Origin of the sequence: Frateuria hangzhouensis, assembly GCF_026410505.1 — a bacterium.
In the GTDB taxonomy this organism is placed as follows: domain Bacteria; phylum Pseudomonadota; class Gammaproteobacteria; order Xanthomonadales; family Rhodanobacteraceae; genus Frateuria_A; species Frateuria_A hangzhouensis.
In genome coordinates, this window is the sequence record NZ_JAPMIU010000001.1 from 114,575 (window position 1) to 171,814 (window position 57,240).

Annotated in this window: 49 protein-coding genes and 2 tRNA genes (2 of these 51 only partly in view); 33 read left to right on the forward strand and 18 right to left on the reverse strand. The window is 67.6% G+C overall.

The window, feature by feature from the left end:
* The 11 genes from ccmB to OSC30_RS00520 form a co-directional block, all read left to right on the forward strand.
* A protein-coding gene (ccmB, locus tag OSC30_RS00470; RefSeq protein WP_267169870.1) for a heme exporter protein CcmB crosses the window boundary here: on the forward strand, positions 1–10 show its 3' portion. 677 nt of this gene lie to the left of the window's left edge; the window shows 10 of its 687 coding nt (coding positions 678–687); its start codon lies beyond the left edge, outside the window; it ends in the stop codon at positions 8–10.
* Between the two features lie 7 nt (positions 11–17).
* A complete protein-coding gene (locus tag OSC30_RS00475) occupies positions 18–773 on the forward strand; it encodes a heme ABC transporter permease (protein WP_267169871.1) in 756 nt (251 codons plus the stop codon).
* Positions 770–964 (forward strand): heme exporter protein CcmD, encoded by a 195-nt coding sequence (ccmD, locus tag OSC30_RS00480; protein ID WP_267169872.1) that lies wholly within the window; start codon positions 770–772, stop codon positions 962–964. The genes OSC30_RS00475 and ccmD overlap by 4 nt, the downstream gene beginning before the upstream one ends.
* A complete protein-coding gene (ccmE, locus tag OSC30_RS00485; RefSeq protein ID WP_267169873.1) occupies positions 961–1,422 on the forward strand; it encodes a cytochrome c maturation protein CcmE in 462 nt (153 codons plus the stop codon). Before ccmD ends, ccmE begins: the two co-directional genes overlap by 4 nt.
* Complete coding sequence (locus OSC30_RS00490) at positions 1,419–3,398, forward strand: heme lyase CcmF/NrfE family subunit (RefSeq protein ID WP_267169874.1); 1,980 nt, start codon at positions 1,419–1,421, stop codon at positions 3,396–3,398. The genes ccmE and OSC30_RS00490 overlap by 4 nt, the downstream gene beginning before the upstream one ends.
* Positions 3,395–3,937 carry a DsbE family thiol:disulfide interchange protein gene (locus OSC30_RS00495; RefSeq protein WP_267169875.1) on the forward strand — a complete coding sequence of 181 codons (543 nt, stop codon included), beginning with the start codon at positions 3,395–3,397 and terminating at the stop codon, positions 3,935–3,937. Before OSC30_RS00490 ends, OSC30_RS00495 begins: the two co-directional genes overlap by 4 nt.
* Positions 3,938–4,014: 77 nt before the next feature.
* The gene (locus OSC30_RS00500) at positions 4,015–4,455 is read left to right on the forward strand and encodes a cytochrome c-type biogenesis protein (RefSeq protein WP_267169876.1); all 441 of its coding nucleotides are present in this window, start codon (positions 4,015–4,017) and stop codon (positions 4,453–4,455) included.
* Positions 4,452–5,489: a tetratricopeptide repeat protein gene (locus OSC30_RS00505; protein WP_267169877.1), complete on the forward strand. Its 1,038-nt coding sequence runs from the start codon at positions 4,452–4,454 to the stop codon at positions 5,487–5,489. The genes OSC30_RS00500 and OSC30_RS00505 overlap by 4 nt, the downstream gene beginning before the upstream one ends.
* A complete protein-coding gene (gene metX / locus OSC30_RS00510) occupies positions 5,486–6,661 on the forward strand; it encodes a homoserine O-acetyltransferase MetX (protein ID WP_267169878.1) in 1,176 nt (391 codons plus the stop codon). Before OSC30_RS00505 ends, metX begins: the two co-directional genes overlap by 4 nt.
* Before the next feature lie 48 nt (positions 6,662–6,709).
* The gene (locus OSC30_RS00515; protein WP_267169879.1) at positions 6,710–7,288 is read left to right on the forward strand and encodes a cysteine dioxygenase family protein; all 579 of its coding nucleotides are present in this window, start codon (positions 6,710–6,712) and stop codon (positions 7,286–7,288) included.
* A 24-nt stretch (positions 7,289–7,312) separates the two neighbouring features.
* Positions 7,313–7,398 (forward strand) — tRNA-Leu (locus tag OSC30_RS00520).
* A 98-nt stretch (positions 7,399–7,496) separates the two neighbouring features.
* Here OSC30_RS00520 and OSC30_RS00525 read toward each other — a convergent pair.
* The 3 genes from OSC30_RS00525 to OSC30_RS00535 all read right to left on the reverse strand — a co-directional run bounded on the left by OSC30_RS00525 (position 7,497) and on the right by OSC30_RS00535 (position 10,230).
* A complete protein-coding gene (locus tag OSC30_RS00525) occupies positions 7,497–7,871 on the reverse strand; it encodes a response regulator (protein ID WP_267169880.1) in 375 nt (124 codons plus the stop codon).
* Positions 7,872–7,880: 9 nt separating this feature from the next.
* Entirely contained in the window at positions 7,881–8,123 is a 243-nt protein-coding gene (locus OSC30_RS00530; protein WP_267169881.1) for a DUF2188 domain-containing protein, read from the reverse strand.
* 166 nt (positions 8,124–8,289) lie between these two features.
* Entirely contained in the window at positions 8,290–10,230 is a 1,941-nt protein-coding gene (locus OSC30_RS00535) for a formylglycine-generating enzyme family protein (protein ID WP_267169882.1), read from the reverse strand.
* A gap of 115 nt (positions 10,231–10,345) precedes the next feature.
* Between OSC30_RS00535 and OSC30_RS00540 the strand changes: the two genes are divergently transcribed.
* Positions 10,346–11,479, forward strand: coding sequence for a ribonuclease D (locus OSC30_RS00540; RefSeq protein ID WP_267169883.1), 1,134 nt, complete (start codon positions 10,346–10,348; stop codon positions 11,477–11,479).
* Between the two features lie 160 nt (positions 11,480–11,639).
* Positions 11,640–11,715: transfer RNA gene (locus OSC30_RS00545), tRNA-Ala, on the forward strand.
* 123 nt (positions 11,716–11,838) lie between these two features.
* Here OSC30_RS00545 and OSC30_RS00550 read toward each other — a convergent pair.
* The 3 genes from OSC30_RS00550 to OSC30_RS00560 all read right to left on the reverse strand — a co-directional run bounded on the left by OSC30_RS00550 (position 11,839) and on the right by OSC30_RS00560 (position 14,344).
* Complete coding sequence (locus OSC30_RS00550; RefSeq protein WP_267169884.1) at positions 11,839–12,906, reverse strand: LysR family transcriptional regulator; 1,068 nt, start codon at positions 12,904–12,906, stop codon at positions 11,839–11,841.
* 226 nt (positions 12,907–13,132) lie between these two features.
* Complete coding sequence (locus OSC30_RS00555) at positions 13,133–13,552, reverse strand: hypothetical protein (RefSeq protein ID WP_267169885.1); 420 nt, start codon at positions 13,550–13,552, stop codon at positions 13,133–13,135.
* Between the two features lie 42 nt (positions 13,553–13,594).
* Positions 13,595–14,344: an SDR family NAD(P)-dependent oxidoreductase gene (locus tag OSC30_RS00560; RefSeq protein ID WP_267169886.1), complete on the reverse strand. Its 750-nt coding sequence runs from the start codon at positions 14,342–14,344 to the stop codon at positions 13,595–13,597.
* Between the two features lie 100 nt (positions 14,345–14,444).
* On the opposite strand from OSC30_RS00560, the gene OSC30_RS00565 reads away from it, so the two are divergent.
* Positions 14,445–15,365, forward strand: a complete 921-nt coding sequence (locus OSC30_RS00565) for a LysR family transcriptional regulator (protein WP_267169887.1) — start codon at positions 14,445–14,447, stop codon at positions 15,363–15,365.
* A gap of 120 nt (positions 15,366–15,485) precedes the next feature.
* Here OSC30_RS00565 and OSC30_RS00570 read toward each other — a convergent pair whose 3' ends face one another.
* Positions 15,486–16,310: an alpha/beta fold hydrolase gene (locus OSC30_RS00570; RefSeq protein WP_267170131.1), complete on the reverse strand. Its 825-nt coding sequence runs from the start codon at positions 16,308–16,310 to the stop codon at positions 15,486–15,488.
* Positions 16,311–16,744: 434 nt separating this feature from the next.
* Between OSC30_RS00570 and OSC30_RS00575 the strand changes: the two genes are divergently transcribed.
* Complete coding sequence (locus tag OSC30_RS00575; protein ID WP_267169888.1) at positions 16,745–17,710, forward strand: GlxA family transcriptional regulator; 966 nt, start codon at positions 16,745–16,747, stop codon at positions 17,708–17,710.
* Between the two features lie 135 nt (positions 17,711–17,845).
* On the opposite strand, the gene OSC30_RS00580 is transcribed toward OSC30_RS00575, so the two are convergent.
* From OSC30_RS00580 to OSC30_RS00610, 7 genes are all read right to left on the reverse strand, one after another.
* On the reverse strand, positions 17,846–18,340 hold the full coding sequence (locus OSC30_RS00580; RefSeq protein WP_267169889.1) for an Ohr family peroxiredoxin: 495 nt from the start codon (positions 18,338–18,340) through the stop codon (positions 17,846–17,848).
* Between the two features lie 40 nt (positions 18,341–18,380).
* Positions 18,381–19,679, reverse strand: a complete 1,299-nt coding sequence (locus OSC30_RS00585) for a cytochrome b (protein WP_267169890.1) — start codon at positions 19,677–19,679, stop codon at positions 18,381–18,383.
* A 158-nt stretch (positions 19,680–19,837) separates the two neighbouring features.
* A complete protein-coding gene (locus OSC30_RS00590) occupies positions 19,838–20,608 on the reverse strand; it encodes an SDR family oxidoreductase (protein ID WP_267169891.1) in 771 nt (256 codons plus the stop codon).
* Positions 20,609–20,757: 149 nt separating this feature from the next.
* Positions 20,758–20,958, reverse strand: coding sequence for a hypothetical protein (locus OSC30_RS00595; protein WP_267169892.1), 201 nt, complete (start codon positions 20,956–20,958; stop codon positions 20,758–20,760).
* Positions 20,959–21,185: 227 nt separating this feature from the next.
* On the reverse strand, positions 21,186–21,599 hold the full coding sequence (locus OSC30_RS00600) for a cupin domain-containing protein (protein WP_267169893.1): 414 nt from the start codon (positions 21,597–21,599) through the stop codon (positions 21,186–21,188).
* Between the two features lie 74 nt (positions 21,600–21,673).
* Entirely contained in the window at positions 21,674–22,153 is a 480-nt protein-coding gene (locus OSC30_RS00605; protein ID WP_267169894.1) for a carboxymuconolactone decarboxylase family protein, read from the reverse strand.
* Positions 22,154–22,266: 113 nt separating this feature from the next.
* A complete protein-coding gene (locus OSC30_RS00610) occupies positions 22,267–23,571 on the reverse strand; it encodes a PAS domain-containing sensor histidine kinase (protein WP_267169895.1) in 1,305 nt (434 codons plus the stop codon).
* 295 nt (positions 23,572–23,866) lie between these two features.
* On the opposite strand from OSC30_RS00610, the gene OSC30_RS00615 reads away from it, so the two are divergent.
* From OSC30_RS00615 to OSC30_RS00675, 13 genes are all read left to right on the forward strand, one after another.
* The gene (locus OSC30_RS00615) at positions 23,867–26,788 is read left to right on the forward strand and encodes an ATP-binding protein (protein WP_267169896.1); all 2,922 of its coding nucleotides are present in this window, start codon (positions 23,867–23,869) and stop codon (positions 26,786–26,788) included.
* Positions 26,789–26,965: 177 nt separating this feature from the next.
* On the forward strand, positions 26,966–27,991 hold the full coding sequence (locus tag OSC30_RS00620) for a LysR family transcriptional regulator (protein WP_267169897.1): 1,026 nt from the start codon (positions 26,966–26,968) through the stop codon (positions 27,989–27,991).
* Between the two features lie 54 nt (positions 27,992–28,045).
* Positions 28,046–28,894, forward strand: a complete 849-nt coding sequence (locus OSC30_RS00625) for a hypothetical protein (protein ID WP_267169898.1) — start codon at positions 28,046–28,048, stop codon at positions 28,892–28,894.
* Between the two features lie 210 nt (positions 28,895–29,104).
* Positions 29,105–29,869, forward strand: coding sequence for an SDR family oxidoreductase (locus tag OSC30_RS00630; protein WP_267169899.1), 765 nt, complete (start codon positions 29,105–29,107; stop codon positions 29,867–29,869).
* Positions 29,870–30,058: 189 nt separating this feature from the next.
* Positions 30,059–30,754: an HD domain-containing protein gene (locus OSC30_RS00635; protein ID WP_267169900.1), complete on the forward strand. Its 696-nt coding sequence runs from the start codon at positions 30,059–30,061 to the stop codon at positions 30,752–30,754.
* A 445-nt stretch (positions 30,755–31,199) separates the two neighbouring features.
* On the forward strand, positions 31,200–32,096 hold the full coding sequence (locus OSC30_RS00640) for a hypothetical protein (protein WP_267169901.1): 897 nt from the start codon (positions 31,200–31,202) through the stop codon (positions 32,094–32,096).
* A gap of 202 nt (positions 32,097–32,298) precedes the next feature.
* Positions 32,299–33,105, forward strand: coding sequence for an alpha/beta fold hydrolase (locus OSC30_RS00645; RefSeq protein ID WP_267169902.1), 807 nt, complete (start codon positions 32,299–32,301; stop codon positions 33,103–33,105).
* Between the two features lie 21 nt (positions 33,106–33,126).
* On the forward strand, positions 33,127–34,683 hold the full coding sequence (locus OSC30_RS00650) for an efflux transporter outer membrane subunit (RefSeq protein WP_267169903.1): 1,557 nt from the start codon (positions 33,127–33,129) through the stop codon (positions 34,681–34,683).
* A 68-nt stretch (positions 34,684–34,751) separates the two neighbouring features.
* Positions 34,752–36,254 (forward strand): MFS transporter, encoded by a 1,503-nt coding sequence (locus tag OSC30_RS00655; protein ID WP_267169904.1) that lies wholly within the window; start codon positions 34,752–34,754, stop codon positions 36,252–36,254.
* A gap of 5 nt (positions 36,255–36,259) precedes the next feature.
* Positions 36,260–37,294 (forward strand): HlyD family secretion protein, encoded by a 1,035-nt coding sequence (locus OSC30_RS00660; protein ID WP_267169905.1) that lies wholly within the window; start codon positions 36,260–36,262, stop codon positions 37,292–37,294.
* A gap of 274 nt (positions 37,295–37,568) precedes the next feature.
* Positions 37,569–38,261, forward strand: coding sequence for a TetR/AcrR family transcriptional regulator C-terminal domain-containing protein (locus OSC30_RS00665; RefSeq protein ID WP_267169906.1), 693 nt, complete (start codon positions 37,569–37,571; stop codon positions 38,259–38,261).
* 31 nt (positions 38,262–38,292) lie between these two features.
* Complete coding sequence (locus OSC30_RS00670) at positions 38,293–39,255, forward strand: TetR/AcrR family transcriptional regulator C-terminal domain-containing protein (protein ID WP_267169907.1); 963 nt, start codon at positions 38,293–38,295, stop codon at positions 39,253–39,255.
* A 71-nt stretch (positions 39,256–39,326) separates the two neighbouring features.
* On the forward strand, positions 39,327–40,556 hold the full coding sequence (locus OSC30_RS00675) for a patatin-like phospholipase family protein (protein ID WP_267169908.1): 1,230 nt from the start codon (positions 39,327–39,329) through the stop codon (positions 40,554–40,556).
* 89 nt (positions 40,557–40,645) lie between these two features.
* On the opposite strand, the gene OSC30_RS00680 is transcribed toward OSC30_RS00675, so the two are convergent.
* Complete coding sequence (locus OSC30_RS00680) at positions 40,646–40,819, reverse strand: hypothetical protein (protein WP_267169909.1); 174 nt, start codon at positions 40,817–40,819, stop codon at positions 40,646–40,648.
* Positions 40,820–40,956: 137 nt separating this feature from the next.
* Complete coding sequence (locus tag OSC30_RS00685; protein ID WP_267169910.1) at positions 40,957–42,573, reverse strand: alpha-glucosidase family protein; 1,617 nt, start codon at positions 42,571–42,573, stop codon at positions 40,957–40,959.
* Positions 42,574–43,021: 448 nt separating this feature from the next.
* Between OSC30_RS00685 and OSC30_RS00690 the strand changes: the two genes are divergently transcribed.
* The 4 genes from OSC30_RS00690 (at position 43,022) to OSC30_RS00705 (ending at position 51,764) form a co-directional block, all read left to right on the forward strand.
* Complete coding sequence (locus OSC30_RS00690) at positions 43,022–45,928, forward strand: TonB-dependent receptor (RefSeq protein ID WP_267169911.1); 2,907 nt, start codon at positions 43,022–43,024, stop codon at positions 45,926–45,928.
* A 120-nt stretch (positions 45,929–46,048) separates the two neighbouring features.
* Positions 46,049–47,569, forward strand: a complete 1,521-nt coding sequence (locus OSC30_RS00695) for a tryptophan halogenase family protein (RefSeq protein ID WP_267169912.1) — start codon at positions 46,049–46,051, stop codon at positions 47,567–47,569.
* A gap of 5 nt (positions 47,570–47,574) precedes the next feature.
* On the forward strand, positions 47,575–49,134 hold the full coding sequence (locus OSC30_RS00700) for an alpha-amylase family glycosyl hydrolase (protein WP_267169913.1): 1,560 nt from the start codon (positions 47,575–47,577) through the stop codon (positions 49,132–49,134).
* A gap of 293 nt (positions 49,135–49,427) precedes the next feature.
* Positions 49,428–51,764: a glycoside hydrolase family 31 protein gene (locus tag OSC30_RS00705; protein WP_267169914.1), complete on the forward strand. Its 2,337-nt coding sequence runs from the start codon at positions 49,428–49,430 to the stop codon at positions 51,762–51,764.
* Positions 51,765–51,885: 121 nt separating this feature from the next.
* Here OSC30_RS00705 and OSC30_RS00710 read toward each other — a convergent pair whose 3' ends face one another.
* On the reverse strand, positions 51,886–53,475 hold the full coding sequence (locus tag OSC30_RS00710; protein WP_267169915.1) for a tryptophan halogenase family protein: 1,590 nt from the start codon (positions 53,473–53,475) through the stop codon (positions 51,886–51,888).
* Positions 53,476–53,642: 167 nt separating this feature from the next.
* Between OSC30_RS00710 and OSC30_RS00715 the strand changes: the two genes are divergently transcribed.
* A complete protein-coding gene (locus OSC30_RS00715; protein WP_267169916.1) occupies positions 53,643–56,045 on the forward strand; it encodes a TonB-dependent receptor in 2,403 nt (800 codons plus the stop codon).
* 382 nt (positions 56,046–56,427) lie between these two features.
* On the opposite strand, the gene OSC30_RS00720 is transcribed toward OSC30_RS00715, so the two are convergent.
* Positions 56,428–57,240 carry the 3' portion of a sugar porter family MFS transporter gene (locus tag OSC30_RS00720; RefSeq protein ID WP_267169917.1) on the reverse strand. It continues 591 nt past the right edge of the window, so 813 of the gene's 1,404 nt are visible here — the last part of the coding sequence; its start codon lies beyond the right edge, outside the window; it ends in the stop codon at positions 56,428–56,430.

Sequence of the window (57,240 nt, forward strand, 5' to 3'; positions counted from 1 at the left end):
GGACGCCTGATATCGCCATGTCCAAGTGGATACCCCTCTGGCTGCACAAGCTCGGCTCGCCGCCGACCTTCTACCGCTTTGCCGGCACCTTGCGGCCGTGGTTCCTGGCGCTGGCGCTGATCGCCGGCGCCATGGCGCTGTACGGCGGACTGGTGCTGGCGCCGGCCGACTACCAGCAGGGCGACGCCTACCGGATCATCTTCATCCACGTGCCCAGCGCCTGGATGGGCCTGTTCATCTATGGCGTGATGGCGGTCGCCTCGTTCATCGCGCTGGTGTGGCGGATCAAGCTGGCTGAGACGGTGGCGATGGAATCGGCGCCGATCGGCGCGGCGTTCACCTTCATCACCCTGGTCACCGGCTCGCTCTGGGGCAAACCGATGTGGGGCACCTGGTGGACCTGGGATGCGCGACTGACCTCCGAACTGGTGCTGCTGTTCCTGTACCTGGGCGTCATCGGGCTGTACCACGCGTTCGAGGACCGCCGCCAGGGCGCCCGCGCCGCCGCCTTCCTCGCCATCATCGGCATCATCAACGTGCCGATCGTGCATTTCTCGGTCAACTGGTGGAACACCCTGCACCAGGGTTCGACCGTGCGCATCCTGGGACCGTCGAAGATCAGCACCGACATGCTGTGGCCGCTGCTGACCATGATGGTGGCGACCAAGCTGTACTACGTCGCCAGCCTGTTCGGCCGCGTGCGCGCCGACCTGCTCGAGCTGGAGGGCGGCAAGGAGTGGGTGCGCAGGATCGCCACAGGGGACGACGCATGAGCCAGTTCCTCGCCATGGGCGGCTATGCGGGCTACGTCTGGCCGGCTTATGCCGTGTTCCTCATCGTGCTGCTCGCCGATTTCGTTTCGCCGCTGTTGCGCCGGCGCCGCAACCTGCGTGAACTTCGCGCCCGCCTGGCGCGTCAAACCGCGCGCCAGCAACGTGCCGCCTCCCCTGCCGTGAATCCATGAACCCGACCCGCAAACGCCGTTTGATCATCGTCCTGCTCGTACTCGCCGCCGCCGTGGTGGCGGTGGGGCTGACCGTGTTCGCCCTGCAGCAGAACATGAACTACCTGTTCACCCCCAGCCAGGTGCACGCCGGCCAGGCCGGGGCGTACAAGACCTTCCGCCTGGGCGGCATGGTCAAGGCCGGCTCGATCCAGCGCTCGGGCGATTCGCTCAAGGTCGGCTTCACCGTCATCGACGCCGACGGCGCGATGCCGGTGGAGTACACCGGCATCCTGCCGGACCTGTTTCGCGACAACCAGTCGGTGATCGCCACCGGTCACATGGCCGGCGACCACTTCGTCGCCGAGCAGGTACTTGCCAAGCACGATGAAACCTACATGCCGAAGGAGCTGAAGGACGCCATGGAGAAGGCGCATCACGGCGACAAGGCCGTGGCCGCCAACAAGGTGCCGCAATGACTCCCGAACTCGGCCAACTCGCACTCATCCTCGCCATGTTGCTGGCCCTGGCGCAGGGCGTGCTGCCGCTGGTTGGCGCCTGGCGCGGCAACCGGGTGCTGATGGCGGTGGCGCGGCCGGCCGCGGCTGGCCAGGCGGTGTTCGTGGCGATCGCCTTCGGGCTGCTGACCTGGGCGTTCCTGCGCTTCGACTTTTCCGTGCAGTACGTCGCCGACAACTCCAACCTCGCCCTGCCCTGGTACTACCGCATCGCGGCGGTCTGGGGCGCGCACGAGGGGTCGATGCTGCTGTGGGTGATGATCCTCAACGTCTGGACGGTGGCGCTGGCCGCCTTCAGCCGCCAGTTGCCGGAGGCATTCCTGGCCCGCGTGCTGGGTGTGCTGGGCATCGTGGCGGTCGGCTTCCTGGCCTTCATCGTATTCACCTCCAATCCGTTCGCGCGGTTGTTGCCGATGCCCGCGGACGGCGGCGACCTGAACCCGGTGCTGCAGGACCCGGGCATGACCTTCCATCCGCCCGTGCTGTACATGGGCTACGTGGGCTTTTCGGTGGCCTTCGCCTTCTCCATCGCCGCGCTGCTGGGCGGCGCGCTGGAGCAGGCCTGGGTGCGCTGGGCGCGGCCGTGGACCAACGCGGCCTGGGCCTTCCTCACCTGCGGCATCGTGGCCGGCAGCTGGTGGGCCTACGCTGAGCTGGGCTGGGGTGGCTGGTGGTTCTGGGATCCGGTGGAGAACGCCAGCTTCATGCCTTGGCTGGTGGGCGTGGCGCTGATCCACGCGCAGGCGGTGACGGAGAAGCGCGGCTCGCTGCGTGCCTGGACCATCCTGCTGTCGATCTTCGCCTTCTCGCTGTCGCTGCTGGGCACCTTCCTGGTGCGCTCGGGCGTACTGACCAGCGTGCACGCGTTCGCTTCCGACCCGCGCCGCGGCCTGTACATCCTGGCCTTCCTGGTCATCGTGATCGGCGGCTCGCTGCTGCTGTACGCGCTGCGTGCGCCGAAGGTGGCCGGCGGCAAGGCGTTCAGCCTGCTCTCGCGCGAGACGGTGATCCTGATCGCCAACCTGATGTTCACCGTGGCGGCGGCGATGGTGCTGCTGGGCACGCTGTTCCCGCTGATCGGCGATGCGTTGCACCTGGGCAAGATCTCGGTCGGTCCGCCCTACTTCGGTTTCCTGTTCCCGCTGCTGATGCTGCCGGTGGTGCTGTTGCTGCCGTTCGGTCCGTTCCTGCGCTGGGGCAAGAGCGAGCCGGCGCCGCTGAAGAGCGTGCTGGTGCGGGTCGCCATCGCGGCGGTGGCCTGCGCGATCGTGGCCGCCTTCTTTGTCGACGGCCAGGCCAAGGCAATCGCTGGCGTGGCGGCGGCCGTGTGGTGCGGCGTCGGCACGTTGCTGTACGTCTACAAGCGCTGGCGCGAGATGCCGCGCGGGCGGCGCTACCCGGCCGAGATGGCCGGCATGCTGCTGGCGCATTTCGGCGTGGGCGTGTTCCTGATCGGCGTGTTGCTGACCGAATCACTGAGCGTTACCCGCGACGTGCGCATGGCGCCGGGCGACACGCAGACGATCGGCGCCTACAGCTTCCGCTTCGACGGCGTGCACGCGACCCGTGGCCCCAACTGGCACGCCGAACAAGGCACGGTGACCGTGTTGAAGGAGGGCAAGACCATCGACGTGATGCACCCGCAGAAGCGCACCTACCCGCGCGGCCAGGTGCAGACTGAATCGGCGATCGACCCGGGTGTCACCCGCGACCTTTACGTGGCGTTGGGCGAGCCGATGGACCCGAACAACCTGGAAGGTGCCTGGGCGCTGCGGCTCTACGCCAAGCCGTTCGTGCGCTGGATCTGGGGTGGCGGCCTGTTCATGATGCTGGGTGGCTTCGTGGCCGGCGCGGACAAGCGCTTCCGGGCGAAGCGCGCGGCGACGGCGGCCACCGCCGCACAGCCGTCGCAGACCGTGGCGGAGCGGCGCGCATGAGCCGTTCGCTGCCGTTGTTCGGCTTCCTGCTGCTGGTAGCCCTGTTCGGCTTCGGCATCTGGTGGAACACCCGGCATGACCCGCGCGAAGTGCCCTCGCCGTTGATCGACAAGCCGGCGCCGGAGTTCGTGCTGCCGCTGCTGGATGATCCGACCCAAACGGTCAGCAAGGCCTCGATGCTGGGCAAGCCCTACCTGGTCAACGTGTTCGCCAGCTGGTGCATCGCTTGCGGCGAGGAGCACCCGGTGTTGATGGCCGAGGGCCGCACGCTCGGCATCCCGCTGGTCGGCTACGACTACAAGGATGCGCCCGAGGACGCCAAGGCCTGGCTCGCGCGGCACGGCAACCCGTACGACATCGTCATCGCCGACCAGCCCGGCCGTACCGCAATCGATTTCGGCGTGTACGGAGCGCCGGAGAGCTTCCTGATCGATGCCAGGGGCGTGATCCGCTACAAGCACATCGGGCCTTTCACGCCGGAGATCATCGAGCGCGAGTTGAAACCGCTGATCGCGCGGTTGAAGCAGGAGGCACCATGAGCCGCATGCTTCCCTGTTGGAGCGCCCCTGTGCGCGACCGCGGGGCATCGAGGTCGCGCACGAATGCGCTCCTGCAGATGCTGTTTGCGCTTTTCCTGGCGTTCCCGGGCATCGCCGCCGCACAGGCGATCGACCCGCTGCCGTTCAAGGACCACGCCCAGGAAGTCCGCTTCCAGAACCTGACCCGCCAGCTGCGCTGCCTGGTCTGCCAGAACGAGAACCTGGCCGATTCCAATGCGGACCTGGCGCGCGACCTGCGCCGCGAAGTCTTCGGACTGATGCAGCAGGGCAAGAGCGACGACGAGATCAAGCAGTACCTGGTCGCGCGCTATTCCCAATTCGTGTTGTACGACCCGCCGGTGCAGCCTTCCACCTGGCTGTTGTGGTTCGGCCCCGGGCTGTTCCTGGCGCTGGGCGCCACGGTCGTGGTGCTGACCATCCGCAAGCGCAGTCGCGCCACGCGCATCGACAGCCGGCTGGTCGACAACGCCACGATCGAACAAGGGGACGATTGGTGAAGCTCGCGTTCTACCTGATCGCTGCCGTGATGATCGCGGTGGCGCTCGCCCTGCTGCTCTGGCCGCTGGTTCGCCATGGCCGTCGCCAGGGCCGCTCGGGCAGCATCTTCGCGCTGGCGCTGCTGGTCGCCTTCGTGCTGCCGCTGGCCGCCGGCGGGTTGTACCTGCTGGTCGGCACGCCGGTGGCGCTCAATGGGATCACGCCGCCGCCGTCGATGGACATCGACCAGGCCGTGGCCGAACTGCGCGACCACCTCCGGCAACAGCCCGACGACCTGCAGGGCTGGCTGCTGCTGGCGCAGACCGAGACCGCGATGCACCGTAACGCCCAGGCCCGCGAAGCCTATGGCCAGGCGCTGCGCATCGACCCGCGCAACGGCGTAGCCATGGTTGGCTGGGCCGAGGCCGATTCGATGGCACGCGACGACCACCGCATCGAAGGCCGCGCGCTGGACCTGCTCGAACAAGCCGTAAAGGCCGATCCGGCCAACCAGCGCGGTCTGTGGCTGCTCGGGATCAGTCAGTTCCAGCGCGACGATTACGCCGCTGCCGCCGCCACCTGGCGCCGCCTGCAGCCGCTGCTGGAACCCGGCTCGAACGTCGCCAGGGCGGTGACCGAACAGATCGCCGTGGCCGAGGCGCGGCTCGGCGGCAGGCCAACCCCTGCGGCCGCCGCCAGCACCGGGGGTCCGCATCTCACGATCCAGGTGCAGCTCGATCCGTCGCTGCGCGACAAGCTCGAGCCCGGGGCCGCGCTGTTCGTCTATGCCCGCGCCGAACGGGGCCCGCCGATGCCGCTGGCGGTGGCGCGCCTCGACGCCTCGCAATTGCCGGCCACCGTCACGCTCACCGACGCCATGGCGATGGCGCCGCAGTTCAGGCTCTCCTCCGCCGGCAAGGTCTTCGTCGGCGCGCGGGTCAGTGCCAGCGGCCAAGCCATGGCGCAATCCGGCGATTTGGAGGGCGATGCGGGAGTGGTCGGTGTCGATCACACCGGCCCGATACGGATCGTCATCGACCAGGTCCATCCATGAGCAAACCTGCCCCGGACGCCCGCCGCTACCACGCCCTGCCCTCGCCGTTCGCGATGAAGCGCGGCGGGCAGTTGCACGGCGCGCAAGTGGCGTACGAAACCTGGGGGCAGCTCAACCCGGCGCGCGACAACGCGGTGCTGATCCTGACCGGCCTCTCGCCCAGCGCACACGCGGCATCCAATGCCGACGACCCGGCGCCCGGCTGGTGGGAAGGCATGCTCGGCCCCGGCAAGGCGATCGACAGCGACCGCTGGTTCGTGATCTGCGTGAACTCGCTAGGTAGCGACAAGGGCTCCACCTGCCCGACCTCGGCCGACCCGGCCACCGGCCAGCCCTACCGACTCGCGTTTCCGGAGCTGGCTTTGGAGGATGTCGCCAACGCCGCCTTCGAGGTGGTCCGCCATGGCCTGGGCATCGAGCGCCTGGCCTGCCTCATCGGCTGCTCGATGGGCGGTATGGGCGCGCTGGCCTACATGCTGCTGCACCCGGACAGCGTGCGCGCGCACGTCAGCGTGGACACCGCGCCGCAGGCCCAGCCCTTCGCCATCGCCATCCGCTCGCTGCAGCGCGAGGCGATCCGGCTCGACCCGCAATGGAACGGCGGGGACTACGACATTCATGACGGGAGCGGCCATGACGGCGACGGCGCGCGCTATCCCGAGATGGGCATGAGCATCGCGCGCAAGCTGGGCGTGATCACTTACCGCTCGGCGATGGAATGGAACGGTCGCTTCGCCCGCATCCGGCTCGATCCGGAAAAGCGCGAGGACGAACCGTTCGGCTTCGAATTCCAGGTCGAATCCTATCTGCAAGGCCACGCGCAACGCTTCGTGCGCAGCTTCGACCCGAACTGCTACCTCTACCTCTCGCGTGCAAGCGACTGGTTCGACATTGGCGAATACGGCGGCGGCGACATCATGGCGGGCATGAAGCGCATCCGCATCGAGCGCGCTCTGGTGATCGGCGTCAGCACCGACATCCTGTTTCCGCTGGAACAGCAGGAGCAGATCGCCACGGGGCTGTCGGCCGCTGGCGCCCAGGTGGACTTCGTGGCGCTGGATTCCCCGCAGGGCCACGATGCCTTCCTGGTCGACATCCCCAACTACAGCCGCGCGATCGGCGGTTTCCTGGCCGGTCTGCACATTGCTGACGAGCCTGTCTCGGCCAGCTAACACCAGTGCGTTAAACTCGGCGTGAAGCTGTACTGAGAGAATCCCCGCATGCTTACGATGGAATTTCCCGGCTGCCGCGAGCTGGTCGACGCGATCGATCAGGCCGTCGGCATGGACTCGACCTTCGCGGTCACCGACACCCTGCGCAACAACCTGTGCAAGCTGATGCGCGGCGGCACCGTTAAACTGCCCGAGTGCGTATTCGAGACCGCCCACGGGCGTTACGCGCGCCGCGAGCTCTATCGCAGCGAGCAGCATGGCTATTGCGTGGTGGCGATGACCTGGGGCCCCGGCCAGGGTACCCCGATCCACGACCACTGCGGCATGTGGTGCGTCGAGGGCGTCTGGAGCGGTGCGCTGGAAGTGGTGCAGTACGAGCGCCTGGCCGACGAGGACGGCCATTGCCGTTTCCAGCCGGTCGGTTCGATCCAGGCCGGCCCCGGATCGGCCGGCAGCCTGATCCCGCCGCACGAGTACCACACCATCCGCAACCCCAGCGATGAGGCGATCGCCGTCAGCCTGCACATCTACTCGGGCAACATGACCCGCTGCGCGATTTTCCAGCCGTTACCGGACCACGGCTACGAGCGCTGCGAACGTCAACTGGGGCTCGACCCTGTGCACTGACGCAGGCATAATCCCCGCTCTTGTGCCGGTGTGGCGGAATGGTAGACGCGGCGGACTCAAAATCCGCTTCTGGCGACAGAGTGTAGGTTCGAGTCCTATCACCGGTACCAAATGACTGAGGCCCCTTTCGGGGCCTTTGTTTTGGGCGTGTTTCAGTAGTTGTCCCGGATCGCGGAGCCACGGCGAGAAATGTCGCCGGCGCGCCGTGTCAGCAGGAAAAGGAGGAGCCCAGCTCCGCCACCATCCGGAACAGGTCGTTGCGATGAAAGGGTTTCTGCAGGGTCGGCCGGTCCTGCCAGGGTTCGCGCAGGCCGTGCGCGCCGTAGCCGGTGGCGAAGGCGAAGGGGATGTCCCGGGCGGCAAGCGCTTCGGCCACCGGGTAGACCTCGTCCCCGCCCACGTTCACGTCCAGGATGGCCAGGTCGATGGTTTCGTTCTGCGCCGCTTCGACCGCCTGGTCGATCCGGGCCATCGGCCCCACGATGGCGTGGCCGGCTTCGGCCAGCATGTCCTCCAGCAACATCGCCACCAGCATTTCGTCTTCGACCAGCAGGATCCGCCAGGGGCCTGTCGTCTTGTCCATCAGGGCTACCTATTGCAGCAAAGTCGGGGGATCCGGATCGGATAGTTCACGCCAGCTGCCGTCGCTCTCCTGCACGCGCACCGGCGGGTGGTCCAGCCCCCAGGCACGCGCCAGCTTGGCGCGGACCCGCACGGCCGCCGAGATCGCCTCGGCGCGCGTCGGGTAAGTGCCTACCCGGGAGGCTTCACCTCGCACGATCCAGGGCGCATCGGCGCTGAAAGGCACGAACAGGCGTACGGTTTCCGGATTCATTGCATCCCTCCCCCCGGATGGCTCCGCCTTACCGGGATACCGACGCGCGGCACGCATACCGCTGGCCGGACATGCAGTCTTGCAGATGTCGTACGGCTTGGGTAGGCCGTCGCGCGGCGCCGTTGGCGCGCGTTCGGGCTTGCCGGCATCCTCGCCAGCGCGGCGTCTACAGCTCGCGAACGACGCGAAAGCCCACGCGCGCGCTGCGCACCCGGCCATCGGCGCCCTGCCGGTAGGCCGAGCGCACCTGCTCGGGCGAGCTGCCCCATGAGCCGCCCCGCACCACGTGCACGCTGCAGCCCGGGTTGAGCCAGGCACTGCCATCCACCGGTGCGCGCACGTAGTTGTCGTGCCAGCAGTCGGCGACCCATTCGGAGACATTGCCGTCGATGTCGTACAACCCGAACGGGTTGGCCTCGAAACTGACCACCGGAGCCGGCCCCCAGTAGCCGTCGCGGTAGCTGGGGAACGCGTTGCTCCAGCGCCGCCCGCTGGGCGAGCGATCACCGTTGCCAGTGAGGTTCTCGACCTTGCGGGTGGGCGCCCGTTCGCCCCACCAGTAGCGGGTCTGGGTGCCGCCGCGCAGGGCGTACTCGAATTCGGCCTCGCTCGGCAGGCGGTAGTGCTTGCCGGTGCGTTCGCGGAGCCAGTCGGCGTAGGCCCTGGCGTCGCGGAGGGACACGTTGACCACCGGCAGGTCGTCCTCGGCCGGGCGCCCGGCGTAGTCGTCCTGCCAGGTGGCCCGGGAGTCGTCCCGCAACACGCCACTGCGCTCGTCGTACACGCTGGCGCCACCGAGCTTGATCGAATCGGGCTGGTAGCCGCTGGCACGCACGAACTCGCGGAATTGCCCTACGGTCACCTCGCCGCGCGCCATGGCGAAACCCTTGGCGAGGGTCACGCCGTGGCGCGGCGTCTCGGCGTCGGTGCGGCCGTCCTCTCCGTCGGGCGCGCCCATCTGGAAGCTACCGGTGGGAATCACCACCATCGCCGGCGTGTGGCCTGGCAGGTCGACGAAGCGGTCGCTGAACACCTGCCCCGGCTTGTAGCTGGCGTACAGGCGGGCATTGGTCAGCTGCTGCTGGAACTCGTCCACGCCGTCCAGGCCGGGCTGCAATGCACGCGCCTGTCCCGCTAGCCGCTGCGCCAGGTCGAGGTTGCCCGCGTCCAGCGCGGAGCGCGCCTGCGCCAGCAGGCCGCTCGCGCGCTGCCGCCGGATGCCCTCGACACGATTGCGCACGTCCACCAACTGCCGCGAACCGGGGCGAATGGTCCCGGCTTCGGCCAGCGCGCGGTCGGCGGCGGCGAAGTCGTTCTGCGCGACCGCCGCCAGCGCCCGGTCGAGCACCGCCCGCTGCACCTGGAAGATGCCCTGCTCGGCGATCGCATTGTCCGGATCGAGCGCCTGCACCTGGCGGTACATGTCCAGCGCGCTGGCGCCCTGAGGCTGGTCGACCTTGCCCTGCCGCAGCAGCGAGGCGGCCTGGGTCAGCATCGGACGGACCTTGGCCAGCGTTTCGAGACCCTTTTCCAGCTGCGCCACGTCGCCGGCGCTGTTGGGCAGGTCCCGCAGGCCCTCGAGCAGATCCTGCGCCGACTCGGCGTCGCCCACCGCGATGTCCTGGCCGATCTGCGCCACCAGCTGGGCGCGCACCTGGTTGAGGCCCTGCGCGGCGGCGCGGCTGTCCGGCTTGTCCTGCAAGGCCTGGGCATAGAGCGCGGCAGCGCTGTCCTCGCCGCCGGCCAGCCGCCCCGCCTTCAAGGCCTTGCCGGCGCGCGCCAGCAGCGCCTGCACCGCGGGCGTATCGGCGCTCATCTGCTCGGGCAGGTGCTGGTTGCCCTTGTTCATGCGCGAGGCGATCACCGCCGCCGGCGCCAGCGTGAGCGGCGGCCCGGCGTCGATCTCGGCATTCACCGGCGTGCGGGCCGGGCGCTGCCCGTTCGCCGTGGCGGATCCCGTCGAGGTGGAGCGCCGCGGCGTCATGGCGGCGGGGTCCACATGGAATACCCGCGGGAAGAAGTGGTAGACCAGCGCTGCGCCGAGTACGAGCACGCCCAGCGCGCCACCCATGGCGCGCTGACGACGGACGGTTTCGTTGCTCGGCATGGGGTTCCCAAGGCTGTTATCGTGCGCTGCTCACCTTATGGCAGGGCCGGTGACAGGGCAATGCGCGCCGCGCGCCCTCGCCGCCCGCCACACCGCCGCCCGAGGAACCTTTCGCATGCCCGTGCCCACTGCGGCCGCCGCCACATGGATCGATCGCCGCGACACGCTGGACGCGTGGCTGGCCGAGTTGCCCCCCGATGCCGCACTGGGCGTGGATACCGAATTCATGCGGCGCAACACCTTCCACCCGCAACTGGCCCTGCTGCAATTGGGCTGGAACGGCCGCTACGCGCTGGTCGACCCACTCGCCTTCGACATCGGCGACGCGCTGCGTCCGCGCCTGGGCGAAGGTCCGACGGTCACCGTGATGCACAGCGCCGGCGAGGATCTCGAAGCGCTCGCGCCCCTGCTGCCCGAAGGCCCCGGCACGCTGTTCGACACCCAGATCGCCGCCGCCTTCGTCGGCATGGGCCTGGGGATGAGCTACCGCGCGCTGGTCGCGGAACTGGCCGGCGCGGAGCTGGACAAGGGCGAGACCCGCTCGGACTGGCTGCAGCGCCCACTCACCGAGTCGCAGCGGCTCTACGCCACGCTCGACGTGGTCTATCTGGAACCGGTGCACGCCCAGTTGGCCGAGCGCCTGGCCGAGCGCGGCCGTAGCGCGTGGCACGCCGAGGATTGCGAGCGGCTCAAGCGCCGCGCCAACACGCACACCGGCGATCCGCAGCCGCAGCGCGGCTTCCGCGCCGCGACCGACTGGCCGCGCGCGCAGCAGGCGCTGCTGCGCCGCATCCTGGTCTGGCGCGACCGCAGCGCACGCACGCTGGATCGCCCGCGCTCGTGGCTGCTGGACGATACGCTGGCGCTCAGCCTGGCGCAGAACCCGCCACTGAGCCTGGCCGAGCTGGACCAGCGCAGCCGCGGCCAGCGCGCCTTGCGCTCGGCACAGCGTGCGGAACTGTACGAGCTGCTGGCACCCGCGCCCGATGCGGACGAACTGGCGGCAACCGCCGCGATCCCCCCGCTGGTGCTGGGTCCGGCGAAAAAGATCCTGTCCGCGATGAAGGACGTGGTCGACCGCATGGCGACCGAGCTTGACCTGCCGCCAGGGCTGCTGTGCCCACGCAAGGTACTGGAGGAGTACGTCACCACGGGCGAATGGCCGGAGTTCCTCGAAGGCTGGCGCCGCGGCGTGCTGCATGAGCCGTTGGCGAGGTTGTTGCCGGCGCAACCGGCCCGAGGCAATTAACCGGCCCGCCCTTCGTAATCCCCCCTTGAGGCGGGCGGAGTCGTGATGGCCGCCATGCTCCGCCTATCCCGCCTATCCCGCCTACCCCGCCTACCGCAACAAAGCATCGATCAACATCTTGGCGACGACGCAGGACGCTGCTAACATAAGCGGCTCGTGTGGGGTGGTAGCTCAGCTGGGAGAGCGTCGCGTTCGCAATGCGAAGGTCGGGAGTTCGATCCTCCTCCACTCCACCAAAGTCAACGTCGCAGAAGGGCCGGGATCGCGCGATCCCGGCCCTTCTGTTTTTCCTGGTTGTCCCGACATTGCCAGGGCTGGTGCCGGCCCAGCGACCGGTTTATGGGGGCCGGGCGGACTGATCAGGCGCAGCATCGCGCTTGCGCCGGGTCGTGCACGCGGCCCAACGAGGGCAAGTGATCGCACGCCTGTTGCAAGCGATTGTCCGCCTGCGCCAGAAGGCTCAGGCGTTGAGGGTCTGTCTTCCGGATCTGCTCGGTCATGTGGTCGACGAAGACCCTGATCCGGGGTGGGAGCTGGTGCCGGCTCAGGTAACAAACGTAATGCCCACGATCGTCGGGCTGGTGGTGGGCCAGGCAGCTGACCAGGCTGCCGTCACGCAGGTGTGCGCCCACCATGAAGCCGGGCAGCTGTGCCATCCCCTGCCCGTCCAGGACCGCCCGCAGGACGAGGTCCCAGTCGTTGAAGGTAAAACTCGAGCTGGGCGTCATCTTGCAGGCGCGTCCGTCCACCTTGAATTCCCATTCGGCGAGTCGCCCGTTGGCAAGGCGGCGGCCGATGCACCGGTGTTCGGCGATATCCGCAACCTCGGACGGCAATCCGTGCACTCGCGCGTATTCGGGCGCGGCGCAAACCAGCAACTGCATCGGGATCAGCTGCCTGGCGACGACCTGGGAGTCTTCCATGCGGCCATCGTGGAACACCACGTCCACCCGATCGGAGGTGAAGTCGGTGCTGTGATCGGCCAGGATCAGCTCCGTGGCTATCCCCGGATAGCGCTGTCGGAATCCGCCCAGCAGCGGCATGACGACATTGCGCCCGAACTCGGGCGCGGCGACGATCCGCAGCTCGCCACGCGGCGGTCCTTCGCGCAGGTCACGCATGTCTTCCAGCGCCTCGGTGATCCGCTCGACCCCGGGATGGCACTTCTCGTAAAACCGCTCGCCCTCCCGCGTCAGCGTCGTGCTCCTGGTGGTCCTCAGGAACAGGCGCGTGCCGAGCTGGATCTCCAGCTTTCGCACGCTGCGGCTGACGGCCGACCTGCCGATTCCCAGGCGATCGCCGGCCTTGGCGAAACTGCCGGTCGTGGCGACGGCAACGAACGCGACAACACCGGCATAACTGGTCGAAAAGCTCGATGCCAATGCGTCCGGGCCTGCTGATGGCGGGTCGATCGACTTTGGGGACACGGCTGCCTCCGGGGGAGCCTGAAGCTCACAGGCCACGGTTCTCGATGGACGGAAAGCAGCTTGGGGGAAAAGCTTCCCGTGCTGGCCAATCGCACACCCGATCGTATCGATACGCAGGTTACGCCGGGCGACATACTTCCCCGGATTTGCGCCATCCGCCATCCGCCGCACACCTTCGTGGCGGACGCCTCTTTTCCCGCCCCGCCACGTCCTGCCGTCCCAAAACTCACCTTGTGCGCGGCGGCAGAAATCCCCTGGCCGTCGCGAGGTCGGGCCAGGGAAGAACGGTTTCTCCCGCCACCATCCATTTGCCCTGCACCTTGCGCAGGCGAAGTTCGTAGAGCGCCGGATCGGCATCCGGGCTCATGCGCCGATAAAGCACCGCAGTCGCCTCGTCGCCAAGCTCTTCGATGTGGAGAACCTTCTTCTCGGTCGACAACGGCGGTTCGCCCGCGTCACGGCGGCTCCTGAACTCGCCCAGCATTTCGGCCTTCGAAAAGCGCGCGATGTCTCCTTGCGGCGTGAGGACCAGGAACCCCAAGTCGTCGAGGTAAAGGCTCTCCATCGCTTCCATGCGGTAGTGGCTGCCGGTGTCGGCCAGCTTGTCGATGAACGCGAGGATTTCGGGGTTGTGCTTAATGGACATGGTGTGCATCCCTTGAGGAAATGGAAAAGGTCGGGCCTTGCGTCAGGCCAGGAGCATTCCGCCGTCGACGTGGAGCGCAATGCCGTTGACGTAGCGACTGTCGTCGGAAGCCAGGTACAACGCCGCCTGCGCCAGTTCCGCCGCCTCGCCGAGGCGGCCTGCGGGAATGATGTCGGTCATCCCCTTGAGAAAGGCGGGGCGATCGGCTTCCGAGACGCCGAGCTTCTCGACGATGGAGGTATCGACCGGCCCCGGGCTCAGCACATTGACGCGCACCTTTCGCACCTTGAGCTCCAGTGCCCAGTGACGGGCGAAAGCTTCGACGGCCGCCTTTGATCCGGCGTAGACGGCGTGCCCGCCGAGGGCCTTTTTTGCCGCCAGGGAGCTGGTCAGGATGATGCTGCCGCCATCGCGCATGACCGGCGTGATGGCCTGGACACCGAAAAACACGCCACGGGCGTTGACGTCGAACTGGGCGTCGAATTGTTTCGGGGTCACGGTGCTCGAAGGGCTGACCGTGATGACACCCGCGTTGGCCACATAGACATCGAGCCGGCCAAACCGCGCGCGTACCGCCTCGGCGACGGACGCATGGTGGCTAATGTCGGCCACGTCGCCGCGGATGCCGACGGCCCCGTGTCCGATGCGGTGGACTGCCTGATCAAGGACGTCCTGCCGCCGGCCAGTCACGATGACCTGCGCTCCCTCCGCCGCGAAAAGCTCGGCCGTTGCCAGGCCAATGCCGCTGTTGCCGCCTGTAATCAGGGCGACCTTGTTCGAAAGACGTTTCATCCGGATGCCTCACGTTGGTTGCAGTGGGGCAAGATATGCGTCGGGCCTGCGTTCCCCACAGTCCTCGATGCGGCACATCTTTGTTGCCGTGGAGTCCAAGATGCCGAGCCTCCTGAACCAGTCAGTCAGCCTCATCGCGTTCATCCGCGCGGTCGAAGCGGGATCGTTCACGGCGGCGGCGCGCGTTGCCGGAACGACGCCATCGGCCATTTCCAAGAGCATCCAGCGCCTGGAAACGGAACTGGGCACGAAGCTCTTCCGGCGTTCGACCCGAACCTTCAACCTGACCTCGGACGGACAGGCCTTCTTCGACCGGATCGCTCCCCTGGTGCGCGGCATAGAGGACTCGGTGGATGCGATCCGGCCCGGGGGCGGCGCGCGCGGCCGTCTGCGCGTGAGCATGCCCAGCGAACTGGGACGCCTGCTTATGAAATCCATCACCTCCGGTTTCCTGGCGGCAAACCCGGCGCTGGAGCTGGAACTGGCCCTGGCAGACCGCCACGTCGATGTCATCCGCGAGGGTTACGACGTGGTCTTCCGGGTCGGCGCGGCCGTGGAGAGCGATCTGCGGCTGCGCACGCTCGCCCGGCTCGACATGGCTCTGGTGGCCTCGCCGGCGTTCCTGCGCACATGGGGCACGCCCGGCACGATCGACGAAGTGCAGCAGCTGCCTTTCGTGCGCTACCTGCTCGGCGGCAGGCCGTTGCCGGTCACGTTCAAGGACGGCCGCACCATCCTGCCCAAGGGCCGGATCAGCCTGGATGCCGGGTTCGGGCTGCGCGCGGCGGCCTTCGAAGGCATGGGCGTCGCGCACCTCATGAAGTGCACCGTCCAGGCGGACCTGGACAGCGGCAACCTGGTCCAGGTTCTCCCGCAACAAAGCCTGCCGTCGATGCCCTTGCACGCGTTGCACGCGTTCGGCCGGCTTACCCCGGCGCGGGTGAAGCTGTTTTCGGACTTTGTTGCAGGCGAACTAGGGCAATTGGCTCCCCGGCCGAACGTGAACCGCCGTCCGGCCTGACCATTGCCACCCGTCGCGTGGGAACCGGATCCGGGAGCGTGCCGCCTACACCGGAAAAACGGGCACGTGCGCTGCAATGCCCGTGCCCATGAACACCACGCAACCCTGCAGTCGGACGGCTCAGCTGCGGAAGAACGCCAGCATGTCGCGGTTGATCACGTCGGCCTTGGTCGTCAACATGCCGTGCGGGAATTTTTCGTAGATCTTGAGCGTGCCCCGCTTGAGCAGCTTGGCCGAGAGCGGCGCCGAATCAGCGATCGGCACGATCTGGTCGTCATCGCCATGCATTACCAGCGCAGGCACGTCGATGGCCTTGAGGTCCTCGGTGAAATCGGTTTCCGAGAACGCCTTGATGCCTTCGTAGTGCGCGTTTGCACCACCCATCATGCCCTGGCGCCACCAGTTGTCGACGACCGCCGGCATGGGCTTGGCATCCGGGCGATTGAAGCCATAGAACGGGCCCGAGGACAGGTCGCGGTAGAACTGGGAGCGGTTGGATGCCAGTGCACTGCGAAGGCCGTCGAACACCTCGATCGGCAGGCCGCCGGGATTGCCCGGGGTCCTGACCATAAGCGGCGGCACGGCGCTCATCAATACCAGCTTGGCGACACGCCCGGCGCCGTGGCGCGCGACATAGCGCGCCGCTTCGCCGCCGCCAGTGGAATGGCCGACATGGATGGCGTCACGCAGGTCCAGATGCTCGACCACCGCGGCGGCATCGGCGGCGTAATGGTCCATGTCATGCCCGCCGCTGACCTGGGAGGAGCGTCCATGCCCGCGGCGGTCATGGGCGATGACACGATATCCCTTGCCCAGGAAGAACAGCATCTGGGCGTCCCAGTCGTCCGCCGACAGCGGCCAGCCGTGATGGAACATGATCGGTTGGCCCGAGCCCCAATCCTTGTAGAAGATCTGTGTGCCGTCTTTCGTGGTGATCGAATTCATGTGCTGGTTGCTCCGCTTGGGGGAATGGATGTGCCGGGCGACCGCCTGGACCGTCGGGACGACGGAAAGCGGGAGAGCGGTGACCGCGGCTGAAGCCAGGCCGGCCGCCAGGAACTGCCGGCGGCGTGGATTGGCGGGCTTGCCTGTGGAACGTGTCGTCATGCGGATCTCCCGTCGAACAGGAGGAGGAATCGCCACCACCACGCTCGTCGTGCCCGCTTCGGTGGTGTCGGTGCGGCCGGCCGGGGAACGGTGTGAAACCATGCGGCTCGCGGCTCGGGATCGAGCTTAGAGCCGGGTACGGGTTGGCGGTATATCCGGCCAAGTGCCCGCCATGTTGTGCGGTTGGCACCAATGCAGGCCGGGCTCTTGCCGGTCGCGATCCACAGCGGACGCGCGCATACTGGGCAGACCTCTATCCCGGGGAGTAAGCCATGACACGCCATGTCGGCTTTCTGGTTTACCCAGGTTTCGTGTTGCTGGATCTGAGCGGCCCGCTCGAGGCGTTCGCCAGCGCCAACCGAAGGCCGGACGCCAATTACCGACTCACGGTAGCGTCGCTGGAGGGCGGAATGGTCTGCAGTGCCTGCAACCTTCAGGTCGCCACCGTTCCCCTGCAGCCGCTGGCGCTGGACACCTTCATCATCGTCGGCTCGCCCGAACCCCCCATGGGTGACTGGGTCGTTCCGCTGACTACTGCGATCGTGGAAATGGCCGCACGCGTGCGGCGAACCGCATGCGTATGCACCGGTGCCTTCCTGCTGGCGGCCAGCGGCCTGCTCGATGGCAGGGCCGCAACCACCCACTGGAGTTTCGCGCCGCGCCTGCAGGAACACTTTCCGTTGCTGCGCGTGGATGGCGACCGCATGTGGACGGAAGAGGACGGCATCTGGACCTCGGCCGGCATGTCGGCCGGCATCGACATGAGCCTGGCGATGATCGAACAGGACCTCGGCAGGGGGGCGGCGCTGGAGGCTGCGCGCATGCTGGTGGTCTATTACCGCCGCTCCGGCGGACAGCACCAGTTCTCGTCGCTGCTGGATCTCGACGCCGGATCGGACCGCATCCGCAAGGTGCTGCTCTTCGCCCGCGAGCATTTGCGCGAAAACCTGCCCGTCGAGCGCCTCGCGGAGATCGCCAACCTGAGCGTGCGCCAGTTCGGTCGGGCATTCGCCTCGTCGACCGGGATGACGCCGGCGCGGGCCGTCGAACGGCTGCGCGTCGAGGCGGCACGGCCCCCGGTCGAGGACGGAAGGCAGACGTTCGACGAAATCGCGCGCATGACCGGCTTCGGCGACGCCGACCGGATGTGCCAGGGCTTTCTTCGCATCGTCGGGCGTACGCCGCAGGAGCTTCGCCGCAGCGCCCGCCACATCGGGGCGTTCCGACAAATGTCTTGACCCTGCAAGCGCACATTGCGCCAGGCACGCGTTCGCGCGCCTGATCCTGCGCTGGCGGAAACATCCAGCGAATCGGAGGCAGATGATCTGCCGGCACGAGCCGCCCTGCCCGTGCGGGACGCCGGCCGCAGCCGGTCAGGGTTCGAGCGTGATCACGCAGTCGATCCCGGCCCTGGCCATCTTGGCGTAGGGACAGATGCGCTCGGTGTTGCGCAACAGTTCCCCGGCCACCGCCCGGTCGACGCCGGGCAGGCGAACGCGGACGCTCGCACTGAGCATGAAGAGCCCGTCGACGGGGTCCCTGCCGAAGGTGACGGAGGCCGCCACCTGGGCGTCCGGGATCGCCAGGTTCGCCCGTCTTGCAAGCAGGCTCAGGGCGCCGTGGAAACAGGCGGCGAAGGCCGCTGCGAACAGTTGTTCCGGGTTCGTGCCGCCACCGGGTCCACCGAGCTGCTCGGGCATGCGCAGTTGCACCTCGAGCAATCCGTCGTCAGAGCGCGCCACGCCCGAAGCACGGCCATGGCGTGACTCCCCTCCGTCGACCCGTACCGTGGCCGTGTAAAGGGGAAGGAATTCATCCCCGTAATGCCTGTCGAGCAGGGAAACGGGGGGTGGTCGCAAATCGGTCATCGATAGCCCTCGGGGCACCCGGAACAGCGAGGCCTCTGCATTACGAATGGGAGCTGACGCGTTGTGGCACCGGCTTCGGTTTCTCGAAGCCGAAGCGCGTGTATATCCACAGGAACGCGAAGAACCCGAAATAGCCCAGCACCATCAGGCGACCGAAGGCGTTTTCCCAGGTGGTGACTTCCGCCCCCGGAAACCAGGCCGGGATCACTTGCGCCGTGACGCCGGCGCCCACCAGGCCCAATCCGAGGAACGAGCAGACCAGGACGATGAGGGCCACGCGGAAGCCTGCGCCACGGTAGCGCACCGAGCGCACGCCGCCGCGGTCGATCCACGGCAGCAACGCCAGCAACGCGATCGCTGCAAACATGGCGAGCACGCCCCAGATCGCGGTGCCGAAGAAGGATGGGACCATCCGCAGGATTGCGTAGAACGGTGTGAAGTACCACACCGGCTTGATGTGCGCAGGAGTCGCCAGGTTGTTCGCTCGCACGAAGTTGTCGTGCTCGAGCAGCCAGCCACCGAACGTCGGCCCGAAGAAGACGATGAAGGCGCCAACCATCACGAAGAACGACGCGGCGAAAATGTCGTGCACGGTGTAATAGGGATGGAACGGGATGCCATCGGCCGGCTTGGACGCATCCCAGCGGTTGCCTTTCGGCCCCTTCTTGATTTCCACCCCATCGGGGTTGTTCGAGCCCACTTCGTGCAACGCCAGGATGTGCAGCACGACCAGCAACACCAGCGCCAGCGGCAGTGCGACGACGTGCAACGCGAAGAACCGGTTCAGTGTGGCATCGGACGGCAGGTAGTCGCCCATGATCCATTCGACCAGCGTATCGCCGATCACAGGAACCGTGCCGAACAGGGAAATGATCACCTTCGCGCCCCAGAACGACATCTGCCCCCAGGGCAGCACGTAGCCCAGGAAGGCTTCGGCCATCAGCGCCAGGAAAACCACCATGCCCAGGATCCAGACCAGCTCCCGTGGACGCTTGAACGAGCCATACATGATGGCGCGGAACATGTGCAGGTAGACCGACACGAAAAACAGCGACGCACCGGTCGAGTGCATGTAGCGGATCAGCCAGCCCCATTCCACATCGCGCATGATGTACTCCACCGAGTCGAATGCGCCGGCCGCGGTCGGGGTGTAATTCATGGCGAGGAAAATGCCGGTGAGAATCTGGTTCACCAGCACCAGCAGGTTGCACGTGCCGAAGTAGTACCAGAGGTTGAAGTTCTTCGGCGCGTAGTACTCGGTCACGTGTTTGCGGACCATGCCCTGCAGGCCCGGCGCACGCTCGTCTATCCAGTGGTTGAAACGCATGAGTATGTTCATTGGTGCGGCTCGGGCATGCACACGCTCTTCGGCCAAAGCCAGCCGGCCGCCCGCTCTGACGCCGGACGGCCGCTGACGACTGCTTTCCAGCTTCCCCGACCCTTCCCTGCCGCCCCGGGGAGGCGGCGTCCGCGTGGCTCACGGAAGCGGGCGGGGTCTCACGCGGCCGCTCCACGGCGGGAGAATTCCGACTGCTCGAACCATGCCTGGAAATCCAGCCTGCCAAGACGCGCGCCTTCGCGCGGCACCAGGCTGTCGGCTTCCAGCACGGCACCAAAGTACGGCGCGGTGGGGTCCGCAACGACCTTGCGCGTGTCGCCGACCATGGCAAGGAAGCGCTGGACCAGGTCCGCAAGCGGGAACTTGTCCGGCCCGGCAATTTCCACCACGCCGTTGACCGGGGCGCCGAGCGCATGATCGGCCACCGCATCGGCGACGTCCTCCGATGCAATCGGCTGGATCAGCCCGGTCGACAGGCGGGTTTCCCCCTCGTCGGCACCTTCCTTGGCGATGCGATTGAGAAACTCGAAGAACTGCGTCGAGTGCACGATGGTGTAGGGAATACCCGAGGCGCGCGCCAGCGTTTCCTGTGCGACCTTGGCGCGCATGTAGCCACTGGCCGCCAGGCGGTCGCTGCCCACGATCGAAAGGATCAGGTGATGTTTCACGCCCCGCCGCTTTTCCGCGGCGGCCAGGTTGCGCCCCGAGGCCTGGAAAAAGTCCATCACGGCCTGGTCTTCGAACGACGGCGAGTTGGCAAGGTCAACCACCACGTCGGTTTCCCTCAGGGCCTCGTCCAGGCCCTCGCCCGTGAGCGTGTTGACGCCCGAGGACGGCGCCGCGGCCAGTACCTGGTGGCCTTTCTTGCGCAGTCGGTCGACAACCTTGCTGCCGATGAGTCCGGTGCCGCCGATGACAACGATTTTCATGGAAAAATCCTCTGCTTCGCGTTAGCGCCAATGGATGGCGGAATTGGATCGTAGGCGTGGGACGCGGTTGCGGCAGGTTTGCCAGTGGCCCACCGAGTTGCCCGCCGCGCAACGATCTCCTGGGTTACGGCCTGATGGGTCGACGGCGTCTATTCGCGTATGCCGTCGCGAATCGAACGCAGGAATCCGATCACCATTTCCGCCCGCCCCAGCGCCACCAGCTGTTCCGCGGACAGGTCTCCCAATTCATGTATGGGCGTGCGCTGGTACCACTCCATCAAGGCGGCCGGGCTGGGTTCTATCTCGGCGGCGACGCGCAGTACCGGGTTCACCGAATGCGTCGGGACCATGTCGATGTCTCCTGCGAACAGCCGCGTCCCTGCGGATGGAATGGCAGGCCGCAAGCGGCCGGCCAGGGGTCGGGATCGGTGTGGCATGTGGGTGCCGGGATGGCCGTATCCGCATGCCGTTGGGGGATCTGCCCGCCGCAGGCCGGCCGCGGGTGGCAGATCCAGCGGTCACCGCCGAAGCGGAATGTTGCGCGCGCGTCGGGCGGAACGCTGCGGATACCCCTTCGTCAGTGGACTGGCGTGAGCACCGGCTTGTCGATGTCCTTCAACAGCACGACCAGGAATCTGGCCGGTTCGGTAGCGCTGGCGTTGCGCCCGACGGTATGCACATCGCCCGGCCCCTCGTAGAAGGTCTGCCCCGGCGTCAGGGTGACCGTCTTGCCTCCGCGCAGACCCATCACGATGGACCCCTGGAGCACGTAGACCATCGCATGGGCGTCGTGGCGGTGAACCGGGTCGACCGAACCGGGCGGATATTCCACGGTGATCATCATCAGCTCCTTGCCCGGCTGCTCCGGCAATGGCTTTGTCATCAAGGTCGTGACGCTTGCGTGCGGTGGCGCCTTGTCCGGGGCCTGCTGTGCCGAGGCGGTGCCTGCCAGCAACACAGCCAGCAGACCTGCTGCCTTGAAGATATTCATGTGCGTTTCCTCCTCTCTTGCCCGGGATCGGGGACGTGGCATCCCGGAAACGTGGCGCCGCGCCGGGCGGCTGCTTACTCCAGGCCAGACTTGTCCAGTCCGTACGCCTTGTCGTAGCTGCCCGGGACGACCTGGAAGGCCACGCTCACGCGGTTCCAGGCATTGATCGACATCACCATGAAGGTCAGGTCGGACAGCTCCTTCTCGGAAAACTGCTCGCGCACGCGGTTGTAGACGTCGTCGGGTACCCCGTGAGGGGGGAGCTGGGTGAGGATCTCGGTCCACGCCAGGGCCGCCCGCTCGCGCGGACTGAACAGCGGCGACTCGCGCCAGATGGCGAGGTGATGCAGGCGCAATGGACGCTCCCCGTGGATCGTCGCTTCCTTGACGTGCATGTCCACGCAAAAGGCACAGCCGTTCAACTGCGACGCCCTGATCTCCACGAGCGTGCGGATCGACTCCTCGACGGCCGAATGCTTGAGGGCCATGTTGATCTCGATGAACTTTTTGACAAGTTCGGGGGATTGCTTCTGGTAGTCGATGCGCTGGGTCATGTCGTCCTCGATGGGTCTGAATCTCGTTGGGCTGGGGCAGCCGTTCGCGATCGTCGCGACTCGAGCCGAAGCGTAGGTTCGGGCGTCCATGGCGGGTAGGCCCCGCGGCAGACTCACCGTGTTGCCTGCCTGACACCAATGCGAGGCCGCGGTACGGAATGCGTGGCCGCGGACGGCAAGGAGGCAGCATCGCCAGGGGCCATCGGCGCGCGGCCTGGCGCGCCCGTGGCCAGCGGCAGCCACACGGTGAACCGCGCGCCGCGCCCGGGTCCTTCCGAATCAGCTTCCACCCGGCCGCCGTGTGCCGACACCAGCTCATGCACCAGTGCCAGTCCTATGCCCAGCCCCGTGCCGGACGAGGCGTCCCGCCGGCATTCCTGCCCGAACATGTCGAAGACGTGCGGCAGGAAATCCGCCGCGATGCCGCAACCCGAATCGGCAACCGAGACCCTGGCAAAGCCATCGTCGTCGTCCAGTCTGACCTCGACGCGCCCGCTGCCGTTGCAGAACTTGATTGCGTTGTTGAGCAGGTTGGAAAGCACCTGGTCGACCCGCACCGGATCGACCAGGCACGAGGTCCCGGGCCGACACTGGACGTCGACATCCAGCCGCACGCCCGGTGCGGCCAGCGCCGCCGTGGCGCACGCCGCATGCACCGTCTCGCAGATGTCCACGACCGCCCGCTCCAGGCGCAGCTTGCCCGTACGCACGCGCGAAAGCTCGAGCAGGTCGTCGATGAGCCGCACCTGGCGCCTTATCGCACGCTGCATCGTCTGCCCCAGATCAGGCAGTGCCTGCGCCTCCGCGTTGAGCGGCAGCTGGGCCAGCAGATCGGTCTTCAACAGCAGTTCGGTGAGCGGTTGCTTCAGCTCGTGCGCGAGCACGGCGAGCAGCCGGTCCCTGGCCGCATGGGCGCGGCGGGCATCTTCGAGCGCTTCCTCCTGTTCACGCAGGAGCCGTTCGACCGACTGGCGTTGTCGCCACGCATGCGTGTCGTCACGGACGAACAGCACGCAGCCTTCCCCGCCGCCCGGCAGCTGGGTGAATACCTCCGTGCCGACGCCAAAAACCAGACCGTCATGCTTGTGCCGGTACCAGCGCCCGAAACACCCCGCGGACGGATCTCCGCCCGTTTCGCGGACAGGTCCTCCCGTGCGCGGAGGCTCCTCGCCGGGCGCGGCCAGGGCGGTCATCGGGCGGCCGACGATTTCGTGCGCGTCGTAGCCGAAGATGTGCTTCGCACCGGCATTCCAGGACGTTATGGCCCCCTTGCTGGTCGCGATGACGGCCATGTCCCGTACGGTCGCGGCAGCGTACTGGAGCTGCCGGGCACAATCGGCATCGCGCGCGGCGGACAACCGTGGCTCCATCAGCCGGGTGCCATGGCGGCGCGGGTCTACCCATGCGTTCGTTTTCATGGGCAGAAGCCTAAGCGGCGTCAGCGGTAACCGGCAGACGCGCCGGATGAACGGTCGAGTTGTCCCCTTGGCAACAATGCCGCGCCCTTTCGCATGGGCGGCCGCCAGATGCGGCTTGACCCGCGTGGGCCAACCGCGACCGATCCAGGCGCGTCGACCGTTGGACGGATCCAGGCTGGGTGGGGCCGCCGGGGCGCCGGCATGGACAGCGCGGCGGGCCCGCGCCCATGATATCGGGCGCTGACCGCTCGCCATCGAATGGCTGACCGTCCACGAACGCAGAGGTGCGCCGGCCATGGAAACACCGTCCACGGACCTGTCCGATTCCTCGCCGCCGCCCCGCGACGCCGCACTGGCATCCGCCGAAGTCCGCTGGCGGTTCGGCTCGTTCGTCGTGTGGGAGACCCAACGCAGGCTGGAGTCCTTCGGACAGCCGGTCCGGCTCGGACCACGTTCGTTCGATCTGCTGCTGCAACTGCTCAAGCACGCCGGCGAACTGGTCAGCAAGGAAGCGCTTCTGTCCACTGTCTGGGCCGGCGTGGTGGTCGAGGAGTCCAGCGTCCGCGTCCACATGTCTCTGCTGCGCAAGGCCCTGGGCGAACCAGCCGAGGGCAGCGGCTGCAAGGAGTGGATCACCACCGTTCCGCTGAAGGGCTACCGGTTCAACGGACGCGTCCTGCGCGAGCAGGACGGCAGCCCGGCCAGCAGCGCAACACGGACGCCCGCCCCCTTCACCAGGCCGCCGGTGCGCCTGACCGGACTGGTTGGCCGCGAGGCCGATGTCGAGAGTGTGCTTGCGCTGCTGGACGCCCAGCGGCTGGTCTCGATCATCGGGCCGGGTGGCATCGGCAAGACCAGCGTCGCGATCCGTGTGGCCGAGCGTTGGCAACTGAAACCGGACGCCCAGGTCGCATTCGCCGACCTCTCGCCGTTGATCTCGCCCGACCACGTAGTCGGCACCATGGCGCGATCGCTCGGCGTCGCGGCCGACCTGCCCGATCCCCTCCGCGCCATCACCGAAAGCCTGACCGGTCGGCAAGTGCTGCTGTTGGTCGACAACTGCGAGCACGTCCTGGATTCGCTCGCGCTGCCGGTCACGAGGCTGCTGGCCGCCCTGCCCGGCTTGCGCGTGCTGGCAACCAGCCGCGAGGCGCTTCGCGTGTCAGGCGAATGCGTGCTTCGGCTGTCGCCGCTGGCGGTTCCCGACGCCGAGGGCATCACGCTGGCACAGGCCCTGCGCTGGCCGTCCGTCGCGTTGCTGGTCGATCGTGCCCGGGCCGCCGGTGCGGCCGCGTTCAACGAATCGCACGGCCCCCTGCTTGCCCGGATCTCGCGACAGCTCGATGGCATACCGCTGGCCATCGAACTGGTGGCGGCGCGCCTCAGTGTCCAGTCGGTGGGCGACCTCGCGCCGAGGCTGGACGATCACCTGCGGCTGCTCTCCTTTGGCAACCGCGCCGCGCAAGCGCGGCACCGGACGCTGGCCGCCGCGCTCGACTGGAGTATCGCCCTGCTCGACCAGGACGAACTGCGCGTGTTCCGCCGGCTGTCCGCGTTCAGGGGGCGCTTCGACGTGGAAGCCGCGCTGGGCGTCACCGCAGGCGACATGGACCCCGACGTGGCGTTCGATGCGCTGATCTCGCTGGCCAACAAATCGCTGGTGTCCTTCGACAGCAACGACCCGATCGCGCCCTACCGCCTGCTGGACACGACAAGAAGCTATGCCGCCGCGCTCCTGGCACAGAGCGGCGAACGACCGGCATGGCTGCGGCGCCATGCGATGTTCATGCTCGACCTCATGAAAAGGGCGCGGGAGGAACTGTCCAACATGCCGGAACAGGCGTGGATGGACCGGTACGCACACCACCTGGACGACGTGCGCTTCGCGCTCGGAATCTGCCTGGTGGAGCAGGCCGATGCCAGCCTGGCGGCGGCACTGGCCACGGCGTCCGCTCCGTTGTGGTTCCAGCTATCCCAGGTCGAGGAATTCCGCTGCAACATCGTGGCCGCGCTGGCCATGGTCGAACAACAACTGGAACCGGACCCGGAAACGGTGGCGTGGCTCAATACCGCGCTGATCACGGCCCTCCTGCATACCGCCGGGCCAAACGAGGAGCTGGACGCCGCCTGCGATCGCGCCCTGGCCGGAGCGCTGCAGACCAGGGTGCCGATGCTGGAACTGCGTGCGCGCTGGGGCCGGTGCACGCACGACATGTTCCGCGGCGCCTACGCGGCCGCGCTGCGTCAATCCGACGCCATGCTTGCGTTCGCCCAGGCATGGGCCGAGCCCTCCGCCCTCGTGCTCGCCCACCGCACGTGCGCCATGGCGAACCATTTCTGCGGCCGGCTCGAAACCTCCAGGCGGCACAGCACGGAGGCCATTGCCGCCGCCGTCGCCATCGGCCGCACCCAGATCAACATGGTCGGTCCGGATGCCATCGTCGCCGCCAACGCATTGCTGTGCCGGACGCTGTGGCTGCAGGGGGAGACGACCAAAGCCCTGCAGGCGGCCGGCGACGCGGTGGCCCGCGCGCAATCGCTTGGCCATTCCGTATCGCTGTGTTCCGCACTGTACGGTGCCTGCGCAGTCGCCCTGTGGTCGGGTAACCATGCGCTCGCGCGCCAGTGGATACCCTTGATGCGCGAAGAGGCGCAACGCAAGGGGTTGCTGGGCTGGCTGCGCTATGCCGACTGGTTCGCCCAGGGCCTGCGGCTCGTCCTCGAAGACGACCGCGACCGTTATGTCCGTGAAGTGTCCGATCAATTGGCGACCTGCGAGGCGCCGCACAAGGAAATGCTGGTGACCTTGTGTATCGACTGGCTCGATGACCAACTGGTGGAACGGATCGCCAACGGCGAGGGACTGTGGTGCGCGGCGGAGATCCGTCGGGCCGTGGGCTGGCGCAGCGAACGGCGTGGCGTCGCCGGCGAGGCCGAGGACGCCTACCTGCGGGCGCTCCAGATCGCCCGGCAGCAAGGCGCCAGGGCGTGGGAGCGCCGTGCCGCGCTGAGCCTGGCCCGGATGTGGGCGGGGTCGGGCCGGGCCGGACAGGCGGCGAAGCTGCTTGATGAGGCCGGCTGGCCCGACGAGCCCGACAGCGGCAGCCAGGAGATCGCGCAACTGCGCATGCTCCGCGCGCAGATCGCCCGCCGTCCGGCGGCGGCCACGCGCAACTTCCGGAAAGTGGCGGGCACGCCCTGCGTTGACAGCGACTGACGGCACGCTCCATGGCTTGCCGGAGCGGCAGGCTGCCACGCAGGACGGCGTGGCCACGCGCCATAACAAGCCTTGACACGCATTAACTGGCCGCGGCGCGGCGCGGCGCGCAGAGTGCGCTGGCGGTTCGTGCCGCCAGATCGAACGCCCTGCCTTTCCCGCCGGAAGCCCACTTCCATGAACTCGTCCACGGCCTTTTGCCCTCCCCCCGGTCCGTTCACCGCGCGTGCCGACCCCCTGGCCACCACCTTTGCCACGACCTACGCGGGCGTGGTCGCCTTCATCGCCGTGGTCGCCGAGGGCAGTTTCGCGCGCGCGGCCGACCGCCTGGGCATCGGCCGCTCCGCCGTGAGCCGCAATGTCCAGAAGCTAGAGGACCAACTGAACGTACGGTTGCTCCACCGGACCACGCGCAGCACCGCCCTCACCCGCGAGGGCGACCTGTTCTATGCCAGTTGCCACAGCGGGGTCGACCGCATCGTCCAGGCGGTCGAGGAGATGCGCGACCTGCGCAATGGGCCGCCCCGGGGCGAGCTGCGCGTCAACTCGACGGTCGGCTTCGGCCGCAAGGTGGTCGCGCCGCTGTTGCGCGAGTTCCAGGCGGCCTACCCCGATGTGTCCGTCGACCTGCTGCTGAGCGACAAGCCGATGGATTTCACCTCCGACCGCGTGGACATCGCCTTCCGAAACGGGCGCATGGAGGACGCGCAGATCATCGCCCGCCAGGTCGTCCCCATGCAGATGCTGGTCTGCGGCTCGCGCGCATACCGGGAGGCCCACGGTTTGCCCACCACGGTGGACGAACTGGCCGGGCATGAAGGCATCAACCTGCGCCTGGGCTCGGGCAGGATCTTCGAGTGGGAATTCAAGGTGGACGGGCAGGCCCGCAAGTTCGTGCCGGACGCCCGGCTCACCTACAACGACCCCGAGCTGGTACTGCAGGCCGTGCTCGACGGCCAGGGGATCGCCCAGATGCCCGGCTACCTGGTCTGCGAATCGCTCCGCTCGGGCGCACTGGTGCCCTGCCTGATGCAGCATGCGCCCGATGACCATGGTCACTACATCTGCTACCAGAGCCGGGAGCACATGCCAACGCGCATGCGCGTCTTCATCGACTTCATGACGGCCCGGATCCGGGCGTCCTACCTGGAGTGCCCCGCGGATATCGACGTGCATGCCGGTGGCAACGCGCAAGCCGCCTGATGCCGCGTCCGTTGCATGGCCCGGCCCGCCGGGCGTGACACTGCGCCACCGCACATGTCGAACATTCTGCTGCAAACGATCGGGGACGCCTCGGGCCGATGGACCATCGGACGCTTCAGCCTGTTGACCGGACTGTTGTCGCATCTGCGGGACAGGCAGGGCCGGCTTGCCTTCCAGGTCAGGGCCCGCGATCGTGCGGTGCGCGGGCGACCGGATCCCCTGCTCTCGCGCCTGCATGAGTCATGCGTCGACCAGCTCTGGCTCCTGGCCACTGGCGACGACGGTCTGACCCCCGAGGACTGCGCAGGCATCCGCCGTTTCCGGCGCCTCGGCGGCAACCTCATGGTCGCGCCGGGCCACATGGCATCGGTTCGCTCCTTCGGCGACCTCGGCGGTGCCGAAGCTGCATACCGCTTCGATGGCCGCAACCCGGACCGGGAGCTGACCGCTGGAGGTCTGGAACTGCCGCGCCCGCCCGCCGACGCCCGGGCCGACCATGATTCCGGAGCCGACGGCGGCTTCCGGCGCGTGCGTTCAGTGGGCAACATCCACCCGGTGATGCGCGACAGGCATTCGCCCACGGGAGTCATCCAGTACCTGCCGTCGCATCCGCACGAACATGCCCTCAGCGTGCCGTGCGGGGTTGCCACGGCCCGGGTGATCGTGGACGGACACAGTGCGGCAACGGGCCAGCGTTTCAACATCGCGGTTGCTTTCGAACGTTCCGAACGCGGGGGCCGGGCAATCGCGCAGTCGAGTGTCCATCATTTCGCCGACGACAACTGGCATCCCCGAGCCGGCACCGTGAGCGAGCCTGCCGGCGATGGGATGGCGAGATTTCCCGAGGCGCTCCGTTCGACGCAGCAGTACGTACGCAACGTGGCCTTCTGGCTGAGCGGATGACCCGATGGACCGCATCAGACCCACTGGCGTGCCCTCCGTTTGCGCATGGCCGCGGCCCGCATGCACCGGCATGGGTGCCCGCAGGGAAACGCTGTCGTTCCTGCTACGGGCCTACCGGCCGTCGGATGCGCCTCCTAGCATCGCAAGTGCAAAGCCCGGAGGCGCTTGCTGCGACCGGCCGGGCGGACGACGGCATCGCGAGGACCGGGCATGAACATCATCGTCGTGGGTGGACAAGGGCTGGTCGGACGCAACATCGTCGACCGCTTGCGGCTGCAGGGCCACCAGGTGTCGTCCGCGTCCCGCCGCAGCGGGGTCGACCTGATATCCGGGGAAGGCCTGGCGCAGAGCCTGGCCGGCGCCGATGTGGTCGTCGACGTCAGCAACGCGTCGACGTTCGACGACATGGCCGCCTTCGAATTCTTCAAGACCGCCATTTTCAACTTGCTGCTCGCCGAGAAGCGCGCGGGCGTCAGGCATCACGTATCGCTTTCGGTGGTCGGCACCGACCGTCTGCCGGCGAGTCCCTACCTTCGCGGAAAGGCGCTGCAAGAGCGCCTGATCGCGTCGTCCGGCGTTCCATTCACCATCGTGCACGCGACCCAGTTCTTCGAGTTCCTGCTGGACATCATCACCTACGCCATGGGAGGCCAGGCCGTGCGCCTGTCGCCGGCCTTTATCGAGCCCGTCGCTTCGGATGATGTCGCCGCCATGATCGCCCGGATCGCCGTCGGGCCGCCGCGGAACGGGGCGATCGAGATCGCGGGGCCGGAGCGCGCAAGGATGTCCGAGCTCATCCAGCGATTCGTGCTGGACATGGAAGCGCCTTACGAGGTGCGCAGCGATGCTGGCGCACCCTACTTCGGCGCCACGCTCGACGAGTTCGTTTTGCTTCCGCGCGAGGACGCCGAGCGGGGGGAGTTGGGTTTCCAGGCCTGGTTCGAACAGTCCGAATACGCACGCGCCGACTGGTGACGCCACGCCGCCGAATGGATGCCTCATGGAAACACGGCACGTCCTTCCCGCGGATCAACAGCAACTTTACCCCGGCTCATGATCCGGCCGGTCCTGAGGCCAGATGAAACCGGGATCCATTGCAGCCTGCCCAGGCTTTGCCAATACGTCGCCGCAGGGAACAAGGGCATCCGGCGTCGGGAGAAAACCATGAAACCCATCCTGAATGCCGGCCGCAGAGCGATCGATGTCTCTTCGCAGCATGTACCGGCCACGGCCCGGATCGCTGGCGTCCCCGTACCCGACTCGCCTCTGGTGTCGCGCGCCGTCGAATACGCGAGGGACTGCTCCGAGCCCTATCTCTTCAACCACGTCATGCGCTCGTGGCTGTTCGCCATCACGCTGGCCGAGCTTCGTGGCGCGGCGTACGACGCGGAAGTCCTGGCGGTCTCGACCTTGCTGCATGACCTCGGCCTGGCGGAGGCGTTCAGCGGTCCGTTGAGGTTCGAGGTGGAAGGCGCCAACGCCGCCAGGGCATTCGCGCGCAAGGAGGGCCTGGACGAGCGACGCACGCAGTTGATCTGGGACAGCGTGGCACTCAACTCCACGCCCTCGATCTGCCTCCACAAGGAAACGGAGGTCGCGCTGTGTACGGTGGGCGTCGGCGTGGACTGGGGCGGCTGGTGCCACGACTCCATCGCCGAGGACAGGATGAAATCGATCCTCCAGGCGTTTCCCCGGCTCGACATGAAACGGCGGTTTACGCAGGCGGTTTGCGGGATTGCCGCGTCCCGTCCCGAGACAACCTACGACAACTTCGCGCGGGACTTCGGCGAACGCTTTGTACCCGGCTACCAGCCCTCCTCGAGCGTGGACTCGCTGTTGAGCTCCCCATTCGAGGAGTGAGCGGCACGCGGCATGGGCGGGTTGCAGCTGTCGGACACCTCGGCGCGCCTGGCAGCTTTCGGAGCGCCGGCGCCGGGATTGCGTCCCATGGAAGAGCATCCCGCTGGTGCCGGATTGCGGGAACCCGCCCGACCGGATTGTTGCATTGGCAGAAACACGGCGAGCCTCGGGGCAGATCTACCGCTCGTCGGTGCCCGGGTCGAGAATTCTCCCCGCTTCCCTCCATGGCAACGAAGATGACGGGTGCCAGCTCGTCGAGGCGGCTGTAACGGGTCGTGCACTTTCCACCCGTTCGTGCACGGGACGAACCCACGTTGGCGCGGCGTCCCCGCGAAGCACCAATCAGCCACACGACGACGCCATGGCCGGGAGGCCCTTTGATGGACATGCCCGCGCGCCGCGCTCGTGATGGTCCGGCGCGCCACCGCCGCCCCAGGTGACAGCCATGAAACAACCGAGCCGGATTCTCCTGCAAACGACCATACCCACCGTCCACGACGACTGGAACATCGGCCGGTTCAGCCTGCTGCGCGATCACCTGGCCAGCCTGCGGGACAACCATGGCATGCCGCTGTTCGAGGTGACCGCGCGCGATCGTGAACCGCCCGGGGCGCCCGACAGCGTGCTCTCGCGAATCGATACCACGCCGTTCGATCAGCTTTGGTTGTTCGCGGTGGATACGGGCGACGGCCTGACCAGCATGGATTGCGCAGCGATCTCGCGCTTCCGGCGCCGCGGCGGAGGCTTGCTGGTGACCCGTGACCACATGGATCTGGGCAGTTCGGTGTGCACCCTGGGCGGGGTCGGCCCGGCGCATTTCTTCCACTCGAAAAACCAGGACCCCGATCCGTCGCGACGAGCGGTCGATGACACGCTCACCCGCGAGATCTCATGGCCCAATTACCATTCCGGCGCCAACGGCGACTTCCAGCGCGTGGACATCGCCCTGCCGCTGCATCCTGTCCTGTCCGATTCGCAGGCGCCGGATGGCGCGATCCGCTACCTGCCCTCGCACCCGCACGAAGGGGCCGTCGGCAAACCGCCAGAGGACCCGACGGCACGCGTGATCGCGACGGGACGCAGCCAGTCAACGCGCCGCGCCTTCAACCTGGTCGTGGCGTTCGAGCCGTCGGATGCCGGCGGCCCGGCGATCGCCGAGTCCACCTTCCACCACTTCGCGGACTACAACTGGGACCCCTCGATGGGTTCGCCCAGCTTCGTCAGCGAAGCCCCGGGGGAAGCACTGGCGCATTCGCCCGAAGCCCGACGGTCCATCAGGCGTTACGTGCGCAACCTTGCACTCTGGCTGGGCGGCCGCCCGGTGGATTCGCCGCCGGCATGACGGGCCGCGCGGCACCGCAAGCCATGGATCCGGCGGCGCCCCGCGATTGTTGCCGGTAGTGCAACACCATGGCGACGCCCTCGGATCTTCCGGGCACCTGCCCCGCTGCCTAGGCTGGGACCGGGTCGCAGGTTCCCCCAACCAGCGGCATTTTTTTCGGGCCATTCGCCCTTTCGATCCGGACAACCAGAGCATCGAGATCATGAACGTGTTCGCAAAGCGCCTCGTCGCTTTCTCCATCCTGGCCCTGGCCCTGGGTCTGGCGGCCCTCGGCGCCGAGTCGAGGGAAGCCGTGTCGCCCCCGGCAAAACCCACCATCGTGCTCGTCCACGGTGCCTTCGCCGATTCGTCCAGCTGGAATGCCGTGGTCGCCCAGCTGCAGTCGCGTGGCTACACCGTGGTCGCCGTCGCCAACCCGTTGCGTGGTGTCAAGAGCGATGCCGCCGGCGTGGAAGCCCTGGTCCGTTCCCTCCACGGGCATGTGGTGCTGGTCGGGCACTCCTATGGCGGACAGGTGATCTCCAACGTCGGCAACGCCAACCACAAGATCAAGGCGCTGGTGTACGTCTCGGCGTTCGCGCCGCAGGCCGGCGAGTCGGCCGGGGCACTGGCGGCCCGTTTCCCCGGCAGTTCCCTCGCCTCCGCGCTGCTGCCGCCGGTTCGGCTGCCGGACGGCAGCAATGATCTCTACATCGATCCGTCAAAGTTCCACGCACAGTTCGCCGCCGATGTCCCGGCCGCCGAGGCCGCCAGCGCTGCCGTCGCGCAACGCCCGGTGACCGACAAGGCGCTGAACGAACCTTCCGGCACCCCGACGTGGGCATCGACCCCGTCCTGGTTCATCTACGGCGGCATGGACCGGAACATTCCCCCGGCGGCACTGGACTTCATGGCGCAGCGTGCGCGATCGCGGCGCACGGTCGTGATCGACGGTGCCTCCCACGCAGTCATGCTCTCGCATCCGTACGAGGTCGCCCGCCTGATCGTCCAGGCGGCCGAGTCCCACTGAGCCGAGCGCTGGACGACTTCCATGCACGGGCAACAACAGACTGGCGCCAAGACCACTCGGCCGCGCTTTCCAGGGCTGCGCCAGTACGCCGGCGTGGCCTTGTGGACGCTCGCGCTCGCCGGTTGCACGGTGGGGCCGGACTTCGTCAGGCCGGAAGGCGTTCTTGACGAGGTCGTCCTGGCGCCCAGGCAAGACCCGGCAAACGGCATCCCGATGTCCCGGGCCGCGGTGCCCTTCCAATGGTGGAACCTCTTCAACGATGCCGTATTGACCGGACTGCAACGGCGCGCACAGGCGGAAAACCTCGACCTGCAAATGGCATCCGAGCGCATCGAGCAGAGCCGGGCGCAACTGGGCATCGCCTCCTCGCGGCTGTGGCCCGGCATCGGCGTCGGTGCCAGCTACACGCGCGAAGCGCTCAGCGAACACGGCAAGTTCGCCGCGCTGGGAGCACCGACCCGCCCCGGGGATTTCTGGCAGCTCGGATTCGATGCCAGTTGGGAAGTCGATCTGTGGGGCCGTGCACGACGGGCGCGCGAGGGTGCGGCAGCGGCGCTGGAAGCGACGGCGTATGACCGCGAAGCGGTTCGGGTCGCCTTGTCCGCCGAGGTGGCGCGAACATATCTGCGGTTGCGCGGTACGCAGGCGCAGCTGGATATCGCCCGGCAGAACCTGGATATCGCCAGGCACACGCTGCGCCTGGCCGAGAGCCGCGCGCGCAACGGTGTCGCCACCCGCTTCGAAACTTCCTCCGCCCGTGCAGAACTGGCGACCGTCAAGGCCACGATTCCCGAGTTGACCCAGCACCGCAACGCCCTGATGAACGCGTTGGCCCTGCTGCTGGGCGAGCCGCCACGCGCGCTGGATGGCGAACTGCGCAAAGCCATGCCGTTGCCTTCCCTTCCCGCCCGCGTCCCGCTGGGCCTTTCGTCCGAACTGGCCCGCCGGCGGCCGGACATCCTGCGCGCGGAGGCACGGCTCCATGCCGCCACCGCCGCCATCGGCGTGGCCAAGGCCGATTTCTATCCGCGCATCGGATTGAAAGGACGGGCAGGCGTGGAAGCCTTCGAGGCCGCCGATCTCGACAGCTGGGATTCGCGCTTCTTTTCGGTCGGCCCGACGGTTTACCTGCCGATCTTCCAGGGCGGTCGGCTGAGGCAGCGCCTGGCGTTGAACGAAGCACGCCAGAAGACCGCCGCCCTCGCCTACCGGCACACGGTCCTGCGTGCCTGGCACGAAGTGGACAACGCCCTGGAGGCCTGGGCCGCCCAGCAGCGCGAGCACGACGAGCGGCTGGTGTCCTACCAGCAGAACAGGCAGGCGCTGCATGCCGCCGAGCGCGGCTACCAGCAAGGCGCCGCCGATTACCTGAGCGTACTGACGGCGCAACGCAGCGTGCTCGCCAGCCAGACCAGCCTCAACGCCAGTGCAACCGGCGCCACGCTGGCCCTGGTCAACCTGTACAAGTCACTGGGCGGCGGCTGGAATCCGCAGGCCTTCGGGGTCGCGCCATCGCCTCCGGAGCATCCGGTCGCCATCGCGGCACCGGCCACGGCGCGCTCGAAGGCCGGGCCGTGAGCGGCGCCGCCTCGTCGCCGGCAACGGATGTCCCGGTACCTCCCGGGACCCCGCCGGCATCGCGCCTGATGACGGGGCTGGTCGGCATTTTCATCGCCGCGATGACGGCCGGGTTGAACAACCGCGTCGGAGCGCTGGCGCTGGTTGACGTGCGTGGCGCACTCGGCCTGGGGCTGGACGATGCGTCCTGGCTCACCACGGTCTACAGCGCCGGGGAGCTGATCGCCATGCCGTTCGCGGCGTGGTTCGGCATCACGTTGTCGATCCGCCGCTTCGTGCTGTGGATGCTCGGCGCCTGCACGTTGGTGGCCGTCATCCTGCCTTTCATCCGCGCCCCGGACCTGTTGCTGGCGCTACGCTTCGTGCAAGGCATTGCCGCGGGCACCACGATCCCGCTGCTGATGATGGCCGCGCTGAAGTTCCTCCCGCCCACCATACGACTGCATGGGCTGGCCCTGTACGCGATGACCGCGACCTTCGCGCCCAACCTTGCCATCTGGCTGGCGGGCTACTGGATGGACGGGCTGGTCGACTGGCGCTGGGCGTACTGGCAGTTCGTGCCGCTGGCCGCCGTCGCCGGAGGGCTGGTCGCCTGGGGCATGCCGCGCGAACCGATCGGGATGTCACGCTTTGGCCAGGCTAACTGGACCGGCATGGCCTGCGGCGTTCCGGCGCTCGGCCTGATCGCCGTGGCACTGGACCAGGGCGTGCGGCTGGACTGGTTCCACTCGCCGATGATCACCGTGTCGCTGGCGGCCGGGCTGGCCCTGCTGGGTGCCTACCTGCTGACCGAGTGGTACCACCCCGCGCCGTTCATGAAGTTGCAGATCCTGGCGCGGCGCAACCTGGCGCTGGGCTTCACCCTGTTCGTGGTCCTGCTGGTGGTGCTGTTGTCCGGCTCGTTGTTGCCGGCCAGCTATCTTGGAGCCTTGCATGACTACCGGCCACGCCAGATGGCATCGATCGGCCTGATCGTGGCCTTGCCGCAACTGGTGCTGGGCTCGATGGTGGCGATCGTGCTGTACCAGAAGTGGGCCGATGCGCGCGTGGTGCTGTCCTCGGGCCTGCTGTTGATCGCGCTGGCATGTTTCTCCGGCACGCAACTGACCTCGGACTGGAACCGCGACCAGTTCGTCGTGGCGCAAACGCTGCAAGCCTTCGGCCAGCCGATGGCCGTGGTGTCGATGCTGTTCCTGTGCACCAGCGTCGTGCAGCCCCGCGAAGGCCCCTACGTGTCCGGCACCATCAACACGTTGCGCGCCTTCGGATCGTTGCTTGGCGTAGCGCTCGTCGGGCAGCTCGTGTCGGTACGGCACAGGTTCCACGCGGAAATGCTGCTGGACCACGTGGCCCTCGCAGGCAACGTGTTCCCGGTCACGCCCGAACCGTCCCGGCTGGCCGGCGTCATCGGCCAGCAAGCGGCCGTGCTGTCGATCGCCGACGCATATCGCGTGCTGGGCGTGCTGGCGCTGCTGCTGATCCCCCTCGCGTTGTGGATGAACCGCATCCCCGCACCCGACGTCCGCGCACCCGTGCCACGCGCTTCCGTTTCCGCTACTCCACTCGGGTAATCCACATGGCCTTGCCTAGAAAAGCCAGGATCGTCGGCGCAGCGCTGCTGCTCACCGTGGCGATCGGGGGTGTCCTCTATCTCAATCGCCCCGAATCGAGCGGGTCGTTGCAGTCCACGGACGACGCCTATGTGCAGGCGGACTTCACCACGGTGGCGCCGCAGGTGTCCGGAACGATCGACAAGGTGTTGGTCGAGGAAAATCAGCCGGTCAGGAAAGGGCAGTTGCTGGCGACCATAGACGATGGCGATTTCGTGGTAGCCGTGGACGCGGCCGGGGCCCAGGTCGCCGGCGCCCGGGCCAGCATCGCCAGCCTGCAGGCGCATCTGGTTCAACAGCAGACCGCCATACGACAGGCACAGGCGGCGGTCGCCGCAAATGAGGCCGCGCTCAAGCTGGCCAGGGCCAACCGCACGCGCTATCGCAACCTGGCCACCGACGGCTCGGGTACGGTACAGGCGCTGCAGCAGGCCGAGGCTCAGCTGGCCATCCAGACGGCCAGCCGGGAAAAAAGCCTGGCGAGCCTGCAATCGGCCCGACAGCAGGTCGACGTGCTCACTGCCGATCTCGAAAAAGCCCGGGCGGCGCTTGCGCTGGCGCGCGCCGCGCAAGCCGCCGCGCAGCTGAAGCTTTCCTATACCCGCATCACGGCCGCGATCGGTGGCACCGTCGGGCAGAAGGCGGCACGCGTCGGTTCGTTCGTCAATGCGGGAAAGCCGTTGCTGGCGATCGTTCCGCTCGATGCGGTTTACGTCACCGGCAACTACCGCGAGACGCAACTGGCGCGCGTACGAGCCGGGCAAGCGGTGGATATCGAGGTCGACGCCCTGCCCGGCCAGATGCTGGAAGGAACCGTCGAAAGCCTGGGGCCGGCCAGCGGCGCGAGCTACTCGGCGATCGCTCCGCACAACGCCACCGGCAACTTCACCAAGATCGTGCAGCGCCTGCCCGTGCGCATTCGCCTCGAACCTCGCCAGCCGGCAATGGCCCGGCTGCGCGTCGGCATGTCGGTTACGACCACGATCCATACCGACGATTGAAGGGGCGCGGAAGCGGTCTCGAAGTCCCGCTACGGCACGATCCTAGTGGCCATGCAGACGAAGACCACTGTTGTCCACCAAGCAACTTGGTGCGTCCGTCGAAGGGTCTACCTGCCAGCCATGCGCAAACCTAACCTGTAACCCGCCGGAGAAATCCGGCCGCAATGCAGTTGCCGACCAGATGCATCGAGCCACGTTCCGGCAGATGGCGACTTCGGCAGCGATCCGGTAACAGGCGCCGCGGCGATGGCTGCGTAGAGATGGAGGCAGACCAATGAATTCGCTCGACATGGCATGGAGTCCGATGCCGGGGACCAGTTTGTCGGGCAACCTGGTCGCCCCTGCTGAACCGCCGCATGCAAGCGCGCACCGGATCGATGCGCGCTCGATCATCCTCGACGCGGTCGGCGAGATCCTTCGCACGACCGGGCGCGGCGTTACCGAGATCGAGGCCGCGGTCGCGCTGGCCGGATTGACCGCCGCACAGGTTGAGGTCGAATTCGGAAGCATGGACAGCCTGGTCATCGCCCTGGTCGAGCAGCTTTGCGCCTCGGTGCTGGAGCCGCTCGCCCAGCCGCCCACCCAGGCATCCTTCCGGATCCAGCTCCTGGCATTTTCCAACCGCCTCGTGAACGCCTATTCGTGCTCGCACCTGCGCGGGCTCTATCGGGTCGCTCTCACCGCCGCGATCAGGCACATCGGCACCGGCCCTGCCTTCTACCAGCGGGGCCCGGGCGGGCTGACGGCCGAGCTGGCACGTTTCATCCGCGAAGCGCACGACGCCGGCGCCATCCACGCGCCGAACCACTTCCAGCTGGCAAGCCATCTCGTGGCCCTGCTGAGGGCCGACATGGACCTGTCCGAGACCGGCGGATCGTCCTCGAAGGCCGGTGATGTTTCGTGCGCGGTCGAGATGTTCCTTTCGGGCGTGCAAACCGGAGAAGGTGATGCGACCGCTGATCTCTAGCATGCGGACACGGGTCGCGAGGCGCCCGTCCGTGCCGCGCAAGACCGCAGCCTCGCCCCTGCGTGTCGACGGCGCGCCCGCTGCGCTGTCGCTCGACATCGACGCCAACGGATCGCCGGTGACGTTGCAGGAAGCGGAGTGGCTGGTGTGCTTCGTTCCCGGCCTTCGAAGGCAATGGTGGCACCGCTTCGTCCATGCCAGGCACAAGCACGTGTTCGCCATGCGCATGGTCGATGAACAAACATGGCTTGTCGTGGAGCCCTGGTGGACCCGGCTGATGGTCAACGTGTTGAGCTTCGACCAGGCGCTCCATTTCCTGCGCTGGGCGGCCGCCGGCAGCGTGGTCAAGGTGCGCGAGGCCATTCCCGGGCGGGGCAGCCAACTGCGTGGTTGGTCGAACTGCGCGGTGCTGGTCTCCTTCCTGCTGGGGCGGTCGTACAGGACCTGGACCCCGAACGGCCTGTACCGAAAGCTCCTTGCGGAAGAGGACGCACAGCCGGTCGACGTACCCCGGCTGCTCATCGAGCATGTCGGCGCGATGGCCGGCGAAGCCGCCCGTCGCGCCGTGGGACTGCAGCCAGGACACGAGCCCGTGCCCCTCGACCGTCTGCTGTTCCGCCTGGGCAGGGGCATCGCCGGTTCGATGCTGCCGGCCTCCGTGATCGGCCTCCACCAATTTGCTGCGTCCGGGTTCGATCGCAGCAGCGACGCGGCGGACGTCTACTGGGCCAAGGCCATGGAGCGGGCGGTCGAACACATTCGCGGCGTGCTCGAGGACGCCCGGCGCCGGGGTGAAATCCATGTCGCCGACTGTGCCCTGGCTGCTCGCCAGTTCGTGGCGATGCTGCGGGGCGACATGCATCTGGAGCTGCTTTTCGGCGTCAGGGCCGCAACGCCACCGGATGAGGCTGATATCCATGCGCACGTTGAATCCGTGGTGGACATCTTCCTGCACGGCGCCGCCATCGCCAGCAGGTGCGGGCGGGTCTTGTAAGGTTTGAAGGCCTGGCTTTCGGGCGGAGCGTCATTGGACAGGGAGGCGTCGGTTTCGAGGAAGGCACGAGAATGCGCAACACATGGATCCTGATCGGGTGTGTGCTTCTGCTGAGCGGTTGCCAGACCGTCGCCCGGCGTGCCGCGCCGCCCGACCTTGTCGGCCGCGCGGCACCGGATGGGTTTCCGGCCGACATCCGTTTGATGACCATCGACGTGGTCAACTTCACGACCCTGGCGCCGGGTTTCTTCGGCGGGCTCGCCGGCGCGGCGACCGATGGCTCCATCGACATCCTTTCGCTGTCCGGCGGCGGCTCAGGGGGCGCCTACGGTGCGGGTGCCCTGGCCGGGCTCAGTCGCGCGCATGCACGACCGCAGTTCGAAATGGTGACCGGCGTGAGTGCCGGCGCGTTGCTGGCGCCGTTCGCCTTCCTGGGTCCCGACTGGGATGCGCGGATGCGGCAGGCGTTCACCGGCAAGCGCAACGCGAACCTGCTGCAGTCACCGACCCGCACCATCCTGGCGCGGCTGTTCTCTCCACGTGGCCTGCCGCAACACAACCCCTTGTTCCAGCTCATCGATCATTTCGTCACGCCGCAGATGGTCGCCGCAGTGGCCGATGAAGCGGCAAAGGGACGGTTGCTGGTGGTGGCGACCACCGACCTGGACAAACACGAAACCGTGCTGTGGGACATGGGCAGGATCGCCCGGCATGGCGGCCCGGAGGCGCGCCGCCTGTTCCGCGATGTATTGATCGCCTCGGCCAGCGTGCCCGGCGTGTTCCCGCCGGTACTCATCCGCGTCAGCGACGGCCGGCACGAGTACGACGAGATGCACGTGGACGGCGGGGTGACCACGCCGGTGTTCACCCTGCCGCTGATCGCGGGCATCCAGTCCTACGAACTGCCGCAACTGCGCGGGGCGAAGCTGTACATGATCGTCAACGGGCAGCTCGCGCGGGCACCGCGAACCACGCGGTTCAGTACGGTCGAGGTGCTCTCCAACGCCTTTGCCGCGGGTACCACCTACAAGACCCGGCGCGCGATCGTGCAGAACATCGCCGCGGCGCACCGGCTGGGCATGACATTCCACATGACCGAGATCCCGCCCGACTATCCGCAGGAAAGCTTCATCGACTTCGACCAGGAATACATGCAGGCGCTATTCGACTACGCCGCCGGTTGCGCGGCGCGCGGCCTGTTGTGGATGACGCCGGAACAATCGCTTCGCCGCAACCTGAGCGCCAGGTGGGCGTCCGCCGCGGCGAGCCTGGCATGCCCTGCCCAGGTCACGCGGCAGTAGCACCGCACGGCCGGCAGCCGCCTGGCGTGCGGCAGCCTGGAACGCTTCACGTCCCGATGGCAGCGAGCGCCGGGATCCTGGCTCGCCGGCTACGGGTGGTTGAAGCCCTCCTCCCGCTTGGCCTCGCGATCGGCTTCCCTGGCATCGCGGGTTTCTTCCGCGTTGCGATTTTCCTGCAGCTTGTGGTCTTGCCGGGCGACGTCGTTGTCGTTGCGGTCGCCGGTCCCGTGCTTGCGGTCGGCGGGGGGCATGGGGTTGGGCATGGCTTGGCTCCGCGGCTTGGATCTGCAACGAGCCTACGTCTGGATGATTCATGGCCACGTGATGCCCAAGGTGGGCGTAGGGTGGGCTTCAGTCCACCGTCGTCGCACGGTGTCGTGGTGGTGGGCTGAAGCCCACCCTACGCCAGCCGTGCGAACAGCACGCCGTGTGCGGGCAGTGCGAGGTGCCCGCCGACGAACGTGCCCTGGACCAGGCCGTGCCCCTCGAGCGGTTGCCACTGCCCGTCCAGCGGAAGTTCGGTCTCTGCTGCCTTTCCATCCAGATTGAAGGCCACCAGCAGCGTCTCGCCCGCGTGGCTGCGGGTGAACGCGAGCACCGGCTCGGGCGTGTCGAGGAAACGGATATCACCCCAGCGCAGCGCCGGTTGCCCGCGGCGCCAGCCCACGATGCGGCGGAAGCCTTGCAACGCGGAAGCCGGATCGGCCTCCTGCCGCACCACGGCCAGCGCGCGATGCTCGGTCGGCACCGGCAACCACGGTTCGCCGCGGCTGAAGCCGGCGTGTTCGTCGTCGCTCCAAGGCATCGGCGTGCGGCAGCCGTCGCGGCCCTTGAACTGCGGCCAGAAGGCGATGCCGTAGGGATCCTTGAGCGACTCGAACGGCACCTGCGCCTCGGTCAGGCCCAGCTCCTCGCCCTGGTACACGCACACCGAGCCTCGCAGCGAGCAGACCAGCGCGGTGAACAGGTTGGCCAGCTCCGGCGTGGACTTCCCTCTGCCCCATCGACTCAGCACGCGTTCGACGTCATGGTTGGAGATCGCCCAGCATGGCCAGCCCTCGCGCATCTGCGCTTCCAGCTGCCGCACCGTGCTACGGATGTGCGCGGCGCTGAAGTCGTCGGTGAGCAGCTCGAAGCTGTAGCCCATGTGCAGGCGGCCGGCCTGCGTGTATTCGGCCATGGTCGCCAGCGAATCCTCGGAGGAAATCTCGCCCAGCGCCACGGTGCCGGGATAGCGATCCAGCAGCGCGCGCAGTTCGGCCAGGAAGTCCAGGTTCTCCGGCTGGGTGTTGTTGTGCCAGTGATACTGGAACGCGTACGGATTGTCCGGGCTGAAACCGCGGCCGACGCGCTGGTCCTTGGGCCTGGCCGGGTTGTCGCGCAGCTTCGCGTCGTGGAAGCAGAAGTTGATCGCATCCAGGCGCAGGCCGTCGACGCCGCGCTCCAGCCAGAAACGCACGCAGTCGAGGATTGCCGCGCGCACGGCCGGGTTGTGGAAGTTCAGGTCCGGCTGCGAGGCCAGGAAGTTGTGCAGGTAATACTGCCCGCGCCGCGGCTCCCACTGCCAGGCGCCACCGCCGAAGATCGACAGCCAGTTGTTCGGCGGCGTGCCGTCCGCGTTCGCATCGGCCCAGACGTACCAGTCGGCCCTGGCGTTGTCGCGGCTGGCCCGGCTCTGCTGGAACCAGGCGTGTTCGACCGAGGTGTGGCTGAGCACCTGGTCGATCATCACGCGGATGCCCAGCCCGTGCGCCTTGGCCAGCAGGCGGTCAAAATCCTCCAGCTGGCCGAACAGCGGATCGACGTCGCAATAGTCGGCGATGTCGTAGCCGTAGTCGGCCATCGGCGACTTGAAGAAAGGCGAGATCCAGATCGCGTCGACGCCCAGGCTCGCTATGTAGTCGAGCTTGTCGATGATCCCTGGCAGGTCGCCTACCCCGTCACCGTTGGTGTCCAGGAAGCTGCGCGGGTAGATCTGATAGGTGACGGCACCGCGCCACCAGGGAGCATGGGTCATTACAGGGAAGCCTTCAGCGCATCGGTGCGCCTTCGCGAACGGGCGATCAGCAAAGCGGGCGCCAGCTTATCCGTAGCCTTCCAACGCCTCGATCCGCTGCATACGTATTCATGCGTGCTGCACCCGCAATATTGCAACGCCCTCCCGCTAGTGCGTGGGCTCGCCTGGCAACCGCTTGGTGAACCCCAAGGTGCACCACGGCAGCCATTTTCTTCGTACGGGGGACGGCAGGCCCAGGCGTCGCGGCACGATGCTGCGGTGCGATGAGGCCCCTCCGGGCGTCTGCATGAATACGTATGCAGCGCGTGCCGCGGCGGGGAAACGCAGCCTTAACATCGCTTCACGTCGCTGGCGGGGTCTGCCGGCGCGCTTGCATGACCGGGGGACACCGGCGCGCGCGACGAGCGGACCCATGACCGGAGAGCGACATTTCCGCGGGGAGACGCAGATGTTGATCAAACGCAATCGTATGGCGCTGGCCTTGATGGCCGCCGGGCTTTGCTTCACCGGCATGGCGCTGGCCGCACCGCAGGATGCCGGGCAATCGGACAACCCGTCCCAAGGCCAGGACCAGGACCAGCAAGACCAGGCCGGCCAGCAGGCCGATGCCAGCCGCCGCGATCAGGACGCCAGCAAGAAGGCGCGCCAGTTGGGAACGGTCGAGGTCAGCGGCTTCGTCAGCAGCATCCAGAACTCCACGGCGCTCAAGCGCAACTCCAATGCCATCGTCGAGGCAGTCTCCGCGGAACAGATCGGCAAGCTGCCCGGCGTGAGCATCGCCGACACGCTGGGCCGCCTGCCGGGCCTGGCGGTGCAGAGCGTCAGCGGCCGTCCGCAAGTGGTGAGCATCCACGGCCTGGGGCCGGACTTCTCGACCGCGCTGGTCAACGGCAGCCAGCAGGTCTCTACGTCCAACAACCGCGACGTGCAGTTCGACCAGTATCCGTCGAGCTGGTTCGACAACGTGGTGGTGCACCTGAGCCCCTCGGCCGACCTGATCGGCCAGGGCCTGTCGGGCACGGTGGACATGCACACGATCCGCCCGCTGGACAAGGACAAGCCGGAAAGCGCGATGAACGCGCGCTACATCTGGGACGGCACCTCGCAGCTTGCCGACGGGCCCGGCGTGGGCGACCGCGGCTACGACGTCAATGGCGTGTGGGTGCACCAGTTCGCCGATCACACCTTCGGCGTGACCGTCGGCGTGGACTTCCAGTCCAACCCTGCGCAGATCCAGCACCAGGCGCCGTGGGGCTATGCCACGGATGCCAACGGCAACCTGGTCGTGGGTGGCTCGAAGAACTACGGCATCTCCGACCAGATGAACCGCAACGGCCTGCTGACCACGCTGCAGTGGCGCCCGAACGACAACTTCACCAGCACGCTCGACCTGACCTACGACAAGTTCAAGGAAGCCCAGCAGGCCAAGGGCATCGAGTTCCCGCTGTTCTGGGGCTCCGGCGTGACCCTCGCCGAGGGCAGTGTTTCCGATGGCTTCGTCGAAAACGGCACCTACGGCAACGTCAAGGCGGTCGTGCGCAACGACTACAACAAGACCAACGCCAAGGTCTTCAACGTCAACTGGGCAAACGAGCTCCGCATCAACGAGAACTGGTCGGCCAGCCTCACCGCCAGCTACTCGCGCGCGCAGCGCCACGATTTGATGGTGGAAAGCTACGCGGGCACCGGCAACGGTCTGGGCAACGGCGCGACCGACAGCATCGTGTTCGACGAACTGTCCGACGGCATGCTGTACCTGAACCCGTCGCTGGACTACGGCTCCGGCCAGATGGTGCTGACCGACCCGCAGGGCTGGGGTTCCGGCGCCACGCCGCCGGTCGTGCAGGCGGGTTTCATCAATGCCCCGCGCACTGACGACCACCTGGCGAACCTGCGCCTGGCGGTCGAGCGCGACTTCCTCAGCGGCCCGTTCTCGTCGGTGGAGTTCGGCGTGGTGCGCGGCACGCGCAACAAGACCTACAACATCGACCAGACCTTCCTGATCCCACCGAACGGCGCCCCGTCGATCGCTGCCCCCGGCTCGACCTGCGACCCGCTGGCGTGGATGGGCATCGGCTCGCAGGTCTGCTACGACCCGCTGCAGCTGATCGGCGCCGGCACCTACGAACAGTTCCCCACCGCGCTGTCCTCCATCGCAGTGCCGCCGAACTGGGAGGTCAACGAGCGCGACGTCACCTCGTACCTGCAGTTCAACCTGGACACGACCCTGGGCAACGTCGGACTGCGCGGCAACTTCGGCGTGCAGGCGGCGCACACCTCGCAGACCTCCAACGGCCAGCGCGTGGAAGCCAGCGCCGGCGGCACCAACGGCTCGAACGCGACGCTCGTTCCGGTATCCGGCGGCACCTCGTTCACCCGCTACCTGCCGAGCGCGAACCTGATCTTCGGCTTCGGCGAACAGGACGACCTGCGCGTGGGCGCCGCCCGCGTGATGGCCCGTCCGCGCATGGACCAGATGAGCGCCAGCCTGGGCGTCTCCGGCAACATCACGCAGTTGCCCAACACCGACCCGAACCGGTCGTACTTCAGCGCCTCCGGCGGCAACGCCAGGCTGCTGCCGACCATGGCCGACAACTACAACGTCAGCTACGAGCACTACTTCGCGGGCGACGACTCGGGCTACGAGTGCAACTCGGCCGAGTCGAAGACCTCGGACCTGTGCCGTTCCGGCGGGGCCGGCTACGTGGCAGTGTCGGCGTACTACCTGGGACTGAAGGACTACATCAATCCGAGTGCCGCCTACCTGTACGACTTCGCCGCCTTCGCCGACGCGTACCTGTCGCCCGAGCAACAGCAACAGCTGGGTACCACCATGGGTATCGTCTCCGGCCCGGTGAACGACGGCCGCGGCTACGTGAAGGGCCTGCAGACCACCCTCAACCTGCCCTTCAGCCAGTTGACCCCGGCGCTGTCGGGCCTGGGCACGATCATCACCGGCGGCTACACCAAGAGCTCGCTGGTGTATGGCGACAATGCCGATCCGATCACCGTGCCCGGCCTGTCCAAATGGACGGCCAACGCCACGCTGTACTACCAGCACAACGGGTTCGAGGCGCGCATCAGCGACAGCTACCGCTCCAGCTTCCTCGGCGAGGTGTCGGGCATCAGCGCGACGCGCATCGAGCAGACGATCGAGGGCGGCAGCACCTACGACGCACAGGTCAGCTACACCTTCGACCACGGCCCGCTGGACGGCCTGACCCTGATCGCGCAAGGCTCGAACCTCTCCAACAAGACGTTCGTGACCTACCAGAACGACGATCCGCGGCAGGTGCTGACCTGGGAAAGCTACGGTCGTCGCTACGAGATCGGCGTCTCCTACAAGTTCCAGTAAGCGCTTCGCCTTGCCCCAGCGAGGCCCCGTCGCGCAACATCGGCGGGGCCTTTTTTCTTTCGGCCGGTCGCGCAACCCGCTGTCCGGGATCCGCGACGAGCACGGTAGTCCAGCATGCCCATGAACCAGGCACCCATCCGGCAAATCGTGATCATTGGTGGCGGCACCGCGGGCTGGATGGCGGCGGCGCTGCTGTCCCGGGCGCTGGGTGACACGGCAAAGATCCAGCTGATCGAATCCGACGAGATCGGCACGGTTGGCGTGGGCGAGTCGACCATTCCTTCGATCCGGCTCATCAACAGCTTTCTTGGGCTGGACGAGAACGAACTGCTGCGCGCCGTGCAGGGTACGGTCAAGCTCGGCATCCAGTTCAACGACTGGCATCGCCTCGGCGATTCCTACCTGCATGCCTTCGGCGACATCGGCCTGGCGCTGGGGCTGTTGCCGTTCCACCATTACTGGTTGCGCAGCCGCCACCAGGATCCGGCGGCGCCCGACCTGTGGGCCTATTCCCTGAACGCGCAGGCGATCGCTGCACACCGCTTTGCGCCGATGGAGCGCGTCGGCGGCACCGCACTCGACGGCCTGCGCTACGCCTACCACCTGGACGCCGGCCTGTACGCCCGCCACCTGCGCAAGCACGCCGCCGCCGGCGTCGAGCGCACGGAAGGCAAGGTGGTGAAGGTCAACCTGCGCGCGCACGATGGCTTTGTCGAGTCGGTGCAGTTGGAAAGCGGCCAGGTCGTCGCCGGCGAGCTGTTCATCGACTGCTCGGGCTTTCGCGGCCTGCTGATCGAAGGCGCGCTCGAGACCGGCTACGAGGACTGGCGCCACTGGCTGCCGTGCGATCGCGCGATGGTCGCACCGAGCACGCGCGTCGAGCCGCTGCGTCCGTTCACCCAAGCCAACGCGCGGCCCGCGGGTTGGCAGTGGCGCATTCCGCTGCAGCACCGCAGCGGCAACGGCCATGTCTACTGCAGCCGGTTCATGAGCGACGACGAGGCGGCCAACCTGCTGCTGCAGCACATCGAGGGCGACGTGCTCGAGCAGCCGCGCCTGCTGCGTTTCACCGGCGGCATGCGCAAGCGCACCTGGAACCGCAACTGCGTGGCGCTCGGCCTGGCCGCGGGGTTCATGGAGCCGCTGGAATCGACCAGCATCCATCTGGTCCAGTCCGGCGTGAACCGGCTGCTCGGCCTGTTTCCCGATGGCAACTTCGATCCCGCGCTCACCGACGAATACAACCGCCAGACGCGTTTCGAGTACGAGCGCATCCGCGACTTCCTGATCCTGCACTACCGCGCCACCGAACGCCGCGACACGCCCTTCTGGCGGCATTGCGCGGAGCTGCCCGTGCCCGAACCGCTGCAGCGCAAGCTCGATCTGTTCCAGGCCGGCGGGCGCATCGTGCGCGACGCGGACGAGTTGTTCGCCGAAAACGCCTGGCTGCAGGTGATGCTCGGCCAGGGCATGGTGCCCGCCGGCCATCACCCGTTGGCCGACGCCCTGCCGCAGGCGCAGCTGGATGAATTCCTGTCGCACATCCGCACCCTGCTCGATCGCGCCGTCGGCGGCATGCCCGGGCATGCCCAGTTCATCGCCCGGCACTGCGCCGCGTCCGGCACGGTGGCGGCCGCCTGATGCGGATGCGTGGGCAAGCGCTGCTGGCCTTGGTGCTGTTTGCCGTACTGGTGCCGGTCGCCGGCGCCACTGCGTACTACCGCGCGCCGGAGGAGCGTGCCTACGCGCAGGCACCCGACCCGCCCCGTTCCGGCGTCTGGTACGAGATCTTCGTGCGCGCGTGGTACGACACCGACGGCGACGGCATCGGCGACCTCAACGGCGTCACCGCCAAGCTCGACTACCTGAAGTCGCTGGGCGTCGACGGCATCTGGCTGATGCCGATCAACCCCTCGCCCAGCTACCACGGCTACGACGTCACCGACTACCGCGCGATCAATCCGCAATACGGCACGCTGGCGGACTTCCAGCGATTGCTGGCCGCGGCGCACGCGCGCGATATCCGCGTGATCATGGACCTGGTGGTCAACCACACCAGCGACCGCCACCCGTGGTTCCGCGCTGCACGCGATTCGGGCGATCCGCACCACGCCTGGTACGGCTGGGCCGGCGCCGGCACCGACCTGCACGCGGCCAGCGCCACCGGCGGCCCGGCCTGGCATGCACTGGGCAAGCAGCACTACTTGGGCATCTTCAGCGGCGACATGCCGGACCTGGACTTCGATACGCCTGCCGTGCGCAAGGCAGTGACCGATATCGGCCGCTACTGGCTGGCGCAGGGCGTGGACGGCTTTCGCCTCGATGCCGCCCGGCACGTCTACGAGGACTTCGCCGCCAGCGCCGATGATCCGGCCCGGCAGCGGCGCAACCTCGCCTGGTGGGGCGCGTTCCATGACGCGATGAGCGCCGTGCGCCCGGACGTTTACCTGATCGGCGAAGTGACCCGCGACGAGCCGGGCCAACTGGCACCCTGGTTCGGCCCGCTCGACGCGGTATTCGATTTTCCGCTCGCCACACAACTGGTGCTGAGCGCGCGCAACGAACGCAACGACGGCCTCGGCGAACTGCTCCGGCGCATCGCCGCAGCGGTTCCCGCCGGCCAGGACGCGCCCTTCCTGTCCAACCACGACCAGGAGCGGGTGATGAGCCAGCTCGGCGGCGACGCTTCGCACATGCGCACGGCCGCGGCGATGCTGCTCACCCTGCCCGGCCGGCCGTTCATCTATTACGGCGAGGAACTGGGCATGCGCGGGCGCAAACCCGATCCCGACCTGCGCGAACCGATGCGCTGGCACCGCGATCCGCATGGTCCGGGCGAGAGCCGCTGGAAGCGGTTCAGCGCCGGCGACGGCCCCGAGGTTTCGGTGGAAGCCCAGCAGGACGACGGGCATTCGCTGCTCGCCTGGTATCGCATGCTGATCGGCTGGCGCCGCGAATTGCCCGTGCTGCGTGACGGCGCCCTCAGCGTGCCTGCCGTGGCCAACCCCCGGCTGGCCGTCTGGGAACTGGCCGACGCCGGCAACGACGTGCTGGTCGTGCACAACCTTTCGCACGAGCCGCAAAGATTGAAGCTGGCGGGTGTGCTGGCGCGTTTCGGCCACATCCGGCTGACCAGCCAGCCCGAAGCCCGCATCGCCGCCGGCGAACTGCAGTTGCCCGCCTACGCTGCGGCGATTCTCCAGTGAAATGTCGCCGAGCATTTCCTGTAAGAGCGCACCTGGGCGCGACCGCCATGCCGCACGGTCGCGCCCAGGTGCGCTCCTACAAAAGCACCCTCGGGCCCATTGCCGCCACATCGTGCACCGCACCATCGGAAAACCGCGCCATGTCACAGATGAATACGTATGCAGACGGGTGTTGCGACGCTCGCCATGGCCCCTACTATGGGCCCGGCTCCCGTCGCCTGCACGCGCTCTTCACAAAGCTCAAGCACGCGTCAATGGGGCCGATCACGTTGTTTGTCGTCGGAGTATTGCTGGTGTCCCCTTCTTCCGCTGCTGCATCGCTTTCCCAGGCCCGGGCGCACGCTGCGCTGGCCCGTCCCACTTCCCTCACGCCGGCCGCGCCCGGGTTCGACATCCTGCTCGGCGCCGACACGGTGCGCGTGGAGCTGACCGCACCCGGCACGCTGCACGTGCAGTTCCGCAAGGCCGGCCACGCCTCGGCGCCGACCATCGTGATCGATCCGGCGCTGCAGGCCCCGGCCTATCCCGACGCAGAGATTTCCCAGGACGCCGCCGGCGCACGGCTGCACTCGGCGCAGCTGGACGCGCTGTGGGACAAGCAACATGGCGTGCTGTCGATCGGCGTGCCCGGCCAGCATCCGCTGCTGCGCCAGTTCGCCCTGCCCTCGCTGGGCCAGGGCCGGCTGAGCTTGATCCACACCAAGGGCGAGCCGATGTACGGCATCGGCGGTTTCGATGCCACCGATCCGGCCACCGCCGGTCTGCTGCGCGACGGTTACCGGCCCATCACCGCCGGTGAACAGGGCCACGCGGGCGCGCCGTTCGTGTGGACGACCGCCGGCTACGGCGTGCTGGTCGACGGCGTCGGCGGCCAGATCGCGCTGGGCGACACGCGCCTGGATGCGCGCATGTTCGACGGCGGCCTGGACTACTACGTGTTCCTCGGCGATCCGCACGCCATCTTCGCCGCGCTGGCGCAGGTCAGCGGCCGCAGCCCGCTGTTTCCCAAATGGGCGATGGGCTTTACCAACAGCCAGTGGGGCATCGACGAGAAAGAGCTGTTGGACATCGTCCACGGCTACCGCGAGCGGCACATCCCGCTGGACAACTTCACCCTCGACTTCGACTGGAAGGCCTGGGGCGAGGACGACTACGGCGAGTTCCGCTGGAACGAGCACAAGTTCCCCGACGGTGACAGCGGCAAGCTCAAGGCCCTGCTCGACGCCCAGGGCGTGCACCTGACCGGCATCATGAAGCCGCGCATCCACGTTGATACCGTCGAGGGCCGCGAGGCGACCGAGCGCGGCTACTGGCTGGCGCAGAGCGATCCCGCACCGGATTATTTCTCCGGCAAGACCGTGCGCGAGCTCGACTTCGCCGACCCGGCCGCGCGCGCCTGGTTCTTCAACAAGGCGCTGAAGCATTCCTTCGAGACCGGCATGGTCGGCTGGTGGAACGACGAGGCCGACGATGTCGCCATCGACCTGCAGCACATGGACATGCAGCGCGCGCTCTATGACGGCCAACGCGCCATCTCCGACCTGCGCGTGTGGTCGCTCAACCGCAATTTCTACCTGGGCGCGCAGCGCTACGCCTACGGCCTCTGGTCCGGCGACATCCATACCGGTTTCGCTTCCATGGCCGGGCAGCGCCAGCGCATGCTCAGCGCCATCAACGTGGGCGCGATGCAGTGGGGCATGGACGGCGGCGGCTTCAAGGCCGGCACGCCGACACCGGAAAACTACGCGCGCTGGATCCAGTTCGGTGCGTTCACGCCGGTGTTCCGCGTGCATGGCGAGCTGAACCAGAAGCGCCAGCCGTGGGTCTATGGCCCGATTGCCGAGAAGGCCGCCGGCGACGCGATCCGCCTGCGCCAGTCGCTGATCCCCTACATCTACAGCTACGAACACCAGCGCCGCGCCACCGGCATGGGCCTGGTGCGCCCGCTGCTGTTCGACTGGCCGAATGACCCCAGGGTCCGCAACGACGTCGACGCCTGGTTGTTCGGCGACAGCCTGCTGGTGGCACCGGTGGTCGATGAGGGCCAGACGATCAAGCCGGTCTACCTGCCCGCCGGCGAGTGGATCGATTGGTTCAGCGGCAGGCACTACGCCGGCGGCCAGACCATCCATCACCAGGCTGACGCGGAGCACTGGAGCGACATCCCGCTGTACGTCCGCGAGGGCGCGATCATCCCGATGGCGCCGCCGATGGACTACGTGGGCCAGCGTCCGCTGACCGAATTGCAGGTGGAACTGTTCCCCGCCGCGGGCGGCAGCCAGTTCGACTACTACGACGACGACGGCACGACCTACGGCTACGAACAGGGTGCATATTTCCTGCAGTCGATGCGGATGCAGGCGCACGGCGGCACCGTCAGCTTCGCTATCGCCGCGCCGCAGGGCAGCTTCCGCCCGGCGCTCGAATCCTGGTTGCTGAAGTTCCACGGCCAGCCGGCCGAAGCGGTGCGCAGCAACGGCCGCACGCTGGAAGCCTTCGCCAGCGTCGATGCCCTGCGTGCTTCGCAGGACGATGGCTGGGCCGTCGGTGAGGACCGCTTCGGCCCGGTGACCTGGGTGCGGGTTGCCGCCGGCACGGCGCAGTCGATCGCCCTGGACGTTCGCCCGTAGGTTCGACTCTCCTGCCCGCCGGTGGGACCTGACGCCAGCATGGGGAAGGCCTGAACCGCACTCTGGATACCTCCCCCGTTTGCAGGTTGGGGGATCCGCGGTGCGGGCCCACGAGGACGACCTACGCGTCCGCCACCGCCCGATCCATTCCCTGCCCGCTCCGTGCGGCATGTTCCCGGCACATCTGCTCGACCAACGCACGATGGTCCGGCAGGTCGCCCAGCGCCATCGTGGCCGCCTGGCGGATCATCGCGAACTCGCGCTGCGCCGCGGCCAGGTGCGGATAGGCGCTGCGCATCGCGTCCAGGTCGGTCTTGAACTCCATGCCGTAGAGGACGTACTGCCAACTGCCGGGCATGAACATCTCCAGGTCGGTGACGAAATCCAGCCGGTGCGGCGGGCGATGGCGCCACAGCGCCAGGCGGTCGCGCAGGGTCGATGGGATGCTTGCCGCATCGGTGTTGTCGATCCAGAACCCGTGGTCACGGCGTCGGGTCAGGCAGTAGTGCATCTTGATGAAGTCGATGATGCGCTCGTAGCGCGCCACGATCATGGCGTTGTAGTGGCGGGCGGCGCGGTCCATCTCGTCCAGCTCGACCGGCAGCAGGTGGGTGATCAGGTAGGCGCCCAGTTCTACCAGCGCGATGCCCGTCGACTCCAGCGGCTCGACGAAGCCGCCGGCGAGGCCGACCGCCACGCAGTTGCCGCGCCAGTGCTCGGGCCGATAGCCGGTCTCGAAGCCGATGTGCAGCGCCTCGAGCGCTTCGGCCTGCCGGCCCACGTAGCCGCGCACCACTTCTTCGGCCCGCGTGGCGTCACTGTGTCGCGAGGAGTAAACGTAGCCGATCCCGCGCCGCTGCTGCAGGCCGATGTCCCAGATCCAGCCGGCCTCCTGCGCGGTGGCGCGGGTGAACGGCAGGATCGGCGTGTCCGGGCGCGGATAAGGCACCTGCAGCGCCACGGCGCGGTCGGCGAACAGCACGTCGCGCCGGCTGTGGAACGGCGAGTGCAGCGCGCCGCCGATCAGGTGCCCGCGCAGGCCGGTGCAGTCGATGTAGAGATCGGCCGACAGCGCACCGAGCTCGCGGGTGACGATGCGCGCGATGTGGCCGCGCTCGTCCAGCTCGGCGCGCTCGACGGTCGCCAGGTGCCGCCTGATACCGAGCCCCTGGCCGTGCTCGGCCAGCGTGGCGGCGAAACAGGCGGCATCGAAGTGGTAGGCATGGTTGAGCGGCCCCTGGTAGTCCGGATCGCCGGCCCGTCTGGGCGCGCGGCCGTGGTCGGCCACGCACTGTTGCATGGTCACCGCGTCGGCGAAGGCCATGCCCTCGGGCGCGCCACCGAGCAGCCAGTACGGCAGCAGTTCCGGGCTGCCGCTGCGCTGGCTGGGCTGGCTGAAGGGATGGAAGAATCGGTCCGCGCCCGCCGCGCCGGGCGGCCGCACCCAGTTCACGTACTGGATGCCCTGCTTGTAGGTGGCGCTGGCGCCGACCAGGAAGCGCCGCTCGTCCAGACCGATCGCCGCCAGCGTGCCGCGGATCGACGGAAACGTGGCCTCGCCCACGCCGATCAGGGCGATGTAGGGCGATTCGACCAGTTCCACGGCGATGCCATCGGGCGCCGCGGCGTTGACGATCTTGGCCAGGTAACAGGCCGTCAGCCAGCCGGCCGTGCCACCGCCGACAACCAGGATCCTGCGCATGCGTGCCATACACTCTCCCGACGATGTTGCGTAGCAACAAGCCAAGCACGGATTTCCGCGCTAGCATCCCCTTGTCATGACAGCGCTGTCATCGTAATTGACAGCGCTGTCATGTGCAGGCTACCGCAAGTCCACGACTACTGCATGTCCACGACGATCTGGGGAGAGGGGTCACCATGAAACTACGCTACTCGGCTTTGTACGTCGCCATGGCTGCCGTGTTCGCATCCGGCGCCGTCCACGCCACCCAGGATGCCGCTCCGAAGGACGGAGCCGACGGCAAAAAGGTGACCAACCTCGACGGCGTGCAGGTCACCGCGACCAAGCGCGAGACGCCGCTGCAGAAAACCCCGGTCGCGATCAGCGTGATCAGCGCCGACGCGCTGGAGAAGGAACGGGTGATGACCGTGCAGGACATCACCCGGCTGGTACCCGGATTCCAGGCCACTTCGCAGGGCGACCACGGCGTGGTCACCCTGACCATGCGCGGCATCGGCAACGACAGCGCCAAGACCGAATATGCCGATCCGGAAGTGGCGATGTTCATCGACGGCGTGTACTCGCCGCGGCCGGAAGCGGCCGCCGGCCTGCTGCTGGACATCGAAAGCGTCGAGGTGCTGCGCGGTCCGCAAGGCACGCTGTGGGGCCGCAACTCCACCGCGGGCGTGGTCAACTTCCAGACCGGCAAGCCCGACCTGGGCGGCTTCTTCGGCAATGCCCAGTTCGACCTGGGCAACTACAACCGCGTGGGCACGCGCGCCATGGTGAATCTGCCCATCAGCAGCACGTTCGCGATGCGCGTAGCGGTGGCGCAGGAGCAGCACGACGGCTACGTCGACTACCAGAATCCGACCCGGCAATTGCCCAGCGTCGCCCAGCAGCAGGCCACCTACCTCGCCAGCGGCGGCACGCTGGACACGTTCCAGCCGATCAACGCCAGCAACTACGTCACCGGCGGCGACAAGTACAACGCCCAGGACCAGTCCGCCGCGCGCATCAGCGCGCTGTGGAAGCCCAGCGACGCGTTCACCTGGAACCTCTCCTACGAGTACTTCCGCGACCGCGGCACGCCCGGCATGAGCCTGATGCAGCAGCCGCGCGCGGGACAGGATTTCTGGTCGGCGCTGATCGACACCGCGCCCTACCTCAAGCGCGACTCCCACACGGTGCGCAGCCGGATGGATTTCAACATCGGCGACACCATGACGCTGAGCTACGTCGCCGGCTACAACCGCTTCTCCGGCAAGAGCAACTACGACCAGGACAACGGCGCGCAGGTGCCCACCAGCTTCACCACCGGCGCCGCCAACCAGGCCGACCGCACCAACTTTTCCAACTACAAGAGCTACAGCCACGAGCTGGACCTGAAGTCCGCCGGCGACAACACGGTCGACTGGATCCTCGGCGCCTACTACGCGGCCGAAGACAACAACATCCGTTTCGACATCCCGATCATGAACGGGACGCCGCAAGGCACGGTCAGCTGGCAGGGTTCGTTCATCCAGCCCAAGGAAACGGTGAAGACCACCGCATTCTTCGGCCAGGCCACCTGGAACATCACCGACCGACTGCGCCTGACCGGCGGCGCGCGCTGGTCCAAGGACAAGAAGGAAAACGAGGGCGGTCGCGGCTGGGGCTGGGCCTACGACCCGACCGTGCCGCAGGTGCCGATCTCGCCGGACGTGGAACCGGGCGACGTGGGTTTCAACGTCTCCACCGTCAACGACGCGAAATACGACAAGAGCAAGGCCACCTGGCTGGCGCGGCTGGACGCCGACGTGGGCACGCACGGCCTCGTGTATGCCAGCGTCTCAACGGGCTACAAGTCCGGCGGCACGCAGGACGCCGGCACGCTTTACGAGCCCGAAACGCTGACCAACTACGAGGTCGGCTCCAAGTTCAGCTTCCTCGACGGCCACCTGACCTGGAACAGCGCGATCTACTACGAGCGCTTCAAGAACTTCCAGCTCGCCGCGCCGATCACCTACCCCGACGGCAACCGCGGCCTGGGATTCTCCAACGTCAAGGGCGTCACCAAGGTGTGGGGCTTCGAGACCGAGCTGGCGCTGTCCGGCCAGGACGACCGGTTCAACCTGGTGTTCTCGGCGATCCCGAAGAAGGAACTGGGCACGCTGCTCTACGCCGGCAGCAACGACTACCAGGGCCTGCCCGCCTGCGACCCGGTCTCGGGCATCAGCAACTGCGTCGACGTCACCGGCAACGACCTCCCGCATGCGCCCAACGCCTCGCTCACCGTCATCTACGAGCACGACTTCCGCCTCGGCAACGGCGGTCGCCTGACCCCGCGCATCTCGGCCCAATACCAGAGTGCGCAGTGGCTGAGCACGTTCAACCTGGGCGACGGCGACAAGCAGGATGCCTATGGCCGCGGCGACATCTCGCTGCGCTACACCGAGCCGCAGGACCGCTGGTGGGTCTCGGCCTACGTGCAGAACGTCACCGACGGCAAGGTGCGCACCAGCGCGGGCCGTTTCGCCCTGCCCGACGGCAGCTTCATCTACACCTCGCAGTACCTGCCGCCGCGCACCTACGGCGTCAGCGTGGGCGTCTGGTTCTAGCCGCCGTCGCCGCATCGCTCCCCCGGGCGGCGGAAATCTCCCCTTCCGGCCGCCACTGGATGCCCCGGTAACGGGGCATCCTTTTTTTAATGGCGCAGGCGCGCGGGGTGGGCTTCAGCCCACCATCGGCCGTGCGGAAAGGTGGGCCGAAGCCCACCCTACGGTGTCGGCGGGTGACGGTATGCGAGCGACATCGCCATCGAAAGAGACCCGGCAACGGCGCGCTCTTTTCAAGCAGCCCGATGCGTAGGGTGGCGGTATGCGCGCGGCATCGCTATCGAAGGAGGCCCCGGCAACGGCGCGCTTTTTTCAAGCAGCGCGATGCGTAGGGTGGGCTTCAGCCCACCATCGGCCGTGCGGGAAAGGTGGGCTGAAGCCCACCCTACGGCCTGCGGCAGCGGCCGATATCACGCAACCGGTGGCCGGCCATCAGCTTGCGTTCGATCTGCTCCAGCGTGACGCCGCGGGTTTCGGGCACCCACAGCGCGGTGACCAGGATGAACGCGAGATTGAGCCCGGCGTAGAGCCAGAACGTGGCGGCGTGGCCGATGCCGTTGAGCAGCGACAGGAAGGTGGCGCCCACCAGCATGTTCGCCGTCCAGTTGACGAAGGTGGAACAGGCGATGCCGAAGTCGCGACCGCGCAGGGGCTGCACTTCCGAACAGAGCGTCCACACGAGCGGCCCGGCCGAAGTCGCGAAGCCGACGATGAACACCAGCAGCATGGCCACGGTGAACCACTGCGCGGCAGGCGTATCCGTGCCCAGGTACATCATGCTGCCGACCGCGCCCAGGCTCACCGCCATGACCGCGAAGCCGGCATACAGGATCGGCTTGCGCCCGAGCCGGTCGACCAGCGCGATGGCGATGAAGGTGGCCAGCAGGTTGGTCAGGCCCACGATCGCGGTGGTCCACATCTGCGCGCTGGTGCCGAAGCCCACCCCCGCGAAGATGCGCGGCGCGTAGTACATGATCACGTTGATGCCGGTCAGCTGCTGCATCACCTGCAGCGCCACGCCCAACGCCACCGAGCGGCGGAAATTGCGGTTGCGGCGGAACAGGTTCCAGCCGTGCTGCGGCGCCTCGAGCTGCGCCTGGATGCCGGCCATCTCGCGCGCGACCACCGCGTCGTCGCCACGCAGCCGCGAGAGTATCGTGGCCGCCTCTTCGCGGCGCCCGCGCAGCAGCAGCCAGCG

What these genes read in the sequence shown, in the direction of transcription:
- OSC30_RS00475 (WP_267169871.1), top strand. Translation starts at nt 18, where the DNA reads ATGTCCAAGTGGATACCCCTCTGGCTGCACAAGCTCGGCTCGCCGCCG.
- ccmD (WP_267169872.1), top strand. Translation starts at nt 770, where the DNA reads ATGAGCCAGTTCCTCGCCATGGGCGGCTATGCGGGCTACGTCTGGCCG.
- ccmE (WP_267169873.1), top strand. Translation starts at nt 961, where the DNA reads ATGAACCCGACCCGCAAACGCCGTTTGATCATCGTCCTGCTCGTACTC.
- OSC30_RS00490 (WP_267169874.1), top strand. Translation starts at nt 1,419, where the DNA reads ATGACTCCCGAACTCGGCCAACTCGCACTCATCCTCGCCATGTTGCTG.
- OSC30_RS00495 (WP_267169875.1), top strand. Translation starts at nt 3,395, where the DNA reads ATGAGCCGTTCGCTGCCGTTGTTCGGCTTCCTGCTGCTGGTAGCCCTG.
- OSC30_RS00500 (WP_267169876.1), top strand. Translation starts at nt 4,015, where the DNA reads ATGCTGTTTGCGCTTTTCCTGGCGTTCCCGGGCATCGCCGCCGCACAG.
- metX (WP_267169878.1), top strand. Translation starts at nt 5,486, where the DNA reads ATGAGCAAACCTGCCCCGGACGCCCGCCGCTACCACGCCCTGCCCTCG.
- OSC30_RS00515 (WP_267169879.1), top strand. Translation starts at nt 6,710, where the DNA reads ATGCTTACGATGGAATTTCCCGGCTGCCGCGAGCTGGTCGACGCGATC.
- OSC30_RS00525 (WP_267169880.1), bottom strand. Translation starts at nt 7,871, where the DNA reads ATGGACAAGACGACAGGCCCCTGGCGGATCCTGCTGGTCGAAGACGAA.
- OSC30_RS00530 (WP_267169881.1), bottom strand. Translation starts at nt 8,123, where the DNA reads ATGAATCCGGAAACCGTACGCCTGTTCGTGCCTTTCAGCGCCGATGCG.
- OSC30_RS00535 (WP_267169882.1), bottom strand. Translation starts at nt 10,230, where the DNA reads ATGCCGAGCAACGAAACCGTCCGTCGTCAGCGCGCCATGGGTGGCGCG.
- OSC30_RS00540 (WP_267169883.1), top strand. Translation starts at nt 10,346, where the DNA reads ATGCCCGTGCCCACTGCGGCCGCCGCCACATGGATCGATCGCCGCGAC.
- OSC30_RS00555 (WP_267169885.1), bottom strand. Translation starts at nt 13,552, where the DNA reads ATGTCCATTAAGCACAACCCCGAAATCCTCGCGTTCATCGACAAGCTG.
- OSC30_RS00560 (WP_267169886.1), bottom strand. Translation starts at nt 14,344, where the DNA reads ATGAAACGTCTTTCGAACAAGGTCGCCCTGATTACAGGCGGCAACAGC.
- OSC30_RS00565 (WP_267169887.1), top strand. Translation starts at nt 14,445, where the DNA reads ATGCCGAGCCTCCTGAACCAGTCAGTCAGCCTCATCGCGTTCATCCGC.
- OSC30_RS00570 (WP_267170131.1), bottom strand. Translation starts at nt 16,310, where the DNA reads ATGAATTCGATCACCACGAAAGACGGCACACAGATCTTCTACAAGGAT.
- OSC30_RS00575 (WP_267169888.1), top strand. Translation starts at nt 16,745, where the DNA reads ATGACACGCCATGTCGGCTTTCTGGTTTACCCAGGTTTCGTGTTGCTG.
- OSC30_RS00580 (WP_267169889.1), bottom strand. Translation starts at nt 18,340, where the DNA reads ATGACCGATTTGCGACCACCCCCCGTTTCCCTGCTCGACAGGCATTAC.
- OSC30_RS00585 (WP_267169890.1), bottom strand. Translation starts at nt 19,679, where the DNA reads ATGAACATACTCATGCGTTTCAACCACTGGATAGACGAGCGTGCGCCG.
- OSC30_RS00590 (WP_267169891.1), bottom strand. Translation starts at nt 20,608, where the DNA reads ATGAAAATCGTTGTCATCGGCGGCACCGGACTCATCGGCAGCAAGGTT.
- OSC30_RS00595 (WP_267169892.1), bottom strand. Translation starts at nt 20,958, where the DNA reads ATGGTCCCGACGCATTCGGTGAACCCGGTACTGCGCGTCGCCGCCGAG.
- OSC30_RS00600 (WP_267169893.1), bottom strand. Translation starts at nt 21,599, where the DNA reads ATGAATATCTTCAAGGCAGCAGGTCTGCTGGCTGTGTTGCTGGCAGGC.
- OSC30_RS00605 (WP_267169894.1), bottom strand. Translation starts at nt 22,153, where the DNA reads ATGACCCAGCGCATCGACTACCAGAAGCAATCCCCCGAACTTGTCAAA.
- OSC30_RS00610 (WP_267169895.1), bottom strand. Translation starts at nt 23,571, where the DNA reads ATGAAAACGAACGCATGGGTAGACCCGCGCCGCCATGGCACCCGGCTG.
- OSC30_RS00615 (WP_267169896.1), top strand. Translation starts at nt 23,867, where the DNA reads ATGGAAACACCGTCCACGGACCTGTCCGATTCCTCGCCGCCGCCCCGC.
- OSC30_RS00620 (WP_267169897.1), top strand. Translation starts at nt 26,966, where the DNA reads ATGAACTCGTCCACGGCCTTTTGCCCTCCCCCCGGTCCGTTCACCGCG.
- OSC30_RS00625 (WP_267169898.1), top strand. Translation starts at nt 28,046, where the DNA reads ATGTCGAACATTCTGCTGCAAACGATCGGGGACGCCTCGGGCCGATGG.
- OSC30_RS00630 (WP_267169899.1), top strand. Translation starts at nt 29,105, where the DNA reads ATGAACATCATCGTCGTGGGTGGACAAGGGCTGGTCGGACGCAACATC.
- OSC30_RS00635 (WP_267169900.1), top strand. Translation starts at nt 30,059, where the DNA reads ATGAAACCCATCCTGAATGCCGGCCGCAGAGCGATCGATGTCTCTTCG.
- OSC30_RS00640 (WP_267169901.1), top strand. Translation starts at nt 31,200, where the DNA reads ATGAAACAACCGAGCCGGATTCTCCTGCAAACGACCATACCCACCGTC.
- OSC30_RS00645 (WP_267169902.1), top strand. Translation starts at nt 32,299, where the DNA reads ATGAACGTGTTCGCAAAGCGCCTCGTCGCTTTCTCCATCCTGGCCCTG.
- OSC30_RS00650 (WP_267169903.1), top strand. Translation starts at nt 33,127, where the DNA reads ATGCACGGGCAACAACAGACTGGCGCCAAGACCACTCGGCCGCGCTTT.
- OSC30_RS00655 (WP_267169904.1), top strand. Translation starts at nt 34,752, where the DNA reads ATGACGGGGCTGGTCGGCATTTTCATCGCCGCGATGACGGCCGGGTTG.
- OSC30_RS00660 (WP_267169905.1), top strand. Translation starts at nt 36,260, where the DNA reads ATGGCCTTGCCTAGAAAAGCCAGGATCGTCGGCGCAGCGCTGCTGCTC.
- OSC30_RS00665 (WP_267169906.1), top strand. Translation starts at nt 37,569, where the DNA reads ATGAATTCGCTCGACATGGCATGGAGTCCGATGCCGGGGACCAGTTTG.
- OSC30_RS00675 (WP_267169908.1), top strand. Translation starts at nt 39,327, where the DNA reads ATGCGCAACACATGGATCCTGATCGGGTGTGTGCTTCTGCTGAGCGGT.
- OSC30_RS00680 (WP_267169909.1), bottom strand. Translation starts at nt 40,819, where the DNA reads ATGCCCAACCCCATGCCCCCCGCCGACCGCAAGCACGGGACCGGCGAC.
- OSC30_RS00685 (WP_267169910.1), bottom strand. Translation starts at nt 42,573, where the DNA reads ATGACCCATGCTCCCTGGTGGCGCGGTGCCGTCACCTATCAGATCTAC.
- OSC30_RS00690 (WP_267169911.1), top strand. Translation starts at nt 43,022, where the DNA reads ATGTTGATCAAACGCAATCGTATGGCGCTGGCCTTGATGGCCGCCGGG.
- OSC30_RS00695 (WP_267169912.1), top strand. Translation starts at nt 46,049, where the DNA reads ATGAACCAGGCACCCATCCGGCAAATCGTGATCATTGGTGGCGGCACC.
- OSC30_RS00700 (WP_267169913.1), top strand. Translation starts at nt 47,575, where the DNA reads ATGCGTGGGCAAGCGCTGCTGGCCTTGGTGCTGTTTGCCGTACTGGTG.
- OSC30_RS00710 (WP_267169915.1), bottom strand. Translation starts at nt 53,475, where the DNA reads ATGGCACGCATGCGCAGGATCCTGGTTGTCGGCGGTGGCACGGCCGGC.
- OSC30_RS00715 (WP_267169916.1), top strand. Translation starts at nt 53,643, where the DNA reads ATGAAACTACGCTACTCGGCTTTGTACGTCGCCATGGCTGCCGTGTTC.